47 protein-coding genes and 1 riboswitch (2 of these 48 only partly in view) are annotated in these 57,054 nt (G+C 69.4%); of the genes, 13 read left to right on the forward strand and 34 right to left on the reverse strand.

Annotated features, from left to right (window positions below; genetic code table 11):
- On the reverse strand, positions 1-2,435 hold the 5' portion of the coding sequence (locus ASD69_RS22990) for a zinc ribbon domain-containing protein (protein ID WP_343123764.1). 37 nt of this gene lie to the left of the window's left edge; 2,435 of the gene's 2,472 nt are visible here — the first part of the coding sequence; its start codon is at positions 2,433-2,435; its stop codon lies off the left edge, out of view.
- Between the two features lie 217 nt (positions 2,436-2,652).
- On the opposite strand from ASD69_RS22990, the gene ASD69_RS19370 reads away from it, so the two are divergent.
- Positions 2,653-4,749: an NHL repeat-containing protein gene (locus ASD69_RS19370; RefSeq protein WP_056182408.1), complete on the forward strand. Its 2,097-nt coding sequence runs from the start codon at positions 2,653-2,655 to the stop codon at positions 4,747-4,749.
- 600 nt (positions 4,750-5,349) lie between these two features.
- On the opposite strand, the gene ASD69_RS19375 is transcribed toward ASD69_RS19370, so the two are convergent.
- Positions 5,350-7,218, reverse strand: a complete 1,869-nt coding sequence (locus ASD69_RS19375) for an ABC-F family ATP-binding cassette domain-containing protein (protein ID WP_056182590.1) — start codon at positions 7,216-7,218, stop codon at positions 5,350-5,352.
- 287 nt (positions 7,219-7,505) lie between these two features.
- On the opposite strand from ASD69_RS19375, the gene ybaL reads away from it, so the two are divergent.
- Both ybaL and ASD69_RS19385 read left to right on the forward strand, forming a co-directional pair.
- On the forward strand, positions 7,506-9,197 hold the full coding sequence (gene ybaL, locus ASD69_RS19380) for a YbaL family putative K(+) efflux transporter (RefSeq protein WP_056182411.1): 1,692 nt from the start codon (positions 7,506-7,508) through the stop codon (positions 9,195-9,197).
- Between the two features lie 89 nt (positions 9,198-9,286).
- Positions 9,287-9,967 (forward strand): YceH family protein, encoded by a 681-nt coding sequence (locus tag ASD69_RS19385; protein ID WP_082576647.1) that lies wholly within the window; start codon positions 9,287-9,289, stop codon positions 9,965-9,967.
- Positions 9,968-10,009: 42 nt separating this feature from the next.
- Here the strand turns inward: ASD69_RS19385 and ASD69_RS19390 are convergent, their stop codons facing one another.
- From ASD69_RS19390 to btuB, 15 genes are all read right to left on the reverse strand, one after another.
- The gene (locus ASD69_RS19390) at positions 10,010-10,255 is read right to left on the reverse strand and encodes a hypothetical protein (RefSeq protein ID WP_157499344.1); all 246 of its coding nucleotides are present in this window, start codon (positions 10,253-10,255) and stop codon (positions 10,010-10,012) included.
- 149 nt (positions 10,256-10,404) lie between these two features.
- The gene (locus ASD69_RS19395) at positions 10,405-11,358 is read right to left on the reverse strand and encodes an AraC family transcriptional regulator (RefSeq protein WP_056182417.1); all 954 of its coding nucleotides are present in this window, start codon (positions 11,356-11,358) and stop codon (positions 10,405-10,407) included.
- Between the two features lie 189 nt (positions 11,359-11,547).
- Positions 11,548-12,342, reverse strand: a complete 795-nt coding sequence (locus ASD69_RS19400) for a hypothetical protein (RefSeq protein ID WP_056182420.1) — start codon at positions 12,340-12,342, stop codon at positions 11,548-11,550.
- Between the two features lie 146 nt (positions 12,343-12,488).
- Positions 12,489-13,229, reverse strand: coding sequence for an adenosylcobinamide-GDP ribazoletransferase (locus ASD69_RS19405; RefSeq protein WP_056182594.1), 741 nt, complete (start codon positions 13,227-13,229; stop codon positions 12,489-12,491).
- Positions 13,226-13,795, reverse strand: coding sequence for a histidine phosphatase family protein (locus ASD69_RS19410; protein ID WP_056182423.1), 570 nt, complete (start codon positions 13,793-13,795; stop codon positions 13,226-13,228). The genes ASD69_RS19405 and ASD69_RS19410 overlap by 4 nt, the downstream gene beginning before the upstream one ends.
- Complete coding sequence (cobT, locus tag ASD69_RS19415) at positions 13,792-14,841, reverse strand: nicotinate-nucleotide--dimethylbenzimidazole phosphoribosyltransferase (protein WP_056182597.1); 1,050 nt, start codon at positions 14,839-14,841, stop codon at positions 13,792-13,794. The genes ASD69_RS19410 and cobT overlap by 4 nt, the downstream gene beginning before the upstream one ends.
- A 20-nt stretch (positions 14,842-14,861) precedes the next feature.
- Positions 14,862-15,383, reverse strand: coding sequence for a bifunctional adenosylcobinamide kinase/adenosylcobinamide-phosphate guanylyltransferase (gene cobU, locus ASD69_RS19420; RefSeq protein WP_056182425.1), 522 nt, complete (start codon positions 15,381-15,383; stop codon positions 14,862-14,864).
- Positions 15,371-16,861 (reverse strand): cobyric acid synthase, encoded by a 1,491-nt coding sequence (locus ASD69_RS19425; protein WP_056182427.1) that lies wholly within the window; start codon positions 16,859-16,861, stop codon positions 15,371-15,373. Before ASD69_RS19425 ends, cobU begins: the two co-directional genes overlap by 13 nt.
- A complete protein-coding gene (cobD, locus tag ASD69_RS19430) occupies positions 16,858-17,856 on the reverse strand; it encodes a threonine-phosphate decarboxylase CobD (protein ID WP_056182429.1) in 999 nt (332 codons plus the stop codon). The genes ASD69_RS19425 and cobD overlap by 4 nt, the downstream gene beginning before the upstream one ends.
- A 35-nt stretch (positions 17,857-17,891) precedes the next feature.
- The gene (gene cbiB, locus ASD69_RS19435; RefSeq protein ID WP_056182600.1) at positions 17,892-18,803 is read right to left on the reverse strand and encodes an adenosylcobinamide-phosphate synthase CbiB; all 912 of its coding nucleotides are present in this window, start codon (positions 18,801-18,803) and stop codon (positions 17,892-17,894) included.
- A gap of 23 nt (positions 18,804-18,826) precedes the next feature.
- On the reverse strand, positions 18,827-20,146 hold the full coding sequence (locus ASD69_RS19440) for a cobyrinate a,c-diamide synthase (protein WP_056182431.1): 1,320 nt from the start codon (positions 20,144-20,146) through the stop codon (positions 18,827-18,829).
- A 127-nt stretch (positions 20,147-20,273) separates the two neighbouring features.
- Positions 20,274-20,891, reverse strand: a complete 618-nt coding sequence (gene cobO / locus ASD69_RS19445) for a cob(I)yrinic acid a,c-diamide adenosyltransferase (protein ID WP_056182434.1) — start codon at positions 20,889-20,891, stop codon at positions 20,274-20,276.
- Positions 20,888-21,493 (reverse strand): hypothetical protein, encoded by a 606-nt coding sequence (locus tag ASD69_RS19450; protein WP_056182603.1) that lies wholly within the window; start codon positions 21,491-21,493, stop codon positions 20,888-20,890. Before ASD69_RS19450 ends, cobO begins: the two co-directional genes overlap by 4 nt.
- Before the next feature lie 15 nt (positions 21,494-21,508).
- Positions 21,509-22,099 carry a hypothetical protein gene (locus tag ASD69_RS19455; protein WP_056182437.1) on the reverse strand — a complete coding sequence of 197 codons (591 nt, stop codon included), beginning with the start codon at positions 22,097-22,099 and terminating at the stop codon, positions 21,509-21,511.
- A 49-nt stretch (positions 22,100-22,148) separates the two neighbouring features.
- On the reverse strand, positions 22,149-23,966 hold the full coding sequence (gene btuB / locus ASD69_RS19460; RefSeq protein WP_056182606.1) for a TonB-dependent vitamin B12 receptor: 1,818 nt from the start codon (positions 23,964-23,966) through the stop codon (positions 22,149-22,151).
- A gap of 151 nt (positions 23,967-24,117) precedes the next feature.
- Positions 24,118-24,349, reverse strand: a riboswitch (cobalamin riboswitch).
- A 250-nt stretch (positions 24,350-24,599) separates the two neighbouring features.
- Here btuB and ASD69_RS19465 point away from each other — a divergent pair.
- On the forward strand, positions 24,600-26,999 hold the full coding sequence (locus ASD69_RS19465; RefSeq protein ID WP_056182440.1) for a TonB-dependent receptor: 2,400 nt from the start codon (positions 24,600-24,602) through the stop codon (positions 26,997-26,999).
- A 219-nt stretch (positions 27,000-27,218) separates the two neighbouring features.
- A complete protein-coding gene (locus ASD69_RS19470) occupies positions 27,219-29,264 on the forward strand; it encodes an amidohydrolase family protein (protein WP_056182443.1) in 2,046 nt (681 codons plus the stop codon).
- A 232-nt stretch (positions 29,265-29,496) separates the two neighbouring features.
- Here the strand turns inward: ASD69_RS19470 and clpB are convergent, their stop codons facing one another.
- The 9 genes from clpB to rluD all read right to left on the reverse strand — a co-directional run bounded on the left by clpB (position 29,497) and on the right by rluD (position 39,598).
- Entirely contained in the window at positions 29,497-32,082 is a 2,586-nt protein-coding gene (gene clpB / locus ASD69_RS19475; RefSeq protein WP_056182446.1) for an ATP-dependent chaperone ClpB, read from the reverse strand.
- A gap of 783 nt (positions 32,083-32,865) precedes the next feature.
- Positions 32,866-33,396 (reverse strand): lactoylglutathione lyase, encoded by a 531-nt coding sequence (gloA, locus tag ASD69_RS19480; RefSeq protein ID WP_056182448.1) that lies wholly within the window; start codon positions 33,394-33,396, stop codon positions 32,866-32,868.
- 55 nt (positions 33,397-33,451) lie between these two features.
- Entirely contained in the window at positions 33,452-35,044 is a 1,593-nt protein-coding gene (locus tag ASD69_RS19485; protein ID WP_056182451.1) for a hypothetical protein, read from the reverse strand.
- A gap of 74 nt (positions 35,045-35,118) precedes the next feature.
- The gene (locus ASD69_RS19490; RefSeq protein ID WP_056182455.1) at positions 35,119-35,565 is read right to left on the reverse strand and encodes a DUF3574 domain-containing protein; all 447 of its coding nucleotides are present in this window, start codon (positions 35,563-35,565) and stop codon (positions 35,119-35,121) included.
- 393 nt (positions 35,566-35,958) lie between these two features.
- Positions 35,959-36,408, reverse strand: a complete 450-nt coding sequence (locus tag ASD69_RS19495) for a thiol-disulfide oxidoreductase DCC family protein (protein ID WP_056182458.1) — start codon at positions 36,406-36,408, stop codon at positions 35,959-35,961.
- A complete protein-coding gene (locus ASD69_RS19500) occupies positions 36,398-36,931 on the reverse strand; it encodes a DUF4166 domain-containing protein (RefSeq protein WP_082576651.1) in 534 nt (177 codons plus the stop codon). Before ASD69_RS19500 ends, ASD69_RS19495 begins: the two co-directional genes overlap by 11 nt.
- A 100-nt stretch (positions 36,932-37,031) precedes the next feature.
- Positions 37,032-37,859 (reverse strand): hypothetical protein, encoded by an 828-nt coding sequence (locus ASD69_RS19505; RefSeq protein WP_157499346.1) that lies wholly within the window; start codon positions 37,857-37,859, stop codon positions 37,032-37,034.
- Positions 37,859-38,620, reverse strand: coding sequence for a peptidoglycan editing factor PgeF (gene pgeF / locus ASD69_RS19510; protein ID WP_056182466.1), 762 nt, complete (start codon positions 38,618-38,620; stop codon positions 37,859-37,861). Before pgeF ends, ASD69_RS19505 begins: the two co-directional genes overlap by 1 nt.
- Positions 38,621-38,623: 3 nt before the next feature.
- On the reverse strand, positions 38,624-39,598 hold the full coding sequence (rluD, locus tag ASD69_RS19515) for a 23S rRNA pseudouridine(1911/1915/1917) synthase RluD (RefSeq protein WP_056182469.1): 975 nt from the start codon (positions 39,596-39,598) through the stop codon (positions 38,624-38,626).
- Positions 39,599-39,678: 80 nt separating this feature from the next.
- Here rluD and ASD69_RS19520 point away from each other — a divergent pair, with 80 nt between their 5' ends.
- Positions 39,679-40,566 carry an outer membrane protein assembly factor BamD gene (locus ASD69_RS19520; RefSeq protein WP_056182472.1) on the forward strand — a complete coding sequence of 296 codons (888 nt, stop codon included), beginning with the start codon at positions 39,679-39,681 and terminating at the stop codon, positions 40,564-40,566.
- Positions 40,567-40,684: 118 nt separating this feature from the next.
- Here ASD69_RS19520 and ASD69_RS22285 read toward each other — a convergent pair whose 3' ends face one another.
- From ASD69_RS22285 to ASD69_RS19540, 5 genes are all read right to left on the reverse strand, one after another.
- The gene (locus ASD69_RS22285) at positions 40,685-40,897 is read right to left on the reverse strand and encodes a hypothetical protein (RefSeq protein WP_162250681.1); all 213 of its coding nucleotides are present in this window, start codon (positions 40,895-40,897) and stop codon (positions 40,685-40,687) included.
- A 384-nt stretch (positions 40,898-41,281) separates the two neighbouring features.
- Positions 41,282-43,465: a bifunctional (p)ppGpp synthetase/guanosine-3',5'-bis(diphosphate) 3'-pyrophosphohydrolase gene (locus ASD69_RS19525; RefSeq protein WP_056182474.1), complete on the reverse strand. Its 2,184-nt coding sequence runs from the start codon at positions 43,463-43,465 to the stop codon at positions 41,282-41,284.
- Between the two features lie 363 nt (positions 43,466-43,828).
- On the reverse strand, positions 43,829-44,128 hold the full coding sequence (gene rpoZ, locus ASD69_RS19530; RefSeq protein ID WP_055900332.1) for a DNA-directed RNA polymerase subunit omega: 300 nt from the start codon (positions 44,126-44,128) through the stop codon (positions 43,829-43,831).
- A 266-nt stretch (positions 44,129-44,394) separates the two neighbouring features.
- Entirely contained in the window at positions 44,395-45,015 is a 621-nt protein-coding gene (gene gmk, locus ASD69_RS19535; protein ID WP_056182477.1) for a guanylate kinase, read from the reverse strand.
- Positions 45,016-45,138: 123 nt separating this feature from the next.
- Positions 45,139-46,014, reverse strand: coding sequence for a YicC/YloC family endoribonuclease (locus ASD69_RS19540; RefSeq protein ID WP_056182480.1), 876 nt, complete (start codon positions 46,012-46,014; stop codon positions 45,139-45,141).
- A gap of 68 nt (positions 46,015-46,082) precedes the next feature.
- Here ASD69_RS19540 and rph point away from each other — a divergent pair, with 68 nt between their 5' ends.
- From rph to ASD69_RS19575, 7 genes are all read left to right on the forward strand, one after another.
- A complete protein-coding gene (gene rph / locus ASD69_RS19545) occupies positions 46,083-46,835 on the forward strand; it encodes a ribonuclease PH (protein WP_056182608.1) in 753 nt (250 codons plus the stop codon).
- Between the two features lie 11 nt (positions 46,836-46,846).
- Positions 46,847-47,239 (forward strand): VOC family protein, encoded by a 393-nt coding sequence (locus ASD69_RS19550; RefSeq protein WP_056182611.1) that lies wholly within the window; start codon positions 46,847-46,849, stop codon positions 47,237-47,239.
- Positions 47,236-47,832 (forward strand): RdgB/HAM1 family non-canonical purine NTP pyrophosphatase, encoded by a 597-nt coding sequence (gene rdgB, locus ASD69_RS19555; RefSeq protein WP_056182482.1) that lies wholly within the window; start codon positions 47,236-47,238, stop codon positions 47,830-47,832. Before ASD69_RS19550 ends, rdgB begins: the two co-directional genes overlap by 4 nt.
- A 237-nt stretch (positions 47,833-48,069) precedes the next feature.
- Entirely contained in the window at positions 48,070-48,612 is a 543-nt protein-coding gene (locus ASD69_RS19560) for a hypothetical protein (RefSeq protein WP_056182485.1), read from the forward strand.
- Positions 48,613-48,616: 4 nt separating this feature from the next.
- Positions 48,617-49,771 (forward strand): radical SAM family heme chaperone HemW, encoded by a 1,155-nt coding sequence (gene hemW / locus ASD69_RS19565; protein ID WP_056182488.1) that lies wholly within the window; start codon positions 48,617-48,619, stop codon positions 49,769-49,771.
- Between the two features lie 207 nt (positions 49,772-49,978).
- Entirely contained in the window at positions 49,979-52,240 is a 2,262-nt protein-coding gene (locus ASD69_RS19570) for a DUF1631 domain-containing protein (protein WP_056182492.1), read from the forward strand.
- A complete protein-coding gene (locus tag ASD69_RS19575) occupies positions 52,237-52,587 on the forward strand; it encodes a PilZ domain-containing protein (protein WP_056182494.1) in 351 nt (116 codons plus the stop codon). Before ASD69_RS19570 ends, ASD69_RS19575 begins: the two co-directional genes overlap by 4 nt.
- A 219-nt stretch (positions 52,588-52,806) precedes the next feature.
- Here ASD69_RS19575 and ASD69_RS19580 read toward each other — a convergent pair whose 3' ends face one another.
- The 3 genes from ASD69_RS19580 to ASD69_RS19590 form a co-directional block, all read right to left on the reverse strand.
- On the reverse strand, positions 52,807-55,419 hold the full coding sequence (locus ASD69_RS19580) for an EAL domain-containing protein (protein WP_235567273.1): 2,613 nt from the start codon (positions 55,417-55,419) through the stop codon (positions 52,807-52,809).
- 494 nt (positions 55,420-55,913) lie between these two features.
- Positions 55,914-56,897 (reverse strand): hypothetical protein, encoded by a 984-nt coding sequence (locus ASD69_RS19585; RefSeq protein WP_056182497.1) that lies wholly within the window; start codon positions 56,895-56,897, stop codon positions 55,914-55,916.
- An 88-nt stretch (positions 56,898-56,985) separates the two neighbouring features.
- Positions 56,986-57,054 carry the 3' end of a hypothetical protein gene (locus tag ASD69_RS19590; protein ID WP_056182500.1) on the reverse strand. The gene runs 900 nt beyond the window's last position, so the window shows 69 of its 969 coding nt (coding positions 901-969); its start codon lies off the right edge, out of view; its stop codon occupies positions 56,986-56,988.

Raw genomic sequence — 57,054 nt, forward strand, 5'->3', positions numbered from 1 at the left:
GGCTCGCTCTTGGCCGGCTCGGCCTTGGTTTCGGTCTTGCTCTCGGCCGGCTTGGGCTTGTCCGAACCGCTGGAACCGGCGGCATCGGCCAGATTGCGCTTCTTGTCGCCGTCCTTCTTGAAGTCGGTCTCGTACCAGCCGCCGCCGGCCAGACGGAACTGCGGCGCGGTGAGCTGACGGCTCACGGCTTCCGCCCCGCAGGACGGGCACACGCTGGGATCGGCGTCGGACAGCTTCTGCAGACGGTCGAAGCTGTGCCCGCAGGCGCTGCACTGGAAGGCGTAGATAGGCATTGCGGTTCGGGTTTTTCCGGGACGGACGACAGCAAGGATGGGGATTTTAACCGCCGATTCAACCGCGGTCGGGTTCGCGGGGAGGCGCAAGGCCGGCGGCGGCGCCAGGCAGGACCCGCCGAGGCACTGCTGGAAGGTCGGGCGTACGTTGACGTAGACCTCGTAGTTGCCGGTGTAGCCGGGCGGCTTCAGCTCGAACTGGGTGTGCAGCTCCTCGATGCCGTACAGGCGGTCGCCCACCCGCTTGAGCGGCCGGAAATACCGGATCCGGGTCGGCGCGCAGGCCTGCGCTCCGTCGGCGAAGGCGCTGGCGCAGTCGCTCACGAAGCGCGTGCCCCCGCTGGGGAAGCGGGCACGGGTTTGGGTTTCGTAGAGGCGTTCGCTCGCCACCTGCCAGCGCATGAGGATGGTGTAGGCGCCGCTTTCTACGCTGTCGTCGCGGTACTCGCCGCTGCCGTCGGCATTGCGTTGGATTTCCAACGTGTAGTGCAGATTCGGATAGGCCGCGGCCTGCGCGAACGCGGTGCCCAGGGTCCAGGTGCCCTGCGCCTGCGCGGCGGTGTACGGCACGCTGTCCACCGCCAGCGAGCCGCTCACGCCGACCACGGTCTGCCCCAGCACGCCGCTGGAGGTGCCGGTGGCCAGGTAGATCACGGTATCGGCGTAGTCCTCGCCGTCGATGCTCCAGTAGCGCAGCGACACCTGTGGCGTCTGCATGAGCAACTGCGTGCGCTCGACGATCCAGCCGAAGTCGCTGCCGGCGCCGGCCGGCTGCGGCTGCATGTTGGCGCCGACCTTGTTGCCGTGGTCCTCGGTGACGCCGCTGCCACCCGGGTCGAAGCGGTGTTGGACGAAGCCGCACTCGCCGAGCAGCTCGTGGTGGGTCGGAATGTTCACCGGTATCGCGCAGACCCAGGGCAGCGCGCGTCGGCTCGGCGCCGCGATCCAGGTGTTGGCGCGTGCGATCGCATGCAGGTCGGACACCGACCACAGACTCACCGGGTGATACGCCTGCGGCTCGCGCGACGGATCGTCCGGGAAACTGCGCGTCCACTCTTCGCGCGTGACCCACAAGTCGTGGCGATCGCCGTCGAACATGCGTCGCAGCACGATGCGCGCCAGCGTCATTCGGGTGCGCCCGATGCCTTCGTAGCGGTCGATCACGCGCGGCGACTTCGGCAGCAGCACGACCTCGCCGGACGCATCCAGCTGTGCGTCGTAATTGGGGCGCCCCGGCTCGGCCTGGCCATCGTGCAGGCTGTAGCTGCCGTCGGTATTGGCCAGCAGCAGTTGCGGCGCCGACGAGAACACCGGCACGTTGTCCAACTGCACGGGCGCCATCAGCAGCATCTGCGACGGCAACTCGGACAGGTCGCGCAAGGGCGCGTAGTCGGCCTGCGCGAACGCGAGCTCCGGATTGGCCGGCCACGATACGCTGCCGATCCAGTTCCGATAGGCGTTCTCGTCTTGCAGAAACTGCTGCCCGTCGGTGTAGCCACCGGGTAGCGCCGCTGCGCCCGAGGCCACGCCGGCCAGCAGATTGTTGGCGGTGAACAAATCCGCGCCCGACACGGCGCGGGTGGCGCGCTCGAACTCCTGATCGCTGACCGCATCGCGGCCTTTCAGCGCCGTGCGCACCAGAAACGCCAGCGCGCTGCTCCAAGGCGATACCCGCAGCGTCGGCAGCTCGACGGCGTCGACGCGACGGTCGCCGCCGGTATGCGCGATCAGCTTGCCGAAGCTGCCGACCACGCTGCGATAGCGCACGCGCTGCGACAGCACTTCGACGTCGACCATCTCGGCGGGGTCCAGGGCGTCGACCGTCGCCACGTAGCCGCCGCCTTGAATCTGGCCGGCGAAGCTGCGGTTGCCGACCCGCACTAGGATCGATTCCGGAGCCGCGCCCGGCGCCAAACCGCTGATCTCGCCCGCGATGGTCAGGCTGACCGGCGGTCGCTTGGGCTGCGAGCCGCGCGCCTCGATCGGTTCGGCCGGATCGCCCGGCGCGGCCTGCAGCGCCACGCGCACGCTGGCGGCGCGCGCCAGCGCCGCCTGGATCGCCTTGTGGAAAACGGGTGCCGCGAACGCGGCCACCATCACGACTGCGGCCGTCGCCGCCAGCCACTTCCTGTTTCGACTCATTCCCATCCCCAGTGGTAGGCGCAGCGAGCGATCGCGCCGCGCGGCAATCTAAACCAGCATAAGCACAGGGTCGATACTTGCCGGGCTGCAAACCGCCGACTTTGCTGCGGGCGGTGGATCGGCGCGCCGAATCGGGCCACTGCGCGCGCGGACCCGCGGCTAGAATCCCCGGTTCGCTCCAGGTCCGCCGCGCGCGGCCGCCGTCATCAGGAAACGCATGTCCCGAAATCTCTGGCTGGCACTGGCGATCGGCCTTACCGCCGCCGCCCTGGCCGCGACCTACGTCTTCGAACCCGGCGCGCTGCGCAAGCCCGCGCCCCCCAAGGTCACGCCGCTAGGTTGGAGCGGACCATTGCAGTTGCGCGCGGGCGACGGCGTGCAAGGCCTGCGCGATGGCATCGGCGCGCAGGCGCGTTTCTCCGATCCTTACGGCCTGGCGCTGGGCCGCGACGGCACGCTGTACGTGGCCGACGCCGGCGACAACAACCGCATCCGCACGATCCGCGCCGACGGCAGCGTCGCCACCTTCGCCGGTTCCGACGAAGGCTTCCGCGACGGCGTCGGCGCCGCCGCGGCGTTCGACACGCCCTCGGGTCTGGCCCTGGACGCGGCCGGCAATCTCTACGTGGCCGACACCGGCAACCACGCGATCCGCAAGATCGACCCGCAAGGCGCGGTCAGCACCGTGGCCGGCGACGGCAGCGCGGGTTATCTCGACGGCCCGGGCAAGGTCGCGCGCTTCAACGGGCCCACCGGCGTGGCCGTGGACGCCAAGGGCCAGGTCTACGTCGCCGACACCTACAACGACCGCATCCGCGTGATCGGCCTGGACGGCCAGGTGCGCACGCTGGCCGGCGGCGAACGCCCGGGCTACCAGGACGGACCCGCGGCGTTCGCGCGTTTCGACACCCCGACCGCGCTCGCGCTGGACCGTCACGGGCGCGTGCTGGTGGCCGACCTGCGCAACAACGCGATCCGGCGCATCGGCCTGGACGGCGCGGTGAGCACCCTGCTGCAAGGCCTGCCCGAGGATCCGCCGGACGCGTTGCGGCGACCGCTGAGCCTGGCGGTCACCCACGACGGGGTGATCTACGTCGGCGAGATGGCGCGCGGGCGCGTACTGCAGATCGGCGCCGATCGCGTGCTGCGCACCATCAGCGGCGCGGTCGCGGGGCAGCGCCTCGCGCGCCCGTCGGCCTTGGCGATCGCGCCCGACGACAGCCTTTACGTCGCCGATGCCCTGGGCTACCGCGTGCACCGCCTGGCGCCGGCCGTGCCCGGCGCGGCCGCGATCGCCGATGCGGTCGGCCCCTCGCCGCTCAACCCCTTGCCGCGCGGCGAGGGCCGCTGGCCGCTGGCACCGCAGACCGCCTGGCACGAAGTGGTAGGCACCCTGGGCGAAGTGCGCGGCGACGGCGATGGCGAGAGCCGTCACCACTTGCACGGCGGCCTCGACATCGCCGGCGACGTCGGCCAACGCGTGCTCGCGATCGCCGATGCCAAGGTCAGCAGCCCGCACGCGACCTGGGGCCTGGGTCAGTTGGGAGAAGGCCTGGGCCTGGACACGCTGGGCTATGTGCACATGCGCGTGGGCCGCGATGCGCGCGGCGACTCGCTCGACCCCACGCGCTTCCATCCGCTGTTCGACGACACCGGCAAGCTCGAACGCGTGCGGGTCCCGCGCGGTACGCGTTTCCGCGTCGGCGACGCCTTGGGCACGATCAACGCCATGGCCCATGTGCATTTGATCGTCGGCGCCGAGGGCTACCAGCGCAACGCGATCAGCCTGGGATTCCTGGGCTTCGCCGACCGCTACGCGCCGCAGATCGAGCGCGTGGCCTTGCTGGACGACGCCGCGCAGCCGCTGGAGCAGCGCGAGCAAGGGCGCATCGTGGTGTCGCGCGCGCTCCCCGGCGTGCAGATCGTGGTCGACGCCTGGGATCAGGTCGACGGCAATCAGTCGCGCCGCCGGCTCGGGCTGTACGCGCTGGGCTACCAGTGGCTGGACGCGGCGGGCACGCCGATGCCGGGCTACGAGACGCCGCGCAGCAACATCCAATTCGATCGCATGCCGTCCGAGGACGAGGCCACCAAGGTGATCTACGCCGACGGCAGCGGCATCACCGTGCACGGAAGCGCGATCACGCGCTTCCGCTACGTGCTGACCAACACCGCCCGCGACGGCAAGCTCGCGACCGGCCTGTGGGTACCGACCGAGCTGCCGCCAGGGGATTACACGCTGCGCATCACCGCCAAGGACTACAGCGGCAATGTGGCGGGCGCGAAGCGCGATTTGGAAGTGCGTTTGCAGTAAGGCTCATAGACCGCGACGCCGAAAACAGTCGCCCCCCGCTCCGGACCTCGAGGTTGCTTCGAACGCAGCCATTGCCGTTGCCGTTGCCGTTGCCGTTGCCGCGGCATTGGAATCCAAAAGCACCGCACTCACACGGCCACTCGTGGACCCGAAGGGCGGCGCGCAGGACGCGCGCCGTTTTTCGAATGGACAAGGATGTCCATTCGAAAAATCCCGGCGAAAGCCTCGAACTCGCAGGGGAGGGTTGGTCCCGCTAGCCCTTCTCTTTGGTTAGGAAGCCGTTGACCTTCGGACCGAGCCGACGAGGCAACAGCAAAAGCAAATCCTCCCCAACCCTCCTTTTTCAAAGGAGGGAGCTAAGAGCAAGAGCTTGCTGGCGTTCAGCTGTGCACGAACCTGCGGTTCGTAAGCCGCGCAGCTTCACCCTTTTCCAAAGGAGGGAGTCAAAGGCGACGTCGCAAGACTTACGTGCTAGGGGGCGCTAAAGGCACTGGATCCCCGCCTTCGCGGGGATGACGAGCAACAGCTAAGGGAACGTGGCCCGCATTTTTCTGTGGGAGCGGCGTAAGCCGCGATCGAATCAGCCGATCGCGACGAAACTCAAGCCGCGTCGTACAGCGCCAACCACTCCGCCTCGGCCTGGGCCAACTCGGCTGCCACCGCCTCGCGCTTGCGCGCCAGCTCGGCCGCGTTGTCGCCGCCGCCCACGTACTTGGTCGGATCGGCCAGATCCATGTCCAGCGTACGCAGCTTGGACTCCAGCTCGGCCACGCGCGCCTCGGCCTGGGCCAACTTGTGCGGATTGACCTTGGCGCGCGGCTTGCTCGGCGGCGCCTCCGGCACCACCGCCGCGGCGGCCGCGGCGATCGCTTTGGCCGCGGCCTTGCCGTCGTTGCTGCTGTCGCGCGTGCGCAGCCACACCGCGTAGGCGTCGAGGTCGCCGTCGAAGGGCTGGGCGACGCCGTCGGCGACGCGCCAGAAGGTCTCGCAGACCAGGCCGATCAGGTGGCGGTCGTGCGAGACCAGCACGATCGCGCCGTCGAAGCTGCTCAGCGCTTCGGCCAGGGCCTCGCGCATGTCCAGGTCGAGGTGGTTGGTGGGTTCGTCCAGCAGCAGCACGTTCGGGCGGCGCCAGGCGATCAGGGCCAGGGCCAGGCGCGCGCGCTCGCCGCCGGAGAAGGAATCGACCTTCTCGAAGGCGCGGTCGCCGGGGAAATTCCACTTGCCCAGGAAATCGCGCAGCTGCTGAGTGGCCACGCCCGGCGCGATGTCGGCCAGGTGGTCGATCGCGGTGGTGCCTTCGCGCAGCGATTCGACCGTGTGCTGGGCGAAGTAGCCGATGCGCAGGTCCGGGTGGCCGCCGCGCTCGCCGCTGAGCAGCTCCAGCTCGCCGACCAGCGACTTCACCAGGGTCGACTTGCCGGCGCCGTTGGGGCCCAGCAAAGCCACGCGGTCGCCGGCCTCGAGGATGAAACCGACCTGGTTGAGCACGGTGTGGTCACCGTAGCCGCAGTCGGCGTGCATCAGGCGCAGCAGCGCGTGCGGCAGCTTCAGCGGCTCGGGGAAATCGATGCGCAGCGCGCGTTCGGCGCGTACCGCTTCGGTGCCGGCCATCTTGGCCAGGCGCTTGACCCGCGACTGCGCCTGCTTGGCCTTGGCCGCGCTGGCGCTGAAGCGGTCGATGAAGCTCTGCAGATGCGCGCGCTCGGCCTGGGCCTTCTCGTGGGTGATCTGCTGCAGGCGCAGGTGCTCGGCGCGCTGGCGCTCGAAGGCGGTGTAGTCGCCGGTGTAGAGCTTGGCCTTGCCGTCGTGCAGATGCAGGGTGTGGGTGGTGACCTCGTCCAGGAACTCGCGGTCGTGCGAGATCAGCATCAAGGTGCCCGGGTACTTCAGCAGCCACTGCTCCAGCCACAGCACCGCGTCGAGGTCGAGGTGGTTGGTGGGTTCGTCCAGCAGCAGCAGGTCCGACGGCGTCATCAGCGCGCGCGCCAGATTCAGGCGCACGCGCCAGCCGCCGGAGAATTCCTTGACCGCGCGTTCGTGGGTGTCGGGCGAGAAGCCCAGGCCGTGCAGCAGCTTGCCGGCGCGCGCGGTGGCGTCGTAGCCGTTGAGCTCCTCCAGGCGATGGTGGGCCTCGGCCACGGCCTCCCAGTCCTCGCGCTCGACCGCGGCGCGCTCGGCCATCAGCACCTCGTACACGGTGGCGTCGCCGGACAGCACGAAGTCCAGCGCGGGGTCGTCCAGCGCCGGGGTTTCCTGGGCGACGCTGGCCATGCGCACGCGGCTGGGCATGTCCAGGTTGCCCAGATCGGACTCCAGCTCGCCCTGGATCGCCGCGAACAGCGAGGACTTGCCGGTGCCGTTACGGCCGATGACGCCGATCCGCCACCCGGCTTGCAGGGTCAGGTCGACTTTGGACAGGAGCAGGCGTTCGCCGCGCCGAAGGGCGAAATCACGGAAGGCAATCATGCGCATAGTGTAGCGGGACCGAGGCCGTCGCCGCCTGCGCGATCGCGCCCCGGCCCGTCCGCGCGGGGCGCCGACGGGGCCCGGGCCGGGCCCTGCGCGCCGCCTCCGGGCGCGCTGGCGCGCCCGTCGCCACGAGCGATCAGGCTTATCGCCGATGGGCGGCAAGGCGTGCCGGATCGGCGCTCGCGCGGCGATTACGGCCGAATTTCAGGCCCGAACTTCGAGCCGCGACTTGCATCGAGGGGTGCCGGCCCACATTCTTGGAAGCCGACACGACAGGAGATCCGATGCATCACACCTCCCTGATCGCGATCCTCGTCGCCGGCTTCGTACTGGCGTTCATCTTCGGCGCGCTGGCGCAACGCCTGCGATTGTCGCCGCTGGTGGGCTATTTGATCGCGGGCATCATCGCCGGCCCCTTCACCCCCGGCTTCGTCGGCGACCAGACCCTGGCGCCGCAGCTGGCCGAGATCGGCGTGATCCTGCTGATGTTCGGCGTCGGCCTGCACTTCTCGATGCGCGACCTGCTGGCGGTGAAGGCGATCGCCTTGCCCGGCGCGGTGGTCCAGATCGCCGCCGCGGCCGCGATGGGCTGGGCGCTGGCGCGTTTCCTGGGCTGGTCGCACGGCGCCGGCATCGTGTTCGGCCTGGCGCTGTCGGTGGCCAGTACCGTGGTGCTGCTGCGCGCGCTGGAGGAGCGTCGCCTGGTCGAGACCGTCAAGGGCCGCATCGCGGTCGGCTGGCTGATCGTCGAGGACCTGGCGATGGTGCTGGCGCTGGTCTTGCTGCCGGCCCTGGCCGGCGTGATCAAGGGCGAGGCCGGCGACCCCAGCGAGGTCTGGGCGGCGCTGTTCAAGACTTTCGCCAAGGTCGGCGCCTTCGTGGCGGTGATGCTGATCGTCGGCCGGCGCGTGATCCCATGGATCCTGGAGCGCGTGGCCGGCACCGGTTCGCGCGAGTTGTTCACCCTTTGCGTGCTGGCGATCGCGCTGGGCGTGGCCTTCGGTTCGGCCGAACTGTTCGGGGTCTCGTTCGCGCTGGGCGCGTTCTTCGCCGGCATGCTGCTCAACGAATCCGAGTTCAGCCATCAGGCCGCCAACGAAACCCTGCCGCTGCGCGACGCGTTCGCGGTGCTGTTCTTCGTGTCCGTCGGCATGCTGTTCAACCCGATGATCCTGATCGAGAAGCCGCTGCCGGTGCTGGCGACCTTCGCCATCATTGTGGTCGGCAAGTCCATCGCCGCGTACGCGATCGTGCGCGCGTTCGGCAAGCCCGGTCCGACCGCGCTGATGATCTCGGCCAGCCTGGCCCAGATCGGCGAGTTCTCCTTCATCCTCGCCGGCCTCGGCCTGCAGTTGGAGATCCTGCCGCAGGAAGGCCAGGACCTGATCCTGGCCGGCGCCCTGCTCTCGATCGTGGTCAACCCGCTGTTGTTCGCCTGGCTGGACCGCAAGCAGGCGCGCGAGGCGGCCGCCTTGCAGGAAGCCGCGGTCGACCCGGTGGTGCCGCTGGTGCCGGCCGATATCGCCGACCACGTGATCCTGATCGGCTACGGCCGCGTAGGCAGCGAACTGGCACGGCTGCTGACCGAGCGCAGCGTGCCGCTGGTGGTGATCGACGGCGAGGACAGCCTGATCGCCAAGGCGCGTGCCGCCGGCCTGCCGGCGATCCTGGGCAATGCGGTCAACGACCGCGTGCTGCGCGAGGCCGTGCCCGAGCGCGCGACCACGGTGATGCTGGCGATCCCGCAGGCGCTGGAGGCCGGCGAGATCATCGCCAAGCTGCGCGCGATCAACCCCGGCCTCAGCATCGTCGCGCGCGCCCACAGCGACAACGAAGTCCGCCACCTGATCGAGCACGGCGCCGACGGCGCGGTGATGGCCGAGCGCGAGCTCGCCCACAGCCTGGCCGAAATGGTGCTGGCCGCGCCGATCTACCGCGGCACACGCAACCTGCCGCCCTCCACCGCGCTGGTCTGAGCGCGGTCCGCGACCTTACGGCCCAGGGCCGCATCGTCGACGGAAGCGCGATATACCCAGACACCCCCAAAAATCCGCAGCGAGCGATCATGAGCGAGACCGACAGCCCCACCCCTTCCACCGAAGCCGACGCCGCGCCCGAAGCGCGGCTCACCGCGGTCGAGGCGCGCATCATCGGCTGCCTGATCGAGAAGGAAGCGACCACGCCCGACGTCTACCCGCTCACCCTCAACGCCATCGTCGTGGCCTGCAATCAGAAGACCGCGCGCGAACCGATGATGCAGTTGGAACAGGGCGAAGTCGGCAACGTGCTGCGCCGCCTGGAACCGCGCGGCTGGGTGAAGTCGCAGCACACCGGCCGCTCCGAGCGCTACTCGCACCGTGCCGGCACCCTGCTCGACCTGACCCGGCCGCAGACCGCGCTATTGGCCCTGCTGATGCTGCGCGGCCCGCAGACCCTGCACGAATTGCTGTCGCGCAGCGAGCGCATGGCCAAGTTCGACAATGTCGGCGACGTCCAATACGCGCTGGAACGCCTAGCGCAGCAGTCGCCGCCGCTGGTGCGCCTGCTCGGCCGCCAGAGCGGCCAGCGCGAAGACCGCTACGGCCACCTGCTCAGCGGCGAACCGGTGTGGAACGCATCCAGCAGCGATGGCGACGAAGACAGCCGCGGCGGTGGCGGTGGTGGATCGGCGCTGGCCGAACGCGTGGCCGCGCTGGAAGCGCGGATCGCCGAATTGGAAGCGCGACTGGATGCGGCCGGGGCCTGATAGGGCCTTCCTCAGGCGAGGACCGGGGGTGGCGCGGCGGAGCTAAGGCCGGCCCGCATCCGCCAAGGCTGCGATGGCCAGCGCGATACCGCCGAACGTACATGCGAACAAACGCAACCAGTCCGCGCGCTGCAGGGCGCGCAGGTCCGCGAACGTCACGCTGAAGTCCTGAGGCAGGTTGCGTCGCGCTCGGCTGCGGGTGAAAACACCGTCGGTCCCCAGCAGCAGCAACAGGACGGCCGCCAGCAACAAGACGATACTCAACGGCGACTCGCCGCTGGCGGCCATAACCACCGCCAAGACAGCGCAGAAAGCCAGGACCAGACCCTTGGTAGCGAATGCGTGCATGCGGGGCGCTCGACGGCTGAGAATGGCGACGACTCGATCGCAATGTATCGCAGGACAAGTCGATACGTGTAGCGCGCGGACCGGCGCACCTAGGCGTCAGACGGATCGCGCAGCGGCAAATAGATATCGGTGCGCAGCACCGCCTCCGGCGTTTCGTCGGGATCGTCCAGATACTCGTGGTGCAGCGGTGCGTCGCGCAGGCGTTCGCCGCTGTCGGGCAACCATTGCGCGAGCAGCGCGTCGGTCAGCGCTTCCAGGCCGTCGAAGGGGCCGACGTGGCGCAGGCGCGCATAACGCCCGCCCCCCATCGGCACGCGCCGGAACGCCTCGTCTTCGGGCTCGAACGGCGCGTTCAAAGCGATCATGCAATCGAAGGCGCAGTCGGCCATGGCCACGTCGCGGCGGTCGTCCCAAGGCACGCCGTACAGACCGCTGAGCTGCTCCATGCGCTCGTGCTCGGCGGCCCAGGCGAACAGGCGCCCGTAGCCGTGGTTCTGCTGCGGATAGCCGCCGGTCACGCGCAGCGCCAGCACCTGGAAGGGATCGACCTCGACCACTTCGACCCGCAGCGGCGCGCTCGAAGCGGCGCTACCCGGCGGCTGCGCCAAGCGCGCGATCTCGCGGCGCAGACGTTCGGGTTCGGCGCGCAGCTCGCTGGGCGTGGCGCCGATCCCCTGGCGGAACGCGCGGCTGAAGGCCTGCGGGGTCTGGTAGCCGACCGCGAGCGCGGTGTCGGTAATGCTGCGGGCCTCGCCCGCGAGCAGACGCAAGCTTTGCAGCAAGCGCAGACGGGCCACGGTCTGGCCGCTGGTCTCCCCGGTCATGGCGCGGTAGACGCGGTGGAAATGGAAGGGCGAGAACGCCGCAGCCTCGGCCAGGCGCGCGAGTTCGGGCGGATCCTCGCCCTGCGCGATCGCGCGCTCGATCAGCGCGACCGCGCGTTCGATGCGGCGCCGGTAGCCGTCGCGCGTATCGGCGCGCTGCGGATCGACCCTGCGCGTGGCGTCGGATTCGGAACGCGGGGTGTCGGAGTCGGCGGCCATCGGCGTGCACCTGGGTCGGGAGTCGGTCGCCAGCATGGCGGCCGCTCGCGCCGGCGGCGGTTCCTATCTTGCGCTCTCGACACCGAGCATCTCCTACACGGTAACAGCCACCCTACCAGCCGGCATCGGCCATTCGCTCAGGTCAGCTACTTAGTAGCGGCCGCCGGCCTGCCGGGATGTTGCGAGTTTTCAATCCGAAGCACATAGAACATGGTCCTTCAGAACGTCCGATGCATTAAGCAGGAAGCTATCTCTTGGAATCAATCCACGTCCTGCTGCGGCAACCAACGCATTTCTCGCCGTACTAACTTCGAACGCCCCTACGGACACCGCATATCGCCCATTGATGGCATGGATGATACGAACATCGTACGAATCCTCGGGCACACTGATCATAGCTTTGGCACGCTTAGCTTCGAGGCAGGTGTCGAACGACGCCGTAACAATATGCGCTTGATGCGAAGGCGTCGCGCTCCCTCCCACGACAATCGGAATACACGCCGCCGCCAACGCTACGACACTGGGCACCGTCAGATTTTTGTCGCGCACGAATGAGGGCAGTGCGATGGTGGATTGCGGCACTCGCAGGACCAACAGAACGCGACGAATAACCAAGGCGTAGACCGCGCCCCCAAAAGCGCCCCACAGCGCGCCGTAGCCGAGAAAGAAGCTCACCCCTAACAGGCGAACGGATGCTTCATCTATGAAAGTGATTGCCAGTAGCAAGCCCGTTATGACACCCAACATGAGGCCAAGCGCCACGCGCGCGACCCGGTTTGGATGAAACGCGAACATATGAGCGAACAGCAGTCCGCCCAGTAAAGCCGTGGCTAACGCAGCCATAATGCCGCTGGCGAACAGCCCCCCGGCAGCACCGGCGATGCCTCGCGAGTCCAATATGACATCCAGCAGCAACGAAGAAGCGCTGGCCAGAGGAATGCCAATTACCAACGCACATATCAGAGCAATCAACGACTTCGCCATAGCGCCCCCTTCCCTGATCGGAATCTCGCTTGACCTTCGCCGCTGACAGCTTACTCCGGTTTTCTGAGTCATTCCCTCGTTCGGAACCTGCCGACGCAAGCATCGTGCAACCGCGAACGTCCCGATCTTGATCGCGGTGAGACTTGCTAAACCAAGGCCAGCGTCACCAACACCGCGGCCTCAATCGTTTCGGCCAGGGCGCCGCAGGTATCGCCGGTCATGCCTTGCAGGCGGCGCAGGCAGGCGCGTCGCCACAGCGCGAACGTCAGCGCCGCGACCGCCAGCGCCAATGCGCCGCGCCAGCCCGCGAACGCGCAGGTCGCGACGCCCGCCAACACACTGGCCATGGCCGTCGTGCGCGGCGCATCGACCAGCGCGCTGCCGATGCCGCCGCTGCGCGCGTACGGCGTGCTCACGAACGCCAGCGTCAGCGCCGCGCGCGCCAGCACCGGCGCAAGCAACAACGCAATCCAGGCCGGCGCGGGCAGGCTGGCGAGCGCGGTGAACTTCAACAGCAGCACCAGCACCAGCGCGACCACCCCGGCCGGGCCGCTGCGGGGGTCCTTCATGATGGTCAGGGTGCGTTCGCGGCGCTCGGCCGCTGTCGTGCCCATGCCGCCGATCCAGGCATCGGCGCTATCGGCCAGGCCGTCCAGATGCAGCGCCCCGGTCAGCGACACCCACACCAGCAGGATCAAGGCCGCCGCCAGCAACGGCGGCGCCGACTGCAAGGCCCAGGCGAGCAGGCACAAGAGGCCGCCGACGATCGCGCCGACCCAGGGGTACCAGACCAGCGAGCGCGAACGCGCGCGGGAATCCTCGAACACCGAAGCCGGCACCGGCAAGCGGGTCAGGAAGCCGATCGCGTGCAGGAAGGCGCGCATCAGGCCGAGACGGCGCGATGCGCGCCGCTCCATTGCAAGGGATGCAAGGACGCGTGCGCGACGTCGATGTTGGCCATGTCGCCGAAACCGCGGCCCTCGTGCACGCAGCGCAGCAGGCGGATCGCGCCGCCATGAGTCACCACCAGCACGCGCCGCGCGGGCCAGGCCGCCGCGGCCTCGTCCAGGGCCGCGACCAGGCGCAGTTGGAAGGCCGCGAAGGGCTCGGCGCCCGGCGGCGGATGCGCGACCGGATCCGACCAGAAGCGCCCCAGCGCCTCGCCCTGCTCCGCCGCCAGAGTCTCGATGGGCACGCCCTGCCAATCGCCGAAGTCGTACTCGGCCAGACGCGCGTCCAATTGCAGCGGCAGCGCGCGCGCCTGCGCGAGTTCGCGCGCGAACTCGGCGCAACGCCGCAAGGGCGACGACACGATCGCGTCCCAGTCGCGGCCGACCACGGCCGCACGCAGTTGCGTCCAGCCCAGTTCCAACAACGGATCGTCGAGCCGCCCGCGGTAGCTGCGCTGGCCGGTGTCGCCGTGACGCAGCAGCTCGATCGCGGTGGCGCTCATGCGCGTTCCGACACGCCAGCCTGGGCGAAGGTGGCCATGCCCTCGTGCAGCGCGCAGGCCAGGCGCAGCAAGGGCACCGCCACCGCCGCGCCGCTGGCTTCGCCCAGGCGCATGCCCAGGTCCAGCAGCGGTTGCGCGTCCAGCGCCTGCAGCAACAGGCCATGTCCGCGTTCGTGCGAGCGATGCGCGAACAGCAGCCACTCGCGCACCCCCGGATTGAGCCGGGTCGCGGCCAGCGCGGCCACGGTCGCGATATAGCCGTCCACCAGCACCGGCATGCCGGCCTGGGCGGCGGCGATGAAGGCGCCGCTCAGGGCCGCGATCTCGAAACCGCCCAGGCACCGCAACTGCTCGCGCGCGTCGTGGACGTCGGCATGCAGCGCCAGCGCGCGCTCGATCACCGCGACCTTGTGGGCGATACCCGCGGCATCCAGCCCCGTGCCGGCGCCGGTCAGCTCGGTCGGCGCGCGGCCTAGCAGCGCGCAGGCCAGCGCGGTGGCGGCCGTGGTGTTGGCGATGCCCATCTCGCCGCCGATGTAGAGCTGCGCGCCGGACGCGCGCGCCAGACGTACGCTCTCGGCGCCGGCATCCAGCGCGGCCTGCAATTGCGCCGCGCTCATCGCCGCCTGCGTGCAGAAATTGGCGCTGCTGGCGGCGACGATCGCGCGCCGCACGCCGGCGATTTCGCCCGGGTCGTTGACCGTGCCCAGGTTGACCACGTCCAGGGTCGCGTCCAGCGCGCGCGCGAGCACGCTGATCGCGGCGCCGCCGCCGGCGAAGTTACGCACCATCTCGCCGGTGACCGCCTGCGGAAACGCCGACACACCCTCGGCAGCGACGCCGTGGTCGGCCGCGAACACGCTGATCCAGACCCGCTCCACCTGCGGGTGCGCACGACGCTGCAATGCCGCCAGCTTCACCGCCAGCGCTTCCAGCGCCCCCAGCGAACCCGGCGGCTTGGTCAACTGGGCCTGGCGCGCCAGGGCCTGCGCCTGGCAGTCGGCGTCGGCGACGGCGCAGGCATCCAGGGTCCAGTCGCGCGACAGCGACGGGGTCACGACATCGTTCAAGGCAGATCTCCTTTGAGCGCCAGCGGCAGGCCCGCGGCGACGAACAGCACGCGCTCGCAGCGCGTGCCCAGGTGTTGATGCAGGCGCCCGGCCTCATCGACGAAGCGACGCGTAAGTTCGCCCAACGGCACCACGCCCAGGCCGACTTCGTTGCTGACCAGGACGATTTCGCCCGGCAGCGTGGGCAGGTTGTGCAATAGCGCGTCGCGCTCGCGTTCGTAGCGATCCGCCGTCTGCGCTTCGTCGAGCAGATTGCTGAGCCACAGCGTCAGGCAATCGACCAGCACGCAACGCCCCTCGCGGGCGTACTCGCGCAAGGCCTCGGCCAGCGCCAGCGGTTCTTCGACGGTGCGCCAATGCGCGGGGCGGCGTTCGCGATGATGGGCGACGCGCGCAGCCATCTCGCCGTCGCGCGCTTGCGCGGTGGCGATATAGACCACGTCCGCCTCGCGCGCGGCCAGACGTTCGGCCAGGGCGCTCTTGCCCGAGCGCGCGCCGCCGAGGATCAGGGTGCGCATGGCGCGGCTCCGGTCGTGGCCTGCAGGCCGAGCAGCGCGGCCAAGCGGGCGGTATCCAGGTGGGTTTCGACCGCGTCGGCGAGTCTGTCGATGCCGGCCTCGCGCAAGGCGTGCATGTCCAGAGTTTCGACCTCGTTCAATCCAGCCCAGCGCAGCAAGGCGGTCAAGGCGGCGGGTTCGTCGAACAGCCCGTGCAGATAAGTCGCGAACACCTGGCCGTCTTCGGAGCGGGCGCCGTCGCTGCGGCCATCGTCCAAGCGCACGCTGGCGCGCACCAGCGCTGGCCCTTGGCTGATCCCGCAATGGATCTCGTAGCCGCGCACCGGCGCGTCGTCCAACGCGAGCCGGCCGGCGACGTTGCGCAGCTGCTTTTCGGGCTCCAGCGTGGTGTCCAGATCCAGCCAGCCCAGGCCGGCGCTGGAGCCGGGCGCGCCCTCGATGCCGAGCGGATCGTGCACCGCGCGCCCCAGCATCTGCAGGCCGCCGCAGATGCCGATCAGATTGCCGCCGTAACGCAGATGGCGCGCAATCGCGTGATCCCAGCCGTTCGCGCGCAGCCAGGCCAGATCGGCGCGCGTGGACTTGGAACCCGGCAGCACGATCAGATCGCAGGCCGGCGGCGCTTCGCCGGGACCGACGTAATGCAGCTCGACCTGTGGATGCGCGCGCAGCGGATCGAAGTCGGTGTGGTTGCTGATCCGCGGCAATGCCGGCACCGCCACCCGCAACGTCGCCCGCGCCTTGCGTTCGCGCTCGCGCGGCAGCGCATCTTCGGCGTCCAGGTGCAGGCCCTGCAGATAGGGCAGCACGCCCAATACCGGCTTGCCGGTTTCGCGCTCCAACCAGTCCAGCCCGGGCTGCAACAAGGCGATATCGCCGCGGAAGCGGTTGATCACGAAGCCGGCCACGCGCGCGCGTTCGCTCTCGGACAGCAGAGCCAGGGTGCCGACCAGATGAGCGAATACGCCGCCGCGATCGATGTCGGCGATCAGCAGCACCGGGCAGTCGACCGCCTCGGCATAGCCCATGTTGGCGACGTCGCCCGCGCGCAGGTTGATCTCGGCTGGGCTGCCCGCGCCCTCCACGATCACCGCGTCGTAGCCGGCGACCAGGCGCGCGTGCGAAGCCAGCACCGCCTGCATCGCGACGCGCTTGTAGTCGTGGTAGCCGCGCGCGTCCATGTTGGCGACCGCGCGCCCGTGCAGGATCACCTGTGCGCCGGTGTCGCTGTTGGGCTTGAGCAACACCGGATTGAAATCGGTATGCGGCGCTAGCCCGGCGGCCTGCGCCTGCACCGCCTGGGCGCGGCCGATCTCGCCGCCGTCGGCGGTGACCGCCGAATTCAGGGCCATGTTCTGCGGTTTGAACGGCGCCACGCGCACACCGCGACGTTGCAGCCAGCGGCAAAGCGCGGTGACCAGCGCGCTCTTGCCGGCGTCGGAGGTGCAGCCCTGCACCATGAGCACGCGCGCGCTCATGCGGCGCTCCTCGCGGCGGCGATCTCGGCCAGGGCCGCGTCCAGGCGCGCGTAGGCCGCGTCGTCGCCGGGCAGGCCGAAGCGCAAGCTGGCCGGCGTCTCGAACAAGCGGGTGAGGATGCCGCGCCGCGCCAGCGCCTCGTGCAGTTCGACGGCGTCCTCGCAACGTCGCCACTGGAAGTAGGCGCAGCCGGCGTCGGGCGCGAAACCGCGCGCGCGCAGCACGGCGCCCAACCGCTCGCCCTGCGCCAGCAGACGACCGCGCATGCGCGCCTGCCAGTCGCGGTCGGCCAGCGCCAGCTGCACCGCATGCCGGCTGGGACCGCTCAGCGTCCACGGGCCCAAACGTTCGCGCAGCGCGGCCAGCAGCGGCGGCGCAGCGCAGACGAAGCCCGCGCGCGCGCCGGCCAGGCCGAAGAACTTGCCGACCGAGCGCAGCACGATCAGCCCGCTGCGCGCGCTATCGGCGCACAGGCTGCGTTCCGGCGTGGCGTCGATGAAGGCTTCGTCGATCAGCAGCCAGCCGCCGCGCGCGGCCAGTCGCGCGTGCAGGTCCAGCAGGGTCGCGCGCTCGTAGCGCTCGCCGCCGGGATTGTTGGGATGGATCAGGACCACGACGTCGTAGCGCTCGCTCTGCGCGAGCAAACGCTCCGACTCGCACAGCTCGACCGTATGCCCGGCCTGGCGCCAGGCATGCGCGTGCTCGGCGTAGCCGGGTGCGAGCACGCCGACCCGCGCCTGCGCGCGCAAGCGCGGCAAGGCCTGGATCGCGGCCTGCGAACCGGCCACGGCCAGCACCTCCGGCGCGCCGTAGTAGTCGCGCGCGGCCGCGTCCAGGCCGTCCTCGTCCTCGGGCAGGCGATGCCAGGCGCGTGCGGGGATCGCCGGCACCGGCCAGGCCTCGGGATTGATCCCGGTGGACAGCTCCAGCCAGTCCGCGGGCGCGATGCCGTAGCGCTGCGCGGCGCGCAGTAGACGACCGCCGTGCTCAAGCATGGATGAAGACTCCAGATGGCGATGCGGGTACGCGATCAGTAGTTGAAGACATAAGTCGCCACCGCCGCGATCACAGTGAGTACGCACAGCCACAACAGCGCGCCGCGCCGTACCAGCGACTGCGCGCGCACGATCGCCGCGGCGTCGGGCGCGTCGCCCTCGCCCAGCAGCGGGCGCGATTCCCAGACGCCGTGATACGGCGCCGCGCCGCCCAGGCGCACGCGCAGCGCGCCCGCGCCGGCCGCCATCACCGGGCCGGCATTGGGGCTGTCCCAGGCCGGGGCCTGGCTGCGCCAGCAGCGCAGCGCGGCGCCGGCGTTGCCGAGCGCGGCGTAGGTCAGCGCGGTCAGGCGCGCGGGCAGATAGTTGAGCGCGTCGTCGCTGCGCGCGGCGGCCCAGCCATAGCGTTCGTAACGCGCGGTGCGGTAGCCCCACATCGCGTCCAGGGTATTGGCGAGCCGGTACAGCACCGCGCCGGCCGGGCCCAGCAACGCGAACCAGAACAGCGCGCCGAACACCGCGTCGTTGCCGTTTTCCAGCACCGACTCGGTCGCCGCCGCGGCCACGCGTTCGGCATCCAGCGCCTGGGTATCGCGGCTGACGATGCGTCCGACCGCGGCGCGCGCGGCCTCCAGGTCCTGCGCACGCAGCGCGCGCGCCACCGGCGCGGCGTGTTCGTCCAGGCTGCGCAGCCCCACGCACAGGTACAGCACGCCCGCCGAGTAGAGTGCCGCCAGCCACGGCGAGACCCGCAGCGTCGCCCATTGCAACGCCGCGGCGCACAGGGTCAGCGGCAACACCGCCAGCAACCAGGCCATGACGCCGCGCGCGCGGCTGTCGCGATACAGCGTGCGTTCGATCGCCTGAACCAGGCGCCCGTAGCCGACCAGCGGATGCGCGCGCCGCGGTTCGCCCAGCACGCGATCCAGCAGCAGCGCGGCCCACATCGCGGCGACGGCGAGCAAGGCGCTCACGGCTGCAACAGGCGCAGCGCCGCCGTCGGATTCGACGGGAAGTAGAAATGCACGAAGCTCGCGCTCATGCGGCGGTCGCGGTACACCGCCTCGCGGCTGGGCCCGCCATTGGGATTGACCGCTTGCGCGATCGGCTCGGCGGCGATCTCGGCGCGCGCGTAGTGGAAGGTATGACCGCGCAGCTCGCCTTCCGGCAGGTTCACCGACTGCATGCCCAGGCCGGCCAGGCGCGGCTGCAGGACGGCGCTGCCCGCGAGCAGGCCGGCCATGGCCTGGCGCTCGCCGTCCTTATCGGTCAGCGCATCGAGCAGGTACAGCAACCCGCCGCATTCGGCCAGCAGGGGTTTGCCGGCATCGCGGTGCGCGTGCAAATCGCGTCGCAAGGCCTGGTTGCCCGACAGCGCCGCCAGATGCAGTTCCGGATAACCGCCGGGCAACCAGACCGCATCGCAGTCCGGCAGGCTGTCGCCGGCCAGTGGCGAAAAGTACTTCAGCTCGGCCCCGGCCGCGCGCAGCAGATCCAGGTTGGCCGGATACAGGAAACAGAACGCCGCGTCGCGCGCGATCGCGATGCGCCAGCCCGACGGCAGCGTCGGCACGGCGGCGGGTTCGGCCGGCGCGAACGCGACCGGCGGCGGCAGCGCGGCCTCGGCGTGCGTGGCCCAAGCATCGGCCAGCGCGTCCAGGCGCGCATCCAGATCGCCGAGCTCGCCCGCGGACACCAGGCCCAGATGACGCTCGGGCAGGGCCAGCGCAGGATCGCGCGGCAAGGCGCCCAGCCAATGCAGCGGCGCCGGCAGGCTCTCGCGCAGCAACTGCGCATGGTAGGCGCTGCCGATGCGGTTCGCTGCCACGCCGTGCACTTGCAGGCCGTCGCGGTAGCGCGCCAACCCCAAGGCCAGCGCGCCGAAGGTCTGCGCCATCGCCGAGCCGTCGATCACCGTCAGCACCGGCAGGCCCAGCGCCAGCGCGAGATCGGCGCTGGACGGCTTGCCGTCGAACAGGCCCATCACGCCTTCGACCAGGATCAGATCGGCCTCGCCCGCGGCCTCGTACAGCCGCGCACGCACCTCGTCCTCGCCGCACATCCACAGGTCCAGCTGATAGGCCGGCGCGCCGCTGGCGCGCTCGTGCACCATCGGATCGAGAAAATCCGGCCCGGTCTTGAACACCCGCACCCGTCGGCCTTGGCGCGTGTGCCAGCGCGCGAGCGCGGCGGTGACGCTGGTCTTGCCCTGGCCCGACGCGGGCGCGGACACCAATAGCGCCGCGCAGCGGCGCGGGGATTCGAGATTGGGGATTCGGGATTCGCTCATAGCGCTCGCACCGCATTCCGAATTCGCGGACCTAAGCTACGCCCATCGAGCTTTGCCCCGTCGGCAGCCATGCCACGCATAGCCTGCGCTTTTGCGAATCCCCAATCCCCGATCCCGACTCCCGGCTTCACAGCTCGATGCCCTTCTGGGCCTTAATGCCGGCCTGGAACGCGTGCTTGACCACGCGCATCTCGGTCACCGTGTCGGCGACCTCGATCAGGCGGTCGGGCGCGCCGCGGCCGGTGATGACCACGTGCTGCAAGGGCGGGCGCGCGGCGACCGCGGCCAGCACGGCGTCGAGTTCGACATAGCGATGCGCGAGCGCGATGTTGAGCTCGTCCAACAGCACGAAGTCGCAGGATTCGTCGGCCAGCATCTGTGCGGCCTTGGCCCAGGCCGCCTGCGCGGCCGCGATGTCGCGGGCCTTGTCCTGGGTTTCCCAGGTGAAGCCCTCGCCCATCACGTGGTAGGCGAGCTGGTCGCCCTCGAAGCGGCGGAAGAAGGCTTCCTCGCCGGTCGAGAAGCTGCCCTTGATGAACTGCACCACGCCGCAGCGGAAGCCGTGGCCCAGCGAGCGCGCGAGCATGCCGAAGCCGGACGAGCTCTTGCCCTTGCCGTTGCCGGTGTTGACCACCAGCACGCCGCGCTCGATGGTGGCGCGGGCGATCTTGCGATCGACCAGCTCCTTCTTGCGCTGCATGCGTTCGCGGTGGCGTTCTTCCTGGGTCGGGACGGTGTCGCTCATGCGCGGGCTCCTTGCTGGGCGGTGCGTAGGGCGCCGGCGCCGCGTACGATCGCCAGCAGTGCGAACGCGGTGCCGACGTAGCCGGCCAGGGTGCCGAGGCTACGCGGATAGTACTGGCCGATGCGCGCGGCGAAGCCGGCCAGCGTGGGATCCGAGTAGCGGCCGGAGAAGAAGTAGAAGCCGCCGCCCGAGAACACGTAAGTCGCCAACGCGGCGACCGCCAGCACCAGCGCCAGGCGCGGCAGCGTGGTCCAGCGATCGCGGTGGATGCGCGCGTAGAAATGCCCGGCCAGCCACAGCGTGGCGTAGGCCGGCGCCAGCGCCCAGTACGCCGGCGACAGGCACCAGTCGCCGATCGTGCCCGAGGCCAGGCTGACGATGTCCAGCAGCGAGGCCAGCACGAACAGCAGCGGCAGCATCCACATCGGCCGCAACAGCGCGCCGGCGAGGAAGAAGATCGCCCACGACGCGCTGGGCAGGCGGTCGATGGTGGCGAAGTGCTGGCCGCGGGTGGCGATCATCAGCGTCGCCAGAGCGACGCCGACCAGGATCTGCGCGCGCGGCGAGCTCAGCGGCAGGGAATGCGTGGGGCTTGCGGTCATGGTGGTCATCCTCGATCAGGCCTGGGCGTCGCGCGGCGCGACCCGCACCGGCAGAACGCGCGCGATCAGCGCATAGGCGACCAGGGCCACCGCGATGTAGCTCAGGGTGGTGCGCACGAACAGCGGCCCCCACTGCCACACGCGCGCCAGGTATTGGCTCAGGTTCGGGTCCTCGTAGCGCCCGCCCAGCCAGTAGAACGCGCCGTTGGAGATCAGGAACGAGACCGTGGCCGCGACCAGGCCGACCGCGAGCGCGCCGAGCAGCGCGCGCGGGGTCGCCTGCAGCCGCTGCGCATAGGCGCGGCCGCTGTACCACAGCGCCGCGTACGCCAGCAGCAGGAAGGCGTACGACGGCGTGACGCAGTAGTGCTGGAAGAAGCTCTTGCCCTGGGCCTGGATCGCGATCCAGTCGATCGCCACCGCCAGCACCAGGAAAGCGACGAAACCCAGGTGCTTGCGCAGCCAGAGGCCGCCGAGGAAGAACACCGCCATCGACGCATCGGGCAGGTGCAGCGCGTCGCCGAAGTGGTGGAAGCGGGTGGCGACCATGACCGCGGCGAGTGCGGTGAACAGACTGTAGTGGACGGATCGGCTGAGAGCGTTCATCGGCGGCCTCGGTGGCGTGGACGGGACGGTGGTGGCGAAAGCGCGGCGATCAGTTCGCCGCGCGGTAGCGCAAGGTCAACAGGTAGTTGCGGCCGGGCTGGTTGTAGTAGGCCGCGGTCTCGTAGCGCTGGTTGAACACGTTGTTGGCCGCCAGCTGCAGGCTCCAGGAATCGTCGAAACGGAAGCCCAGGCGCAGGTCGGTGGTGGCGTAGCCGTCCAGACGGCGCGTGTTGGCCAGATCGTCGAAACGTTCGCCGGCGACGTAGACGCTGCCGCCCAGGCTGAAGCGGCCGTAGCGACGGTCGGCATCGAAGCGTGCGCTTTCGCGCGCGCGGCGCGGCAGGATCTTGTCGCGGCTGGCGCCGCGGCTGTCGTTGCGCGGATCCAGCCAGGTCGCGCTGGCGCGCAGGTCCCAACCGGCCAGGACGGTATCGACCGTGGCCTCCACGCCCTGGATGCGCGCGCGATCGATGTTGCCGGGCAGACCGATCGAAGCATCGAACGCGATCAATTCATCGACTCGGGTCTCGTAGGCGTTGAGCGACCAGCCGCCCCAGGCGTGTTCGCCGCGCAGGCCGAGTTCGAAGCTGCGCGACTCCTCCGGCTTGAGATCGGCGTTGCCGAAGCCGGGAAAGTACAGCTCGTTGAAGGTCGGCGCCTTGAACGCGGTGCCGTAGCTCGCGGTCAGGCGCAGCTGTTCGCTGAGGTTCCAGCCCCACAGCGCGCTGCCGGTGGTCTGGCCGCCGAACTGGCTGTCGTCGTCGCGGCGCAGGCTGGCCTGCAGCGCGTGCGCGCCAGATTCGCGCTGGTACTGGCCGAACAGGCCGCGGTTGATGCGGTGGTCGTGGGCGTAGACGGTGCTGCTTTCCACCTCGTCGCGCTGCCAGTCGTAGCCCAGGGTGAGCAGGCCGCCGCCGAGGCCGAAGTCACCCTGCAGCGAGCCCAGCTTGCGGCGCGTATTGAAGGTGCTGGAGTAGACGCCGTTGCGGTAGGTGTCGCTGAGGTCGCTGCTGCGGCCCAGGTTGAGGGTCAGCGTGGCCTGTTCGCTGGGCGCGTAGCGCAGGCGTCCGCCGGCGACCTGCTGCACGGTGTCGGCCTGGTTGTTGGTGCTGCCGTCGTATTCGTTACGGCCTTCGGCGCGGAACAGGCGCGCTTCGGCGTCCCAGGCGTCGTTGAAGCGGTAGCCGCCCTGCGCGGTCAGCGACAGGTTGCGGTAGCCGTCGCGGTCGGGCGAGTGGGTGAAGCAGCCGGCGCCGCCCGGCGAGGGCTTGCCGCGACAGGCGTTGATGCCGTCGGTGTCCTCGCTGGCGGCGTTGATCGAGTACCAGCCGTTGTCGCTCTTTCCGCCCACGCCCAGGGTGCCGCGACGCGTCTGCCAGCTGCCGATCGAGGCGCTGGCGTGCGGCGCGAACGCGCCTTGCGGGCGGCGGGTGAAGATCTGGATCACGCCGCCCAGGGCCTCGGAGCCGTACAAGCTGGAGAACGGGCCGCGCACGATCTCGATGCGCTCGATCTGTTCGACCGGAATGTCCTGCAGCGAGGCGCCGCCGCTGGTGGCCGAGCCGATCTTGATGCCGTCCACCAGCACCAGCACATGGTCGGACTCGGTGCCGCGCAGGAACAGCGAGGTCGACTTGCCGGGGCCGCCGTTGTTGGCCATCGACAGGCCGGGCGTGCCGCGCAGCAGGTCGGGCAAGTTGGCCGGCTGCAGGCGTTCGATGTCGTCGCGGTCGATCACGGTGACCGAGGCCAGGGTCGCGTCCTGGGTCTGCGCGGTGCGGCTGGCGGTCACCACGACCTGGTCGAGGTCGGTGGCGGCGTCGGCGGCCCAAACCGGGACCACGACGGACAGCAGCGCCGTCGCCAGCGCGGTGCGGCGAAGCGCGTAAGGGTGGAAATTCAAAGCATGGCTCCTGATCCGCGCCTACCCGCGCGGAAACGATGGGTCGGAGACACGCGGAGGGAACGACGAGGCGGCGACGCGCGGACGCAAGGCAGCCCCATGACAGCGCCCACCGCGTGTCGGGTCAGCCTCAGGCCGGTCTCCGGGCTTGCAAGCGAGGGCCTCCAGCCCTCCGATCCGCGCCTTCCCATGCATGCGCACAGTGGCTTCGTTGCGGATCGTTCGTCTTACTTACCGTTGCGGGGGCAGCTCCGGAATTGCCGTCGCTCCGTTCGGAGGACTGGCGCACCGGATTCCCGTTTCAATCGCCGGCGGGGCCGGCGATCACCTCAAGCCCGCGCATGGTAGCAGCCCCGGATCGGTCCGCCCCCATGAGCAAACGGCATGAGCCGGGCCCCGGGCCTGTGGCGATAACCGCCCGCAGCCGGGCTAAGTCGGCCTGATGTGCCACCTGGCATAGCTGATGCGCATCCGATGTCTAAAACCATGACGTACGGCTATCTACCTATACGAAAGTGGGTTTGACCCAGTTGTTATAACCGTGTTAAACCAAAATGACATCGTTACCAATCCCCCCGCCGCAAGGAGCCGCGCACCATGTCCGTAGCCGTCCGCGCCGTACGCCGTCCGCTCGTCCTCGCCCCCTTGTCGCTGGCCCTGATCGCCGCGCTCGCCTCCCCGGCCTATGCCCAGGACGCGGCCGCCCCGGGCGAGCCGGCCTCCGAGGCCCATACCCTGGACCAGGTGATCGTCACCGGCACCCGGGTCAGCGATCGCACCGTCGCCGAGTCCAGCGCGCCGATCGACATCATCACTCCGGAGGCGCTGGAAGCCACCGGCACGGTCGAACTCGCGACCGCGCTGGCGCGCGCCCTGCCCTCGCTGAACTTCCCGCGCCCGGCCATCACCGACGGCACCGACGCCGTGCGCCCCGCGCAGCTGCGCGGCCTGGCGCCGGACCAGGTGCTGGTGCTGGTCAACGGCAAGCGCCGGCACACCACCGCGCTGATCAACCTCAACGGCAGCCAGGGTCGCGGTTCCTCGCCGGTCGACCTCAACGCGATCCCGATCGCCTCGATCGAACGCGTGGAAGTGCTGCGCGACGGCGCCTCGGCGCAGTACGGCTCCGACGCGATCGCCGGGGTGGTCAACATCGTGCTCAAGGGCAGCGACCACGGCGGCAGCATCGCCGCGCGCTACGGGCAATACAGCGCCGGCGACGGCGAGCAGTACCAGCTGTCCGGCGACGCCGGCTTCAAGCTCGGCGAAAACGGCAAGCTGCACCTGGCCGCGCAGGGCGGCCACCAGGACCAGACCAACCGCGCGCGCCCGTTCCAAGGCGTGGTCGAACAGCGCTACGGCGATCCCGAGATCGATAGCGGCGCGGTGTCCTACAACGGCGAATACAGTCCGGTCGACTACCTGACCTTCTATTCCTTCGGCAGCTACAGCAAGCGCGACGTGCTCTCCAACGGCTACTTCCGCTTCGCCGCCGACCCGCGCAACATCCCCTCGATCTACCCGAACGGCTTCCTGCCGCAGATCCACAACGTCAGCAAGGACCGCTCGACGGTGGTCGGCCTGCGCTCGGAAACCGCCGGCGGCACCCAGATCGATTTCAGCTACAACTACGGCCACAACGAACTCAGCTTCGACATCGAGCACACCCTCAACCGCAGCCTGGGCCCGACCTCGCCGACGCAGTTCTATGCGGGCGCGCTCGAAGTCACGCAGCACGTGTTGAACCTGGACTTCGCGCGCCCGGTGGATTTCGGCTGGCAGTATCCGGTGACCTTCGCCTGGGGCGCGGAGTGGCGCGGCGAGGAATTCTCGCAGCGCGCCGGCGAACCGCTGTCCTACGCCAACGGCGGCGTGCCCGCGTCCAACGGCCAGATCATCCCGGGCGCGCAGGTGTTCTCCGGCTTCCGCGCCAGCGACGCCGGCGATTTCGACCGCCACAGCTATTCGCTCTATGCCGACGTCGAAGCCGACCTGACCGACAAGTTCTCCGCCGGCATCGCCGCGCGCTTCGAGAGCTACAGCGATTTCGGCGACACCACTTCCGGCAAGCTGTCGGCGCGTTACGCCTTCACCGACAAGGTCGCGTTGCGCGCCACCGCCTCCACCGGCTTCCGCGCGCCCTCGCTGCAGCAGCAGTTCTTCCAGTCGATCGCGACCAACTTCATCAGCGGCGTGCCCTACGAGATCGGCACCTTCCGCGTCGACAATCCGGCCGCGATCGCGCTGGGCTCGGAATCGCTGAAGGCCGAGGAGTCCACCAACTACAGCCTGGGCCTGGTGCTGCAGCCCAGCGACAGCCTGTACATCACCATCGACGCGTACCACATCAAGGTCGACGACCGCATCCTGCTGTCGGAAAACCTGACCAGCACCGCGGTGCGCAACTACCTGCAAGCCAACGGCTACCCGGGCATCGGCGGCGGCCGCTACTTCACCAACGCCGTCGACACCAAGACCCAGGGCGTGGACATCATCGCGACCCAGAACTGGGACCTGGCCTCGGGCAAGTTCGGCCTCACTCTGGGCTACAACTACTCCAAGACCGAGATCGAGAAGATCGCGCCCAACCCGGCGCGCCTGGCCGCGATCGATCCGGCGGCGGTGCGCATCGGCCGCACCGAGATCGGCCGCATCACCAAGGGCGCGCCCAAGGACAAGTTCTTCCTGGCCGGCGACTGGGATACCGGCAACTGGAGCTTCAACGCCACCGCCACCCGTTACGGCGAGTTCACCGAGCTGCACGCGACCAATCCGCTGCTGGACCAGACCTTCAGCGCGAAGTGGACGCTGGACCTGGCCGCCACCTACCACCTCGATCAGTGGGACTTCACTGTCGGCGGCGACAACGTGCTCGACGAGTACCCGGACGAGTCCAAGCTGGTGCTGGGCACGCGCAACTACCTGCCCTACAACACCGCCTCGCCGTTCGGTTTCAACGGCGCCTTCGTCTACGTGAAGGCCGGTTACAAGTGGTGATCTGAACGGCGCGGTTGGAACGCCCGTATGCGACGACGGCCCGGACTCCCGGGCCGTCGTCTTTTTCGACCGGCGAATGCCGCCCCCGTGCGCCCAAACGATGGCGGCGGCGCATTCGCGGGGCCCGGGATCGGCTATAAGGAGTCACCCCGCCGCGCCGGCCTTGCGGATTCCCGAAGCCGCGCGCGGTTCCGACGTCTCCGCCCAAGGAGGGCCGCCATGCGCTTAGCCGGATCGCTGCTGCTGTCGTTCGCGTTGCCCGCCGTACTCGCGTTCTCGATCTCCGACGCCCTCGCCGCCCGCCGCGAACAAGTGGTGCTGATGCAGGGCAACGTCGCCGGCAAGCAGGTCGTGGAAACCGCGGCCGACGGCAGCGTGAAGGTCGAATACCACTTCACCGACCGCGGCCGCGGCGACCGCAGCAAGACGCGTTGGAAGCTCAATGCCGACGGCACCCTGGCCGACTACGCGGGCAGCGGCAACGACTATCTGCTCAATCCCTTCGAGGAGCGCTATCAGGTCCGCGACGGCCGCGCGAGCTGGAAAAATCCCAGCGAGAGCGGCGAGCGCACGCTGTCCGCGCCGGCCTTCTTCCTGCCGCTGCAGGCGGCGCCGGAAATCTCCGGCGCGCTCGCGCGCGCGCTGCTGCAGGCGCCTGAGCGCAAGCTCGCGATCCTGCCCGGCGGCGAGGCGCGTCTGCAGACCTTGGGCGAATACGAAGTCGCCGGCAAGAACGGCCCGGTGTCGCTGACCCTGCAGCGCATCGTCGGCCTGGACTTCACCCCACGCTCGGTATGGTTGCGCGGCGACGGCGAAACCGCCGCGCTGATCGTCGCCTCGGGCTGGTTCGTGATCATCGACGCCGATCTGCAAGGCGCGCTGCCGAAGCTGCTGGAGCTGCAGGAGCAGGCCGACGCGAAGTGGGCCGCCGAGATGACCCAGCGGCTCACCCATGTGCCCAAGGGGCCGCTGCTGATCCGCAACGCACGCGTGTTCGATCCGCGCGACCTGGCCGCCACCCCCGGCACCAGCGTGTTGATCGAAGGCGAGCGCATCGTCCGGGTCGCCCCCGACGCCCAGCTCAAGGCGCCAGAGAACGCCGAGGTCCTCGACGCGCGCGGCCGCTTCCTGATGCCGGGCCTGTGGGACGTGCACAAGCACTATGCGTCCATCGAGGACGGCGCCCTCGACATCGCCGCCGGCGTGACCAGCGCGCGCGACGTCGCCAACAACTTCGACACCTTCCCCGAGCGCGTGAAGCGCTTCGATGCCGGCAGCGAAATCGGCCCGCGCGTGCTGATGGCCGGCTTCATCGACGGCCCCGGCCCCTACGCCGGACCGACCAAGATGCTGGTCGACACGCCCGAGGAAGCGCTCAAGGCCGTGGACTTCTATGCCGACCGCGGCTACGTGCAGATCAAGACCTATTCCTCGTTGAAGCCGGAACTGTTCCCGATCATCGCCGACCGCGCGCACGCGCGCGGCCTGCGCGTGAGCGGGCACGTGCCGGCCTTCATGTCGGCGCGCCAGTTCATCGAAGCCGGCGCCGACGAGCTGCAGCATCTGTTGTTCGTGGAACTGAACTTCATGTACCCGCGCGTGCAGGACACCCGCACCAAGGCGCGCCTGACCGAAGTCGGCGAGCACGCCTACGAGTTCCCGCCGGACAAGCCGGAGGTGCGCGAGTTCATCGACTTCCTCAAGCGCCACCACACCGTCATCGACGCGACCATGGCGCTGGAAGAGGACCTGTACAGCGGCGATCCCGACGCCAAGACCCCGCCCGGACTGCGCGGCGTGGCCGAGCGTTTCCCGCCGCAGGCCCAGCGCGGCCTGAGCTGGGGCGCGCTGAAGCCGCCGCACGGCAAGGAGGAGGCCTACAAGCAAGCGCTGCCGAGCATGATGCGTCTGCTCAAGGCCTTGCACGATGCCGGCGTGACCATCCTGCCGGGCACCGACGCCCTGGCCGGCTACATGCTGCACGCCGAGCTGGAGGTGTACTCGCGCGCCGGCATCGCCAACGCCGAAGTGTTGCGGCTGGCGACGCTGACGCCGGCACAGGTGCTGGGCGTGGACAAGGACCGCGGCGTGATCGCGGCGGGCAAGCTCGCCGACCTGGTGCTGATCGACGGCGATCCGCTCGCCGACATGCGCGATATCCGCAAAGTCGACGCCGTGTTCAAGGGCGGCAAGCGCTACGACCCGGGCGAGATCGAGCAGGCGTTGGGGATTGTGCCGAGGAAGAAGCCCGCGGTCGCGGAGTAAGGTCGCGACCGTAGCTCGATCGCGGCTTGCGCCGCTCCCACAGGAAGCGGCGCTCCCGCGACATCGATGGTCTCGCTGTGTGGGAGTGGCGAGCGATGGCTCGCTCTGCGTGGGAGCGGCAAGCGATCGCGCGCTGTGTGTGGGAGCGGCGTAAGCCGCGATCGAATCCCACAAACGACGTAGATCATTGAGCGCGAAACGGCCCGCCACTGCGGGCCGTTTCGCTCAGCCCTCAACCCTTGCGAAACACCAGGTGCCCCGCCTCGGCCTCGACCTGGATGACATCGCCGCTGACGAACTCGCCGCTGAGGATCTTCTGCGCCAGCGGATTTTCCAACTGCTGCTGCACCGCGCGCTTGAGCGGACGCGCGCCGTAGACCGGATCGAAACCGACGTTGCCGATCAACGCCAGCGCCGCGTCCGACAACGCCAGCTTCAGGCCGCGCTCGCCCAGACGCTTCTCCAGGCCAACCATCTGGATCTTGGCGATCTCGCGAATCTGGCTCTTGTCCAGCGGATGGAACACGACGATGTCGTCCAGGCGGTTGATGAACTCCGGACGGAAGTGCGCCTGCACCACGCCCATCACCGCCGCCTTCATCTGGGTGTAGCTCTCGGCGCTGTCGTCGGCCGACAGCTCCTGGATCATCTGCGAGCCCAGGTTGCTGGTCATCACGATCACGGTGTTGCGGAAATCGACCGTGCGGCCCTGGCCATCGGTGAGGCGGCCGTCGTCCAGCACCTGCAACAGGATGTTGAACACGTCCGGATGCGCCTTCTCGACCTCATCGAGCAGGATCACGCTGTAGGGACGGCGGCGCACGGCCTCGGTCAGATAGCCGCCCTCTTCGTAACCGACATAGCCCGGAGGCGCGCCGACCAGGCGACTGACCGCGTGCTTCTCCATGAACTCGCTCATGTCGATGCGCACCATGGCGCCGCTGGAGTCGAACAGGAATTCGGCCAAGGCCTTGCACAGCTCGGTCTTGCCCACGCCGGTCGGGCCCAGGAACAGGAAGGAGCCGCTGGGGCGGTCGGGATCGGACAGGCCCGCGCGCGAACGCCGCACGGCGTCGGAGACCACGCGGATCGCCTCGTCCTGGCCGACCACGCGCTGGTGCAGAGCCTGCTCCATCTTCAGCAGCTTCTCGCGCTCGCCTTCCAGCATCTTCGACACCGGGATGCCGGTCCAGCGCGCGACCACCTCGGCGATCTCCTCGGCGGTGACCTTGTCCTGCAGCAGCTTGAAGCCCTGGGTTTCGGCTTCCTGCGCGGCCTTGAGCTGCTTTTCCAACTCCGGCAACTTGCCGTACTGGATCTCGCTCATGCGGCCGAAATCCTGGGTGCGCTGCGCGGCTTCCAGTTCGAGCTTGGCCTGCTCGATCTGCTCCTTGATCTTGGTCGCGCCCTGCAGGGTCGCCTTCTCGGCCTTCCAGACTTCCTCGAGGTCGTTGAAGTCGCGCTCCAGGGTGGCGATCTCGGCTTCGAGGTCGGCCAGGCGCTGCTTGGATTCGGCGTCCTTCTCCTTCTTCAGCGCCTCGCGCTGGATCTTGAGCTGGATCAGGCGGCGTTCCTTGCGGTCCAGTTCCTCGGGCTTGGAGTCGATTTCCATGCGGATGCGCGAGGCGGCCTCGTCCATCAGGTCGATGGCCTTGTCGGGCAACTGGCGGTCGGCGATGTAACGGTGCGACAGGGTCGCCGCGGCGACGATCGCCGGGTCGGTGATCTCCACGCCGTGATGCACCGCGTAGCGCTCCTTGAGGCCGCGCAGGATCGCGATGGTGTCCTCGACCGTGGGCTCGCCGACGAACACCTTCTGAAAGCGCCGCTCCAGCGCGGCGTCCTTCTCGACGTACTTGCGGTACTCGTCCAGGGTGGTCGCGCCGATGCAATGCAGCTCGCCGCGCGCGAGCGCGGGCTTGAGCATGTTGCCGGCGTCCATCGAGCCTTCGGCCTTGCCTGCGCCGACCATGGTGTGCAACTCGTCGATGAACAGGATCACCTGGCCTTCGTTCTTGGACAGGTCGTTGAGCACCGCCTTCAGGCGCTCCTCGAACTCGCCGCGGAATTTGGCGCCGGCGATCAGCGCGCCCATGTCCAGCGACAGCACGCGCTTGCCGCGCAGGCCTTCGGGCACTTCGTTGTTGACGATGCGCTGGGCCAGGCCCTCGACGATCGCGGTCTTGCCCACACCGGGCTCGCCGATCAGCACCGGATTGTTCTTGGTGCGGCGCTGCAGCACCTGGATGGTGCGGCGGATTTCCTCGTCGCGGCCGACCACCGGATCGAGCTTGCCCGATTCGGCGCGCGCGGTCAGGTCGATGCAGTACTTCTCCAGCGCCTGGCGCTGCTCTTCCGCGCTTTCCGATTGCACGCTCTCGCCTCCGCGCAGTTTGTCGATCGCCGGTTCCAGCTTGGCCTTGTTGGCGCCCGCGGCCTTGAGCGCGCGACCGACTTCGCCGCCGTCGTCCAGCGCGGCCAGCAGGAACAGCTCGCTGGCGATGAAAGCGTCGCCGCGCTGCTGGGCCAGCTTGTCGGTGACGTTGAGCAGGCGCGCCAGGTCGTTGCCCAGCGAGACGTTGCCGGCCTGGCCGCTGACCTTGGGCAGTTTTTCCAGCGCTTCGCCGAGACGCTCGCGCAGCAGGGGCACGTTGACCCCGGCCTGCGCCAGCAGCGGGCGCGTGCTGCCGCCGCTCTGCTCCAGCAGCGCGGTCAACAGGTGCACGGGTTCGATCACGCTGTGGTCGCGACCGACCGCCAGCGATTGCGCGTCGGCCAGCGCCTGCTGGAAACGCGAAGTGAGCTTGTCCATCCGCATGGAGGTTTCTCCGAAAGGTGTGGCGGCCCGGCGCGAGTGTCGCGCGACGGCCGCGAATGACCTGTTAATGCGGGCTGGATGGGGCGATTCAAGCGGCGCAGGGTCGCGGCTGGGGCGATGCTTCAGGCTGCGCTGCGGCACGGGCGCGATCGGTTGCCCTTACCCGGGCAGAAGCAAATCCCCCCTCTCCCCTCTTTTCAAAGGAGAGGAAGAGAGTCATCGCCCCCTTTGAAAAGGGGGCAAGCGCCTGGGATGGCTGGATGCCCCGTGATGGTGATGCGCGGGGGATTTGCTGTTGCGCGGGCAGGAGCAAATCCCCCCAAGCCCCCCCCTTTTTCAACGGGGGAAGAGAATCAGTCATCGCCCCCTTTGAAAAAGGGGGCAAGCGCCTGGGATGGCTGGATGCTCTGTGATGGTGATGCGCGGGGGATTTGCTGTTGCGCGGGCAGAAGCAAATCCCCCCTAGCCCCCCTTTTTCAAAGGGGGGAAGAGAATCAGTCATCGCCCCCTTTGAAAAAGGGGGCAGGCGCCTGGGATGGCTGGATGCTCTGTGATGGTGATGCGCGGGGGATTTGCTGTTGCGCGGGTAGAAGCAAATCCCCCTAGCCCCCCTTTTTCAAAGGGGGGGGAAGAGAGTCAGTCATCGCCCCCTTTGGAAAAGGGGGCGGGCGCCTGGGATGGCTGGATGCCCTGTGATGGTGAGGCGCGGGGGATTTGCTGTTGCGCGGGTAGGAGCAAATCCCCCCTAGCCCCCCTTTTTCAAAGGGGGGAATAGCATTGGAATCAGACCCGGCTGGTCGGCTGCAAGATCTCGACCCAGTATCCGTCCGGGTCCTTGATGAAGGCGATGTCCTTCATGCGGCCGTCGGTCAGGCGCTTCTGAAACTCCACGCCCAATTGCTCGAAGCGCGCGCAGGCGGCTGCAACGTCCGGCACCGAGACGCAGATGTGGCCGAAGCCGCGCGGCTCGCTGTTGCCGTGGTGGTAAGCGAACGCCGCATCGTGTTCGGTGCCGTGGTTGTGGGTGAGCTCGAGCACGCCGCGCTGGCTCAGCAACCATTCGCCGCGCGCGGGCTCCTCAGCCGGGATCTGCGCCGGGTCCGCCACCAGCACCAGGAAGTACAGGCTGAATTGCGCCTCGGCGAAATCGCGCTTGCGCACCAGGGTGAAACCGAGCACGCGGGTGTAGAAATCCAGCGACCGCGCCGGATCCTTGATCCGCAGCATGGTGTGGTTGAACACGAAGTCGCGGGTGGCGGCTTCGGGCCGGGCGGTCACGCCGGGCACGGCGTCTAGTTCGGTCTGCAGGGACATGGCGGGGCCGGAGTCGAAGGGGGAATCGAAGATATGAGGACGCGCGACGGCCGCCTCAAGCCGGCGCGTCGTCGCCGCGGCGCTGCAGCGACAGCAGGGCCATCAGCGCCGCCAGCGCCAGATAGGCGCCGATGAACTGCCAGGCGATGATGCGCGGCAGGCCCTCAAGCGCCCACGGCAGATAGATGCCGCCGCGCGGATCGACCGAGTGGATGATGCCGAACAGCGCCAACGCCGCGCCCGCCAGCAGGAAGGCCGATGCGCGCAGCAGGCGGCCGTCGACCATGGCCGCGACCGCCGAGGTCCAGATCATCGAGGTCATGATGAAGCCGTTGCCCAGGGTCACGATCACCGCCAGTTCCGGCAGGCCGTGGCCGTCCAGCGCGCTCATCAGCTGGGCGTGGTGTTCGGGTGCGATCCAGCCCGGATTGCCGGTCTTGATCGCCAGCATGTAGGCCACCGATGGCAGGAAACCGAACACCATCGCGGTGGCGTGCTTGCTGGGCGTGGCCTGGAAGGCCTGGGTGGTGATGTCCAGCGCGACGTAGACGATGATCGGCGCCAGCACCGCCAGCGGCAGCCACTGCACCAGGCCGGAGACGATGCCGAGCATGCCGCCCAGGCCCACGAACAGACCGGTCAGCAGGGTGTAGCCGCTGCGCGCGCCCATGTGCTTGTAGGCGGGCTGGCCGATGTAGGGCGTGGTCTGGGCGACGCCGCCGCAGAAGCCCGCGACCAGGGTCGAGAAGGCCTCGGCCAGCAGGATGTCGCGGGTGCGGTAGTCGTCGCCGGCCGCGCGCGCGCTTTCGCTGACGTTGATGCCGCCGACCACCATCAGCAGCCCGAACGGCAGCAGCAGCGGCAGATAGGGCACGGTCGCGGGCAGGCCTTCGATGAAGCCCAGGGTCGGCCACGGCAGCACCAGGCTCGGCGGCACCGCCTCCGGCCAATGGAAGCCCGGCGCGCCCAGACCGAGCGCACCCAGGCCGTAGTACAGCGCGGTGCCGAACACGAAGGCCACGAACACGCCCGGCAGGCGCACCGGCAATCGGCCCTTGGCGATCAGCACGTACAGCAGCAGGCCGAGGGTGACGAAGCCCACCAGCGGCGAACGCAGAGTTTCCACCAGCGGCAGGAAGCCCATCAGCACCAGCGCCACGCCGGCGATCGAGCCCAGCAGGCCCGCGCGCGGGATCAGGCGGGTGACCGCGTCGCCGGCGAACGAGAGCACCAACTTGAGCACGCCCATCACCACCAGCGCAGCCATGCCCAGCTGCCAGGTCGCGATCGCCGCGGCCTGCGGGTCCAGCCCGGATTGCTGGTAGGCGACGAAGGCCGGGCCCAGCACCAGCAGGGCCATGCCGATGCTGGTCGGCGCGTCCAGGCCCAGCGGCATCGCGGTGACGTCGTCGCGGCCGGTCTTGGCGGCCAGGCGGCGCGCCATCGCCGTGTAGATCAGGTTGCCGACCAGCACGCCGAAGGCGGTGCCCGGAAACATGCGCGTGTACACCACCTCGGCTGGGAAGCCGAATATGCCGATCAGGGCCGCGGCGATGAAACCCAGGATGGACAGGTTGTCCACGACCAGGCCGAAGAAGCCGTTGAAGTCGCCAGCGACGAACCAGCGGCGCGAAGGGGAAACGGTCATCGGCGGATCCTGGGCGAACGCGGGGACGACCTGGGATTGTGCGGGCTGGATGGGCCGCGCGAACAGCGTCTGGCTTAGAACGAAACGTCCGCCCGTTGGCGCGACCACAGCACCGACTGGTGCCCGCTCATGCGTTTCCAGGCCACCCGGATCGCCTCGATGTCGGCCACGCGCGCGGGCGTGTCCTCGTGCAGCACCACCAGCACCTTGGCGCGCTGGCGCTCGGGCGCGGCGGCGCCGCGGAACAGCCACTGGCCGTAACCCTCGAACACGGTCAGGCCGTCGGGAAAGCGCGGGGTGACTTCGCGGTCGAGGAAGGCGCGCCATTGCGTCTCGTCGATCCGGGTCTGGTCCTGGCCTTCGGTGCCGACGCTGAAGTAGAGCTCGCTGCGGATCCAGGCCTGCGCGGCGGCCGGGCGCGCGGCATCGCCGTGCAGGGCGGGATCGACGGTCGTCGGCGCGACGCTGGCGCAGGCGCTCAGGGCTAGGCACAGGGACAGCAGCAGGCCGTGACGTGGCATGGTCGGGCGCTCCGGGGCGGTCGCAGCATGGTTGCCGGGCCGGTGGGGCGGCGCAAGGGTGGAGGCGATGTTGGTGGGTGTCGTGTCGTGCTTGCAGCGAGGTGTCGCGCCTAGCGACGAACTTGCACGGTAAAAAGCAAATCCCCCTCAATCCCCCTTTTTCAAAGGGGGAGGACCGGCGACGGCGGCGCTGCTATTTCGGGCTTCGCCAGGAGGTTCCAAAGTGTGGAGGCACCGGGCTTTGCACCCTCCTTTGGAAAAGGGTGGAGCCGTGCGTTTACGAACTGCAGGTTCGTGCACCAATGAACGCCGGCAGGCTATGCCTGTCGGCCGGGCGGGTTGGGAGGATTTGCTTTTCGGGCGTTGGTCGGCCTGCGCTGCGCTGGCGAGGCTTCAATCGAGAAAACGCGCGCGCTGCTCCGGTGTCGGCAGCAAGCAGTGTTCGTAGCGGCCGAACAGGCGATAGCGGTTGCGCGCAATCAGGCGATAGAGCGGATCGCGCAGCGCGCGCGGCAGCCAGCGCAGGATCGCCGCGAGGCGCCAGACGCCGCCCAGACCGACCAGCACGCGCGCGATGGCGTCGGTGTCGGTCCAGGCCTGCCCGCCCTCGATCAACAGAAACGACATCGGATCGTCCGGATCCAGTCCGTGCGCGGACAGCAAGGCGCGGCCCTGCCCGCCCTGCATCGCCGCGAATCGGTAGCGCTGTTGGCGGTCGTGGCGCAGCAGGAAGCGCACCCAGCCGTTGCACAGCGCGCACACGCCGTCGAACACGATGATCGCGTCGTGGCGCGGGCCGCGATCCTGCGTCGTCGTCGCGCGCTCGTGGGTTTCAGTCGACATCCAGCCAGCCCCGGTAGTGCACCAACAAACCCGCCAGCGGCAAGGCCGCGCGCACGTCGAAGCGATAGCGCCCTTCGCGCTCGGACTCGCTCGCGCTCACGCCCTCGAACCAGCGCGCCGGCAGCGGCAAACCCAGCGCGTGCACGCGCGCGACGCGCCAGCGCACCGCGGCGTCCTCCACGTCCAGGGCGAAGCCGAAACGCACCAGGCCTAGGCGTTCGCACAGCAAGCCGTCCTGCGCCCACAGGCGCGAGGGCATGTCGTGGCCGGCGAAACGGCGCAGCCAGCGTTCGGATTCGGGGCTGGCGACGATCTCCACTTCGATCGCGTCGCGGGTGGCCGGCGGCAAGCGCGTCGCCCAGGCGCACAGACGCGATAGCCAGCCGGTGCCGCGCTCGGATTCGACTTGGCCGCGATAGCGGTGCAGGCCGGCGCGTTCGTGCAAGGCACGCACGCTCGGCGGTAAAGCGTCGTAGCGCGCGCCCAGCAGTTGCCGATACAGCGAAACCGCGGCGACACTCATCCGATCAGGCCCGGAGCCGAGCGCCCGTCGGGCCGATGCGCCCGTCGCATCCATCGGCAAGCGCACGAAGATCCGGCGTGGACAGCGCGCGCCATTCGCTTCAATCCAGACCGCGCAGCGCGGGCGGCACCGCGTACTCGCGGCCGTCGTAATACAGGCGTTCGCGGCTTTTGCGCGCGGGGCTTTCGACGTTCGAACACTGCCCGTCGCTTGCTTGTTCGTTGCGATGGGCGCTGGCGCTGCTGGCCACCAGCAGGCCGGCGTAACCGTGATCGCGCTTGCCGTCGATGGCGACGGTGCGCTGCACGCTTTCGAACTCGCCCGCGCACTGCGTGTCCCATTCGCCGCGATCCAGCGCGACCTGCAGCCGGCTCAGCACCGGACGCAGGCGGGCGCCGTCGGGCACGTACAGGCTCAAGGAGGTGCTGCTGTAGGGATTGGCGCGCGAGGCGCCGGTGTAGCTCACGCGCAGGCCGAAGGCGGTGGTGCGCTCGTCGAGACGGTAGCGCGCGGTGTCCAGGCTCAGGCCGCTGACCCGGATCGCGTCGGAGTCCAGCGCATTGGCCTCGCGGTAGCGCTGCAGGATTCGGGGGCGCGCGGAGTCGGCGACCAGCAGCTCCAGATCGGCCGGTTCCACCTCGAGGTCGGTGGCGGCTTCGTGTTGCAGCTTGAGCGCCAGCAGGGTCTTGTCCGGCGCGGCCGGCCAGACCTTGCAGACCACCTCGCCGAGGTTGATCCAGCGCGCGGGCGATTCCGGCAGGCGCAACAGTTCGCCGTTGTCGCCGTTGTCGCCGGTTTCGCCTTGCGCGCCGGGATAGGCGGCCTGGAGCAGCTCGTAGACGCGCGACTGGCAGTCGGCGGCCATCGCCGGCAGCGGCGCTGCCATCGACAAGAGAGACAGCAGCAGGCAACGGCGGGCGGCGCGCATCACGTCATCCATATCAGGCTGGCCATGCGCCCGCCGCGTTGGTCGCGGCGGTGCGAATAGAAGCGTTTCGGGTCGGAGATCGTGCTCAGCCCGCCGCCATACACCCGGGCGGAATCCAGGCCGGCCGCGACCAGGCGGCGGCGCGCGAGCGCGTACAGATCGACGCGCCAATGTTCGGCGCGGGTGGCGACGAAGGCCTCGGTGGCACCGGGGTCCTGGGCGACGAAGGCTTCGAAGACCTCGGCGCCGATCTCGTAATCCCGCGGGCCCGCCGCCGGTCCCAACCAGGCGCGCAGCCGCGCCGGCGGCGTGCGCAGGGCCGCGACCGTGGCTTCGAGCACGCCCGCGGCCAAACCGCGCCAGCCCGCGTGCGCGGCGCCCACTTCGCTGCCGTCGTCGGCCGCGAACAGCACCGGCAGACAGTCGGCGGTGAGGATGGCGAGCACGCAGCCGGGCGTGGCGGTCACCGAGGCGTCGGCCTCGGGTTCGTCGGCGCTGGAATCCGCCTCGCCCTCGAAGCGCGCCACCTCGACGCCATGCACCTGACGCAGCCAGCGCGGCGGCGACGGCAGCGCGGCGTGTTCGATCAGCGCGGCGCGGTTGCGCAGTACCGCATCGGTCTCGTCGCCGGCGCGCAGGCCGAGGTTGAAGCGGTCGAACGGCGGCGCCGATACGCCCGGGCCCGTGCGCAGCGTGGTGAAGCCGCGCACGTTGGCCGGCGCGGGCCAGTCGGCTTGCAGCCAGGCGTCGCCGTCGCGCATGGCTCAGCGCGCCTTTTCGGCGGCCGCGACGGTGTCGTCGTGCAGGGTCTTGATCAACGCGCGCATGTCGGCCGGCACCGGCGCGCTGCAACGCACCGGTTCGCCGGTCACCGGATGCACGAACTCCAGGGTTTCGGCGTGCAGGGCCTGGCGGCGGAAACCGCGCAGGGCCTCGATCAACTCGGGGGTGGCGCCGCGCGGCAGCTTGAGCGGGCCGCCGTACAGCGGATCGCCGATGATCGGGTGCTTGAGGTGGGCCATGTGCACGCGGATCTGGTGGGTGCGCCCGGTCTCGAGCCGGCACTCCAGCAGGGTGTGGGCGCGGAAGCGCTCGCGCAGACGGTAGTGGGTGACCGCGTCGCGGCCGTCCTCGCGTACCGCCATGCGGATGCGGTCGCGCGGATGGCGGTCGATCGGGGCGTTAGCGGTGCCGCCGGAGACCAGCGCGCCCACCACCACGGCCAGGTACTGGCGATGCACCTCGCGCGAGGACAGCTGCTCGACCAGGGCGGTGTGCGCCGGCAGGGTGCGCGCCACCACCATCACGCCCGAGGTGTCCTTGTCGAGGCGGTGGACGATGCCCGCGCGCGGCAGCGCGGCCAGGCCGGGGTCGCGGTGCAGCAGGGCGTTGACCAGGGTGCCGGCCGGATTGCCGGCGCCCGGGTGCACGACCAGGCCGGCCGGCTTGTCGATCACGATCACGTGCTCGTCTTCGTACAGCACGTCCAGCGCGATGTCCTCGGGCTCGGAATGGGTCTGGATGTCGAGCACGGCGGTCAGGGTGACGGTCTCGCCGCCGCGCACCGGATCGCGCGGGCGGACTTCGCGGCCGTCGAGGCGGGCATCGCCGGACTTGATCCAGGCGGCCAGCCGGGAACGCGAATAGTCCGGGAACAGCTCGGCCAGGACCGCGTCGAATCGGCGCCCGGCGGCGCTGTCGGGCACGGTGGCCTGGAGGGGGTTTACGGACTCGTTCATCGGATGGGCAGGATTCAGGGGCTGGGCGCGGGGACTGCTATTATCGGCGCTTCGTGCCTCCGGCGCCCGCGAACCCTGCCATGACCCTTCGTTTCGCCCGTTCACACCGTCTCGTCCGACTGCTGTCCCTGCTGCTGATCGTGGTCCTCGCCGGTACTGGCTGCGGCCGGTTGGGCAAGATGTTCAAGGACAAGGACGCGGACGAGGGCCAGCCGGTGGAGGCGTTGTACGACAAGGCCCACACCTCGATGACCAACGGCAACTGGGCCGCCGCCGAGAGCACCTTCAAGCGTCTGGTCGCCCAGTACCCCTACGGCCCCTACACCGAACAGGCCCTGGTCGAGACCGCCTACGCCCAGTTCAAGTCCGGCAAGCACGACGACGCGATCAGCAGCATCGACCGCTTCATCCGTACCTACCCGACCCACCGCTACGCCTCCTACATGTACTACCTGCGCGGCCTGGTGAACTCCAGCCGCGACACGGTGTTCCTGCAGCGCGTGTGGCGCCTGGACTCCAGCCGCCGCGACCTGGCCACGCCGATGCAGGCCTACAACGACTTCTCGATCGTGGCCGATCGCTATCCGAACAGCCGCTACGCCGCCGATGCGCGCCAGCGCATGATGGCGCTGCGCGACACCTTCTCGCGCCACGAGCTCGACGTCGCCCTGTACTACCTGCGCCGCACCGCCTATGTGGCCGCGGCCGAGCGCGCCAAGTACCTGCTCGAGACCTACCCGCAGAGCAAGTACCAGAACGACGCCGTCGCCACCCTGGCCGTGGCCTACGCCGGCCTGGGCAACGAGACCCTGGCCGCCGACGCCAAGCGCGTGCTGCAGCAGAACGACCCCAACCACCCGTATCTGCAGAGTGGCGAGTGGCCGGACTATCCGGGCAACTGGCGCAAGCTCAACCCGTTCGCGGGCGAGAAGTCGGCGCTGGACAACCAGGACCGCAAGGCGAACTAAGCCTGCGACCGCGCCGGGATACGACAGACGCCGCCTTCGGGCGGCGTCTGCGTTTGCGGGGTGTGGTGGGCGGATTCGGGATCGTCGCGCCGACGGCTTTGGCGGCATGGCGCTGAAGTCACCGGATCCCCGCCTTCGCGGGGATGACGAGCAAAAGAGAAAGACCTCCCCAACCCGCCGACAGCGCGGTTGCCGTGCCATTGCCATTGCCATTGCCATTGCCGTTGCCGTTGCCGTTGCCGTTGCCGTTGCCGTTGCCGTTGCCGTTGCCGTTGCCGTTGCCGTTGCCGCGGCAATTGAATCCATAGCATCGAACTCGCCCAGCCTCCACTCAGACCCGGAGGGCGGCGCGCAGGACGCGCGCCGTTTTTCGATAGGACAAGGATGTCCTATCGAAAAATCCCGGCGCACACCCCGCTCTCGCAGGGGAGGTTTGGCGAGACCCTGCCCTTCTCTTTGGTTACTTTCTCTTGGGCAAGCAAGAGAAAGTGACTCGCACGCGCAGCGGGCGAAAGCCGTTGACCTTGCTAACCACCATTCGCCAAAACACGCGGCGAAGCGCTTAAATCACTGGATCCCCGCCTTCGCGAGGATGACGAATCGGGGTCTGCGCTGACTGCTGTTTGTCGCCCGCGCTTCGGGGCGTGACGTATCGGGTTGCGCAGCGCATCGTTCTGTCGTCTACGCGCGAACCGCAGCGCGCGCGCTGGCGCGTTTACATGCGCTGCACGCCCAACACCACGTTGAGGCGGCGCACCTTGCGCATCACATCGGCGAGGTGGCGGCGGTCGCCGACCTCGATCGAGAAACGCATGATCGCGATGTTGGAGTCGCGCTCCAGATACTCGACGCGGTCGATGTTGGACTCGGCCTCGGCGATCGCCGCGGCGACCTGGGCCAGCGCGCCGGGGCGGTTGTCGACCTCGATGCGCAGCGCGGCGCCGAAATCGCCGCTGACCTGGCGGTCCCAACCGATCGCGACCCAGCGGTCGGGCGACTTGCGGTAGTCGGCGACGTTGGGACAGTCCAGGCGGTGCACCACGATGCCCTTGCCGGCGGTGTGGTAGCCCATGATTTCGTCGCCGGGCAAGGGCAGACAACAGTTGGCGAAGCTGATCACGCCGCGCTCGGCGCCGGTGATCAGGATCTTGTCCTCGGTCATGCGCGGGCGGTCGATCGCGCGACCGCGCGGCTTGCCCGGGGTCTCGCGCGCGAGCGCCAGCGCGACCTGGTTGGGCATGCGATTGCCCAGGGCGATGTCGGCCAGTAGGGCCTCCAGGCGCGGGTAGCGGCTCTCGCCCAGATAGGCTTCCAGCCGCAGCGCCGGCACCCGGTCCAGCGAGGTCTCCAGCGCTTCCAGCGCGCGGTCGAGCATGCGGTGGCCGAGTTGGACCGCGTCCTCGTGTTCGAGCTGCTTGAGCTGCTGGCGGATCGAGGTGCGGGCCTTGCCCGAGACCACGAACTCCAGCCACTGCGGCTTCGGCGTCGAGGACTTGGCGGTGATGATCTCCACGCGCTGGCCGCTGGCCAGCTTGGTGCGCAACGGCACCAGCTTGCCGTCGACGCGCGCGGCGACCGCGCGGTTGCCGACGTCGGTGTGCACGGCGTAGGCGAAATCCAGCGCGGTCGAATTGCGCGGCAGCGAGAGGATGTCGCCCTTGGGCGTGAACAGGTAGACCTCGTCCGGGAACAGGTCGACCTTGACGTTCTCCAGGAACTCCAGCGAGGAGCCGGTCGAACGCTGCGACTCGACCAGGCTGGCGATCCAGCTGTGGGCGCGGGTCTGGGCGCTGTTGGGGCCTTCGCCGCCGTGCTTGTAGGACCAGTGCGCGGCGATGCCGCGCTCGGCGATCAGGTCCATCTCCTCGGTGCGGATCTGCACCTCCACCGGCGAGCCGTAGGGGCCGAACAGCACGGTGTGCAGCGACTGGTAGCCGTTGGCCTTGGGGATGGCGATGAAGTCGCGGAAGCGCGAGTCCAGCGGTTTATAGGCCGAATGCACCACGCCCAGCGCGTGATAACAGTCCGGCACGCTCTTGACCACGACGCGGAAGCCGAACACGTCCATGACCTGGGTGAAGCTTTTATGTTCGTGGTGCATCTTGGTGTAGATGCTCCACGGCGATTTGACCCGGCTGATCAGGCGGTGCTGCAGTTTTTCCTTGGCCAGGCGCTGGGCCAGGTGCGCCTCGATCTGCACCAGCGATTCGCGCCGCACCACCGGCTGGGTGCGGATGCGCTTCTCGATCACCGCGTGGCGCCAGGGATGCAGGGCGCGGAAGCCCAGGTCCTGCAGCTCGGCCTTGATCAGGTTCATGCCCAGGCGCTGCGCGATCGGGGCGTAGATCTCCAGGGTTTCCAGGGCGATGCGCTCGCGCGCCTCGGCGCTCTGCGCGCCCAGGGTGCGCATGTTGTGCAGGCGGTCGGCGAGCTTGATCAGGATCACGCGCAGGTCGCGCGCCATCGCCAGCAGCATCTTGCGGAAGCTCTCCGCGGCCGCTTCCTGGCGGTCGCGGAACTGCAGCTTGTCCAGCTTGGTGACGCCGTCGACCAGCTCGGCCACGGTCTCGCCGAACTCGGTCGCCAGGCCCTCGCGGGTCAGCGGAGTGTCTTCGATGGTGTCGTGCAGGATCGCCGCGATCAGGGTCTCGACGTCCAGGCCCTGGTCCGCCAGCACCTTGGCCACCGCCACCGGATGGGTGATGTAGGGCTCGCCCGACTTGCGGGTCTGGCCGGCGTGCGCGGCGGCGCCGATCGCCCAGGCGCGCCGCAATACCTGGCGCTGCGCCTCGGGCAGGTAATGCGCGGATTGCTCGAACTCGCGCACATAGTCCGGCAGGTCCGCGTCGTCGTGGGCGGGAACCGGATAGGACTGCAGCGCGGGCTCGGCGGGGGTCATAGGGGCAATCTACGCGGGCGGCGGCGCGGCTTGCAACGCGGTCGCATGCGAATCCGCCGCCGGAAACATGAATATGGTGGCGATTATCGGAATCCGTATGTGGAAGGCCGGTATTCCGGGGCTAAGGGAAGACCCGTTCGCGGCGGCCGCGACTGCACTCCCCTGCTTCCTGTGGGAGCGGCGTAAGCCGCGATCGCGCGGTCCCGACCCGGGATTCAATCGCGGCTTACGCCGCTCCCACATCAAGCCCGGAAACCGACGCCACAGCCGCCAAGGCGCCGCAATCGCATCCGCATACGAAAACGGCCCCGCCGAGGCGGAGCCGTTGGTCTCGCGGGCGCGGCCCTGAGGCCGCGGCCGGGATCAGTCGTCGCCCTTGGACAGGTCGTCGTCCGCGACCACTTCGGCGGCGGCCCATTCCAGCGCCTCGCGCTCCTTGCGCTCGCGCTCGGACTTCTCGACCGCGTCGATGTATTCGGGGTTGATCTGGCGCGCGGCGATTTCGCGCAGCGCCAACACGGTCGGCTTGTCGTTGGCTTCGCTGTTGTCCAGCTGCGGCTCGACGCCGTTGGCCAGCTGACGGGCGCGCTTGGCGGCCAGCATGACGAGTTCGAAGCGGTTATCGACCACTTCCAGGCAATCTTCGACGGTAATGCGGGCCATGGGGCTCCTGGCGGCCGGTGCGGCCGTCTTTACAGCGGATGGGGACCGGGAAGTTTAGCCCCGCCCGCGGTCCAGAGCAAGATTCGGGCCCTTTCGGCAATAAGAATCAATCACTTAACCACGCCACAGCGGTGCGGCAACTGTAGGAGCGGCGCAAGCCGAGACCGCGTCCATGGGCTACGGCGTCACTACGGGTAGGTCCAGGGGCCGCCGGGTCGCGGCTCACGCCGCTCCTACTCCCAGGCGGAAAGGCCGGCCTACCTCACTCAGCCCTCGTCGGCGAGCAGGGCGGTGATTAGGCGCGAATGGCGCGCCACCTGCGGATCGCGGCGCAGCCGGCTGGCGACGAAGATCGCGCACATCTCGTCGACCGCGGTGTCGAAGTGCTCGTTGACGATCACGTAGTCGAATTCGCCGTAATGCGACATCTCCTCGCGCGCGGCGGCGAGCCGCTGCTGGATGACTTCCTCGCTGTCTTGCCCGCGCGTGCGCATGCGCGATTCCAGGGCCTGGCGCGACGGCGGCAGGATGAACACGCTGACCGCGCCGGGCACCTTGTTGCGGACCTGGCGCGCGCCCTGCCAGTCGATCTCCAGCAGCACGTCGCGGCCACTGGACAGCTGCGGCTCCACCGATTGGCGCGCGGTGCCCTTCCAGTCGCCGTGCACGCGCGCGTGCTCGAAAAAGTCGCCCGCCTCGACCATGCCCTCGAACTCCTCGGCGCTGACGAAGTGGTAGTGCTCGGCGTGGCGCTCGCCCGGCCGCGGCTGGCGCGAGGTGAACGAGATCGACAGGCTGATGTTCGGATCGCGGGCCAGCACCGCATTGACGATGCTGGATTTTCCGGCGCCCGAAGGGGCTGCGACGATGTAGAGGGTTCCGCGCATTAGGCTGGGATTCGTGATTGGGGATTCGGGATTAGCAACGGCAAACCAGCAGCGGGATCAGAGCGTTCGGCCGATTCGCGATGGCTTTGGCCAATCTCGAATCCCCAATCCCGAATCCCGGCCCTATTCGATGTTCTGGATCTGCTCGCGGACCTGATCGATCAGCACCTTCAGCTCCACCGCCGCCGCCGAACTGCGCGCGTCGACCGACTTGGAACCCAGGGTGTTGGCCTCGCGGTTGAATTCCTGCAGCAGGAAATCCAGTCGACGACCGACCGCCTCGCGCAGTTTGAGCACGCGGCGGGCTTCGGCGACATGGGAATCGAGCCGATCCAGCTCCTCGTCCACGTCCAGCTTCTGCAGCCACAGCACCAGTTCCTGCTCGACCCGGCCCTGATCGAAACCGCCGACGCCGCTGGACTGCGCCAGATCGGCCAAGCGCGCCTCCAGCTTGGTGCGCTGACCGGTGCGGATGCCCGGCATCATGCCGCGCACGTCGGCGGCGATCGCGGCGATGCCGTCGACGCGCTCGGCGATCACCGTCGCCAGCTTGGCGCCCTCGCGCTCGCGCGCGGCCAGGAATTCGTCCAGCACGCCGTCCAGCAGATCCAGCGCGGCGGCCTGCAGCGCGGCCTGGTCGGTGGCCGGGGTCTGCAGCACGCCCGGGAACTGCAGCAGGTCGGTGAGTTCGGTGCGCAGGCCGGGGAAGCGCGCCTGCAGGTCGATCGCCAGATCGCCCAGTTCGCGCAGGCGGCTGGGGTTGAGCTGCAGCGCGGCGGCGCCCTCGGGCGCGCGCAGGCGCAGCACGAAATCGAGCTTGCCGCGGCTGACGCGGCTGGCGATGCGTTCGCGCAGCGCCGGTTCCAGCGCGCGCAGCTCGTCGGGCAGGCGCAGGCCCAGCTCCAGGAAGCGGTGGTTGACCGAGCGCAGCTCGCAGCCGAGCGTGCCCCATTCGGTGACGCGTTCGCCGCTGGCGAAGGCGGTCATGCTGCGGATCATGCGGTGGTCCAAGGCCTACAGGGAGCGAATGGTAAACTCGCCGGCCACCAAAACGGTAACTCATGGCCATGACCGGCACTTCCGCCGCCCCCACCGACGCCTTCGCGCGTCCCAGCGGGCGCACGCCCGGGCAGATGCGCGAAGTCCGCATCGAACGCGCTTATACCGCCCACGCCGAAGGCTCGGTGCTGGTCAGCTTCGGCCAGACCCGCGTGCTGTGCACCGCCAGCGTCGAAAACAAGGTGCCGGCCTTCCTGCGCGGCAAGGGCGAAGGCTGGGTCACCGCCGAGTACGGCATGCTGCCGCGCGCCACCCACACCCGCAGCGACCGCGAGGCCGCGCGCGGCAAGCAGGGCGGGCGCACCCTGGAAATCCAGCGCCTGATCGGCCGCGCCCTGCGCGCCTGCATCGACCGCAAGGCCCTGGGCGAGCGCACCATCACCCTGGACTGCGACGTGCTGCAGGCCGATGGCGGCACCCGCACCGCCGCGATCACCGGCGCCTATGTGGCCCTGGTCGACGCGGTGCGCTGGCTGCAGGCGCGCCGCGAGATCGCCAAGGACCCGATCTTCGGCGCGGTCGCGGCGGTCTCGGTCGGCGTCTACCGCGGCGTGCCGGTGCTGGACCTGGACTACGCCGAGGACAGCGACTGCGACACCGACATGAACGTGGTCATGAACGACGGCGGCGGCTTCATCGAGCTGCAGGGCACCGCCGAGGGCCATGCGTTCCGGCGCGAGGAACTCGACGGCCTGCTAGGCTTGGCCGAGGCCGGCATCGCCGAACTGATCCAGCACCAGCGCGACGCCCTGGCGCGATGAGCGAGACGGCGATGCGACGCACACTGGGCAGCCTGACCCTGGTCGTGCGCGACTACGATGAGGCGATCGCCTACTACACCGGTGCGCTCGGCTTCGTCCTGCTCGAAGATATCGACCAGGGCGGCGGCAAGCGTTGGGTGCGGGTGTCGCCCTCGCCGGGCAATGAGACCGCCCTGCTGCTGGCCCAGGCCGTCGGCGACGAGCAGCAGGCCGCGATCGGCCACCAGACCGGCGGCCGGGTCGGCTTCTTCCTGCACACCGACGACTTCGCCCGCGACCACGCCGCGATGAGCGCGCAGGGCGTGCGCTTCATGGAGGCGCCGCGCCACGAGGCCTACGGCACCGTGGCGGTGTTCGAGGACCTGTACGGCAACCGCTGGGATCTGTTGGAGCTGAAGCGATGAAACTGGTGCTGGCCAGCAGCAATCCAGGCAAGTTGGTCGAACTGCGCGAACTGCTGGCCGACACCGGCATCGAGCTGGTCGCGCAGAGCGATCTGGGCGTGGAAGACGCCGAGGAAACCGCCAGCACCTTCGTCGAGAACGCGCTGCTCAAGGCGCGCCACGCCTGCGCGATCACCGGGCTGCCGGCGCTGGCGGACGATTCGGGCATCTGCGTCGACGCCCTGGGCGGCGCGCCGGGCCTGTATTCGGCGCGCTATTCGGGCGTGCACGGCGACGCCCAGGCCAATATCGACAAACTGCTGCTGGCGATGAAGGACGTGCCCGAAGGCCAGCGCGCCGCGCATTTCTACGCCGTGATCGTGCTGCTGCGCCATCCCGGCGATCCGCAGCCGATCATCGCCGAGGGCGTGTGGCCGGGCCGGATCATCGACCAGCGACGCGGCACCGGCGGTTTCGGCTACAACCCGGTGTTCCTAGACCCCGACTACGGCCTGACCGCGGCCGAGATGGACACCGAGCTGAAGAATCGCCTCAGCCACCGCGGCCGCGCCCTGGCGGCGCTGCGCGAGAAGTTGCTCGACGCGATACGTTAAGCACCATTCCGCGTTGCGCTGGCGGCTTTGCCCGCGGATCGACGCGCAGGTAGGCGCAGCGACCCTGTCCCGGCGCCGTCTCGGCCGCTTCGCGGTGCATGCAGGCACGACCAGTAAGGCCCGGCGCCGGAACGCGGCAGGCGTCACCGGCCGACGAACGCCACCCGCGTATCCTCTTCGCCAGCGCGCGGCTGCCCCGGGCCGACGCGTCCGCCCCATCCCACCGACCCGATCCGCATGCCGCCTTCCTTCCCGCTCCGCCCCGCCGCGCTGGCCCTGACCGGCGCGCTGCTCCTGACCGCCTGCAGCTCCCTGGACGGCCTGTCGCCGCTGACCTGCAGCCGCAACGAGATCCGCGAACAGGGCGACGCCACGCCCGCGCAGCGCCGCTACGCGTTCCCGTTCCGGATCGAGTACGAACAGGACGGCCGCCGCGGGGTGGTCGAAAACAGCCTGATCTGCGTTTATCGCGGCCGCGAGTACCTGGGCGACTGCGACAACGCCAACCGCTGGAGCATGTCCCTGGCCCAAGGCCGCGGCCTGTACGTGGGCCTGGGCGCGCCGCGCAAGGACCGCCAGGTCGCCTACGACCCCGGCGATTGCGAACTGCTGGTCAACCATGGCCAGGACCAGCCCTCCTACGTGGCGATCGGCCCGGACGCCGGCGAAGCCGACGACGCGGCCCTGCTGGATGCGCTGTCGATGCGCCGCGACTACGGCATCCGCATCGTCGACTACCGCATCGACCTCGGCGCGCGCCAGCCGCGCGCCGCCCGCTAAGCCGATGCTGTCGCTGCCTCCCCTGTCGCTGTACGTGCACCTGCCCTGGTGCGTGCGCAAATGCCCCTACTGCGACTTCAACTCGCACGAGGGCCGCGGCCCGCTGCCGTTCGCGGACTACGTCGACGCCCTGCTCGCCGACCTGGATCACGACCTGCCCCTGGTCTGGGGCCGCACCGTGCAGACCGTTTTCTTCGGCGGCGGCACGCCCAGCCTGTTCCCGCCCGAGGCCATCGACCGTTTCCTCCAGGCTGCGAGCGCGCGTCTGCGCTTCGCGCCGGGCTGCGAGATCACGCTGGAAACCAACCCCGGCACCGCCGAACACGGCCGCTTCGAGCTCTACCGCGGCGCCGGCGTGAACCGCCTGAGTTTCGGCATCCAGAGCTTCGACGACGGCTGCCTGCGCCGCCTCGGCCGCATCCACGACAGCGGTGAGGCCGAAGCGGCGGTCAAGCTGGCCCAGGACGCCGGCTACGACAACCTCAATCTCGACCTGATGTACGCCCTGCCCGAGCAAAGCCTGGCCATGGCCGAGCGCGACCTGGAGCGCGCGTTCGCGCTGCAGCCCGCGCACGTCTCGCACTACCAGCTCACTCTGGAGCCGAACACGGTGTTCGCCGCGCGCCCGCCGCAGGGCATCCCCGACGACGACGGCGCCTGGGACATGCAGGAGCATTGCCAGGCCCTGTTGGCCGCGCACGGCTACGCCCAGTACGAAGTCAGCGCCTACGCGCGCCCGGGCCGGCGCTGCGCGCACAACGTCAATTACTGGCGCTACGGCGATTACCTGGGCATCGGCGCCGGCGCCCACGGCAAGATCACCCTGGGCGCCGAGCAGGCGGTGCTGCGGCGCTGGAAGCTCAAGCATCCGACCCAGTACCTGGCCCGCGCCGGCAGCGCCGAGGCGATCGGCGGCGACGACCGGATCGGGCTGGAGCGGCGCCCGTTCGAGTTCATGCTCAACGCGCTGCGCCTGGTCGAGGGCTTCGCCCTGAGCGATTTCGAGGCCCGCACCGGCCTGCCCGAGGCCAGCATCGCCGCGCCGCTGCAGGCCGCCTACGCCCAGGGCTGGCTGGAGCGCGACGGCGCGCGCGTGCGCCCGACCGAGCTGGGCCGGCGCTACACCAACGACGTGATCGCGCTGTTCCTGGAGGACTGAGCGCCCGCATCCGCGCGCGTTTCGCGCGCCCGTCGTGCTGTCCCGCAGCATGGCGCCCGACTGTCGTCCAACGCGCGCTGGCCGCGCCTGCCTCCGGCCCGCGTTCGAATCGGTGGTCGCTCCATTCCGGCCGCTTGGCCGCGACAGGGCTGGCGGGTCTCAAGGGGGCGTGATTAGATCGCCCGATTCGGTATTGGTGAGTCCTGCATGTCCGCGACGTTCGAACCGCTAGGCAAATCGTTTCCGCGGCCCACGCTGGCCTCCGCGGCGATGCCCAAGCGCGTGCGGCGGGTGCTGGAGCATCTGTACGCCCTGGTCTCCGACGAAATGGCGCGGGCGCTGGACCTGATGCTGATCGAGTACGAGCAGCAGCTGTTCCGCCAGGCCGATCAGGCGCGCAACCCCAGCCTGCAGTCGGTGCACCTGGAAACTCTGCGCCTGGTGCGCTTGAACCGGGTCGACCTGGTGCCGCGCTACCTGGTCGGGCTGGAAACCGCGCTGACCAAGGTGCGCGAGCCGGTGGTGGCCGCCGAGGATCAGCAAGCCCTGCCGACCTTCCGCGACCTGCGCCTGGTCGACGATCGCGAAATCGACGAACACACCGCCCTGCGCACGATCGCGACCCGCCAGGAAACGCGCGCCGGCCTGCCGCTGATGCTGCTGGGCCAGCGCTTCGGCGTGCTCGCCGGCGCACCCGCCTACGACGCCGAGCGCCTGCCGCTGGGCCCGCACAGTCTGGGCCGGATCCTGGCCGAGGCCTGCTCGGTGCTGCAGATCGGCCAGGAAGCCAAGCTCGACCTGTACCGGATCTACGACGTGCAAGTGATGGCCGGCTACGCGCAACTGGTCGAAACCATGAATGCCCTGCTGGCGCGCGAGAACGTGCTGCCCAGCCTGTCGTTCGTGCCGATCCGCGCCCGCCCGACTGCGCAGAATGTCGAGCGCGGCGAAGACCCGCGCAGCGCGCGCGAGGACGGCAGTCGCGGGCCGCGCGGCGCGCGCCCGTACACCGCCTGGACCGGCCAGACCGACGTCGCCGCGATCGCGGCCGGCGGCGACGAGGGCGGCGACTACGCCTCGCTGCAGCAACTGCTGTCCGGGCGCCGCGACCTGCTCGGCAAACTGCGCCCCGGCGCGCAGCCTGCCGCGCGCCCGCCGCTGCCCACCGACGACCTCATCGACGCCCTGCGCGCGCTCCAGGCCACGCCCGCGCAGGCCGCGCCGCCGCAGCGCAGCGTCTCCGACCTGCGCCAGACCCTGCTCGCCCAGGCCCGCCAGCAACGCGGCGAGGCCGCGACCCTGTCGCGCGAAGACAGCGACGCTTTCGAGCTGCTGGACCTGTTCTACGGCGAGATCGAGCGCGAACTGCGCGGCGACGCCGCCACCACCGGCCTGCTCGGGCGCTTGCAGGTGCCGCTGCTGCGCCTGGCGCTGCAGGACCGCGCCTTCTTCGTGCGCAGCCAGCATCCGGCGCGCCAGTTGTTGAACGCGGTCGCCGAAGCCGGCGCCAGCTGGATTCCGAAAGAGGAATCCGATCCCCAGCTCAACGAGCAACTGCGGCGCGCGGTCGATCATGTGGTCGAGCACTACGACGGCGACGCCACGGTGTTCGAGGCGGCCAACCAGAGCCTGCAGGACCATCTGCGCACGATGGCGCGCAAGGCCGAAGTCGCCGAACGTCGCCACGTCGAAGCCGCGCGCGGCAAAGAAAAACTGGAGATGGCCAAGCAGCAGGCCGGCGAGGCGATCCAGTCCGCGGTGCACGGCCAGGCCCTGCCCAAGTTCGTGCAGGCGCTGCTGACCCAGGCCTGGTCCGACGTGTTGACCCTGACCCTGCTGCGCCACGGCGAAGAATCGGACGAATGGCGGCGCCAGGTCGAGGCGACCCGCCAGATCGTCGCCGCCAACGTGGTCGGCGCCAGCGAACGGGCGCCCGGCGGACTGGACGGCGATATCGAACACGCCCTGACCCTGGTCGGCTACCACGCCGACGAGGCCAACGCGATTTCGCGCCAGCTCACCGTCGGCGCCACGGCCGCCAACGATGACGTGGCCTCGCGCACCGAGCTGGCGATGAAGCTCAAGGCGCGCGCGCGCCTGGGCGAGGACAACAGCGCGGTCAAGCGCGACCTGCCGCCGCGCGGCGAGCAGGAACAGATCTGCTGGGAGCACATCCGCACCCTGCCCTTCGGCACCTGGTTCGAATTCGTGGTCAATCAGCAGGGCGATGCGGTGCGCAGACGACTGTCGTGGTTCAGCACCGTCACCGACAACGCGCTGTTCGTGAACCAGCGCGGCCAACGCATCGGCGAGCAGTCGCTGGACAGCCTGGCGCGGATGATGGCGCAGGGCCAGGCGCGCGTGGTCACCGCCGAGAAGGGCCGTCTGGTCGATCGGGCCTGGAACGCGGCCCTAGGCGTGCTGCGCGGCTTCGTCGGCGGCCAGAAGACCGAGGAGGCGCAGGCATGAGCGAGGAATTCCGCCGCGTGCGCCGACGCCGGGTGCAGGACACCGTGCAGGTCGTGGACACCATGACCGACGTGGTGATCGGTCAACTCAGCAATCTGTCCGAGACCGGCATGCTGCTGATCGCGAACACGCCGCTGGTCGACGACGCGCTGTACCAGCTGCGCTTCAGTCTGCGCGATGCCCCGCACCACGCTTCGCCGATCGAAGTCGGCGCGCACCTGCTGTGGCAGGACCGCACCAGCATGCCCGGCCAGACCTGGAGCGGCTTCCGCTTCATCACCATGCTCGAGAGCGAGATGCTGCAGCTGCGGCAGTGGCTGGATTCGCCGGGCGGCACTTACGAGTGAGGCGGGTAAGGCAGGAGTGAGCGGGGAGGAGTGAGTAGCGAGCGCGAGGCGCTTGCGACGCGCGCCGCGTTCGATGCGTGGAATGGCGCGACGATGCGGTTCGCCTTCGGCTCACCACATCCTACGTCCGTCGTCCGATTCGGTGGCCTGGCCGGCCCGCCGTAAGGTGCGGTGGCGACCGCACCATCGCCATCGGCCCGAACCGCCGCATCAAGGCGCTCAACGTCGATGGAACGGCACCGGCTCGGGCTGGTGCAGCGCGTAGCCCTGCGCGTAGTCCACGCCCAGCGCGCCCAGCTCCAGCAGGATCTCGTCGCTGGTCACCCACTCGGCGATGATCTTCAAGCCGCGCTGATGGCCGATGTCGGTCACCGCCTTCACGATCGCATGACTCATCGGGTCGGTGAGCAGGTCGCGGATGAAGGCGCCGTCGATCTTGATGATGTCCACCGGCAGATTCTTGAGATAGCCGAACGAGGACATGCCCGCGCCGAAGTCGTCCAGAGCGAAGCGGCAGCCGACCGCGCGCAGGCGCTCGATGAAGCGCGCGACCTGGGCCAGGTTGCGCACCGCCACGGTCTCGGTGATCTCGAAGCAGACCCGCTCGGGTGCGACCGCGTGGCGCTTGAGCAGTTCCAGGATCAGATCGGCCAGGGTCTCGTCCTCGATGCTGGCGCCGGACAGGTTGATCGTCGCCGTGCGCAATTGCGCGCCCGAAGGATGCAGGCGGTCGAAATTGGCCAGCGCGGTTTCGATCACCCAGCGGTCGATCATCGGCATCAGGCCGTAGCGTTCGGCGGCCGGGATGAAAGCGCCGGGCACCACCAGCCGGCCCTCCTCGTCGCGGAAGCGCAGCAGCAGTTCCAGGTGCAGGCCGGATTCGGCGCTGGGCGACAGCGGCCAAACCTCCTGGTACTTGAGCAGCAGGCGGCCCTCGTCGATCGCCCAGCGCAGGCGGTTGGCCCATTCCATCTCGCTGCGCCGGCGCGCGGCGTTGTCGTCGTGCTCGGAATAGAAATGCACGCGGTTGCGCCCGCTCTCCTTGGCCATGTAGCAGGCGGTGTCGGCCTGCGACAGCAGGTCCTTGAGGGTCACGTTGGGCCGGTCCAGCATCACCCCGCCTATGCTCGCGGTGATGGTGTAGGTGCGCTGCTCCCATACGAACACGTAGCCGTCGATGTGCTCGCGCAGGCGTTCGGCGACCAGCGCCGCGCCGGCCTGGTCGTGGACTTCGGTGGCGAGCACGCCGAATTCGTCGCCGCCCAGGCGCGCGAGCACGTCGCCGCCGCGCAGGTGACTGCTCATCATGGTCGCCAACTGGCTCAACAGCTGATCGCCGGCGACGTGGCCGGAGGTGTCGTTGATGAGCTTGAACTGATCCAGGTCGATATACAGCAGCGCGCAGGGCGAACCGCCCGCGGCAACGCCCGCCAGCACGCGCTCGATCCGGCGCTCGAACTCGCGCCGGTTGTAGAGCTCGGTCAGGGTGTCGTGGCTGGCCTGATAGGTCAGCAGTTCGGTGAGCTGGCGCTGCTCGGAAATGTCGGAGGCCACCATCAGCAGCCTGGCGCGCCCCTCCAGGACCACGCTGGTGATCGACACGTTGGCCCAGAAGCGATCGCCGTTGACGCTGCGCAGCATCGCCTCGGCGTTGGCGCAGTCGACCAGATCGGCCGCGCGCAGCTTGTCGCGCAGCAGCGCATCCTCGAACAGCTCCGGCAGCGGTACTTCGTAAACGGTCTCGCCCAGGCGCGCGCGCGAGGCCTGGTTGGCGTAGGAGATGCGGCCGTCGTCGCGGCGCGCCAGCAGCACCAGCGCCGGCAGCAGTTCGTTGAGCGCGCGGAAGCGCTCCTCGCTCTCGCGGTAGCGCCGGCTCATGCGCGAGCCCAGCTCCAGCGCGAGCCGGCGCGTACGCGCGACCGACCACACCAGCAGGGCCAGCAGCACGCTCGCGAGCAGGCCGGGCAACAGAATCCAGTTGCGCTCGCTGGCCACGTCGGCGATCGGCTGCAACGCGTGCATGCGCACCCGCCAGCGGCGGCCGCCGTAGTCGAGCTGGCGTTCGAAGCGATAGCCGGTGTCCGTCGCTGGCGCCGGGCCGGTCGCGAACAGCAGCGCCGCGCCGTCGCTCATGTCGCTGACCTCGACCTGCAGCTCGCGGCGCGCGTCCTCGCTCAGGCTGCCTTCGATCAGTTGCCCGGCATGGAACGAGATCGCGATCGAGCCGCGCATGCGCGCGCGCCGCTGTTGGATATCCAGCGGCGGCGGTCCGGCCGAGAACACCGGCAGGCGCATGGTCACGCCGTCGCGGCGCGGATCGGCCGCGCCCTGCTGGGCCAGGCGGAACGGCGCCGACAGCACCGCCTGGTCGCTATCGCGCGAGCTCAGCACGCCGACCAGGTTGGTCGGTTGCAGATTCACGTCCAGGCCGATCAGGCGCTCGTTGCCGCGCAGCGGCGCGACCAGCTCGGTGATGTAGTGATCGCCGTCCACGCGCGACTCGCGGCGCGAATAGGCCATGGCCTCCAGACTGGGGAAGCGGTCGCGCGGACGCACGTTGGCGTAGAGGTTGGCGTACTCGTCGGCGGTGATCGCGTCCGAGGTCAGGAACAGGGTCTGGACCGAGCGCAGCAGCAGCTCGCAGGACTGCAGGCGGTCGACGATGGCGTGGTAGCCGCGCTCGGCGCTGCTGTCGAGCGCGGCGGTGCGGTCGTCGACCACGCGGCGCTGCTGCGCGCCGCCCAACCACAGGGTCAGGCCGACGCCGAAGGCCAGCGCGAGCAGGCTCCAGGCCCAGGCCGGGATGCCCAGCGGCGCGATCCGCTCGGGCACTCCCCCGCCCGGCGGCTCGGCTGCGCCGCCATAGCGACGAGCGCCGCCCAAGGCGCCGGCCTGCGAGGACGAAGAGACTCCTGATAAATCCCTGGACGTCCCCAAGCGACCCTCCATGATGTCCCACGATCCGGCGATCCTATACCGCGTCGATCTCGTTGAGCTTCGACGTTGCGTTCACAAAGCCTGGGCGTGCCGGTGGCCATCGACGGCACGTGCGAACCGCGTCCGCGCCTCGGGTCCCGACACACCTATAAGAAGCCTTACGCAATCAGGGCGATGCGAGCGGCCATCGGCGACGTAGGCGCCGTGATCGTGTCGGCGCGCCGGTTCGATTTTGTGACGTGGGCAGCACGATTTTGTGACGTGGGCGACAGCACGGCGAGCATCGGCGGTGTCTGTGCCACGCTCGCCGGCTGGATAGAACCGGAACGCAGCAGCGATCGGGCCGTAGGTTGCGCTAGGCGGGGCTCATGCTCAGCGGTCGACCTGGATCATCCGCCGAGCGCGGCGCAGGCATCCCAGCCCTGCGGCGTGCCGGCCGTGGAATCGCCATTGAAGTTCTCGCGTAGCGTCGTCTGCGCCCATTCGTCGGCTTCGCCGCGCTGCGCCGGGCTCAGGCTTGCGCCAGCCAGAGCGAGCTGGCGATCGATCTGGGCGATCCGGAAGCTCTCCGCTCCCAGACGATAGAGTTTGAGATAGCGATAGTGCTGATAGGGGTCGGAGCCGACCAGGCCCGCGAGCATGCTCTGCGCGCCCGGCTCGTAGGCGCTTTGCAGCAGGTCCACCACGCGCCAGTCGCCAGCGGCCAGGCCGCTCTGGATCAGCCGGGTCGCCTGCTGGCGGTAGACGCCCAGCGCGCCGGGCTGCTTGAGCAGGCCGCGCGTGTCGTACAGCGGCCCGCGGCTGAGGTAGCAGGCGCGCGCGTCGGCGTCGCCGAGCCGAGCCGCCTGCGCCAGGTTCGCGTTCAAGGTATCGAGTATCTCGTCGCTGACGCCCTCGCACAGCGTCCGTCCCTGGTCGACGTCGCGTTGGCGAATCGCGGCGGTGTCGAGCAAGGCCTGGTAGGTGCGCAACTGCGCCGCGCTCAGATTCTCGGTCTTCTGTTCGGTGAGATCGTGGGTGTTGCGCATCGTCGACCACTCGATCGCGCGCTGGCGGCTGCAACGGTTGAGGTCGCGCAACAGGCGCGCCGCGGCCCGGCCGTCGCCGGCGTTCGCCTGCGCCTGCAGTTGCGCGTACACCGACTTGAGCGGCGCGTCCAAGGGCGGCAGCCGCGCGCCGCGATCGAAGGTCAGCGAGGCCTGGGCGACCATGGCCAGGTTGCTGCCCGGCGCTCCGCCGACCGGCTGCTCGGTCGCCGCGGCCGACACCGGCGGCGCGGGCACGCGCGCGCCTTGGTTGCGGCCGTACAGGTAGGCACCGACGATGGCCGCCAGGGCCAGGACGGCCAGAAACAGTAGTCGATATCGGCTCATGTCGAAGTCTTGCTCGCTGGGGCCGGCACAGGCCCGATTCGGTGGCCGATTCGTAGCGAAACCCGCAACGATGGAAGCCAGAAAGCATTCATTCTTGAGACGTGGCGAATGAGCATGGATCCCAGCCGGGTGCGGTCGAATCGGTGGAGTTGCTGCT

Origin of the sequence: Lysobacter sp. Root604, from assembly GCF_001427505.1 — a bacterium.
Lineage (GTDB): Bacteria > Pseudomonadota > Gammaproteobacteria > Xanthomonadales > Xanthomonadaceae > Lysobacter.

Excerpts from the sequence above, each read along its gene's own strand:
- ASD69_RS19370 (WP_056182408.1), top strand. The coding sequence starts at position 2,653 with ATGTCCCGAAATCTCTGGCTGGCACTGGCGATCGGCCTTACCGCCGCC.
- ASD69_RS19375 (WP_056182590.1), bottom strand. The coding sequence starts at position 7,218 with ATGATTGCCTTCCGTGATTTCGCCCTTCGGCGCGGCGAACGCCTGCTC.
- ybaL (WP_056182411.1), top strand. The coding sequence starts at position 7,506 with ATGCATCACACCTCCCTGATCGCGATCCTCGTCGCCGGCTTCGTACTG.
- ASD69_RS19385 (WP_082576647.1), top strand. The coding sequence starts at position 9,287 with ATGAGCGAGACCGACAGCCCCACCCCTTCCACCGAAGCCGACGCCGCG.
- ASD69_RS19390 (WP_157499344.1), bottom strand. The coding sequence starts at position 10,255 with ATGGCCGCCAGCGGCGAGTCGCCGTTGAGTATCGTCTTGTTGCTGGCG.
- ASD69_RS19395 (WP_056182417.1), bottom strand. The coding sequence starts at position 11,358 with ATGGCCGCCGACTCCGACACCCCGCGTTCCGAATCCGACGCCACGCGC.
- ASD69_RS19400 (WP_056182420.1), bottom strand. The coding sequence starts at position 12,342 with ATGGCGAAGTCGTTGATTGCTCTGATATGTGCGTTGGTAATTGGCATT.
- ASD69_RS19410 (WP_056182423.1), bottom strand. The coding sequence starts at position 13,795 with ATGAGCGCCACCGCGATCGAGCTGCTGCGTCACGGCGACACCGGCCAG.
- cobU (WP_056182425.1), bottom strand. The coding sequence starts at position 15,383 with ATGCGCACCCTGATCCTCGGCGGCGCGCGCTCGGGCAAGAGCGCCCTG.
- ASD69_RS19425 (WP_056182427.1), bottom strand. The coding sequence starts at position 16,861 with ATGAGCGCGCGCGTGCTCATGGTGCAGGGCTGCACCTCCGACGCCGGC.
- cobD (WP_056182429.1), bottom strand. The coding sequence starts at position 17,856 with ATGCTTGAGCACGGCGGTCGTCTACTGCGCGCCGCGCAGCGCTACGGC.
- cbiB (WP_056182600.1), bottom strand. The coding sequence starts at position 18,803 with ATGTGGGCCGCGCTGCTGCTGGATCGCGTGCTGGGCGAACCGCGGCGC.
- ASD69_RS19440 (WP_056182431.1), bottom strand. The coding sequence starts at position 20,146 with ATGAGCGAATCCCGAATCCCCAATCTCGAATCCCCGCGCCGCTGCGCG.
- cobO (WP_056182434.1), bottom strand. The coding sequence starts at position 20,891 with ATGAGCGACACCGTCCCGACCCAGGAAGAACGCCACCGCGAACGCATG.
- ASD69_RS19450 (WP_056182603.1), bottom strand. The coding sequence starts at position 21,493 with ATGACCGCAAGCCCCACGCATTCCCTGCCGCTGAGCTCGCCGCGCGCG.
- ASD69_RS19455 (WP_056182437.1), bottom strand. The coding sequence starts at position 22,099 with ATGAACGCTCTCAGCCGATCCGTCCACTACAGTCTGTTCACCGCACTC.
- ASD69_RS19465 (WP_056182440.1), top strand. The coding sequence starts at position 24,600 with ATGTCCGTAGCCGTCCGCGCCGTACGCCGTCCGCTCGTCCTCGCCCCC.
- ASD69_RS19470 (WP_056182443.1), top strand. The coding sequence starts at position 27,219 with ATGCGCTTAGCCGGATCGCTGCTGCTGTCGTTCGCGTTGCCCGCCGTA.
- clpB (WP_056182446.1), bottom strand. The coding sequence starts at position 32,082 with ATGCGGATGGACAAGCTCACTTCGCGTTTCCAGCAGGCGCTGGCCGAC.
- gloA (WP_056182448.1), bottom strand. The coding sequence starts at position 33,396 with ATGTCCCTGCAGACCGAACTAGACGCCGTGCCCGGCGTGACCGCCCGG.
- ASD69_RS19485 (WP_056182451.1), bottom strand. The coding sequence starts at position 35,044 with ATGACCGTTTCCCCTTCGCGCCGCTGGTTCGTCGCTGGCGACTTCAAC.
- ASD69_RS19490 (WP_056182455.1), bottom strand. The coding sequence starts at position 35,565 with ATGCCACGTCACGGCCTGCTGCTGTCCCTGTGCCTAGCCCTGAGCGCC.
- ASD69_RS19495 (WP_056182458.1), bottom strand. The coding sequence starts at position 36,408 with ATGTCGACTGAAACCCACGAGCGCGCGACGACGACGCAGGATCGCGGC.
- ASD69_RS19500 (WP_082576651.1), bottom strand. The coding sequence starts at position 36,931 with ATGAGTGTCGCCGCGGTTTCGCTGTATCGGCAACTGCTGGGCGCGCGC.
- ASD69_RS19505 (WP_157499346.1), bottom strand. The coding sequence starts at position 37,859 with ATGCGCGCCGCCCGCCGTTGCCTGCTGCTGTCTCTCTTGTCGATGGCA.
- pgeF (WP_056182466.1), bottom strand. The coding sequence starts at position 38,620 with ATGCGCGACGGCGACGCCTGGCTGCAAGCCGACTGGCCCGCGCCGGCC.
- rluD (WP_056182469.1), bottom strand. The coding sequence starts at position 39,598 with ATGAACGAGTCCGTAAACCCCCTCCAGGCCACCGTGCCCGACAGCGCC.
- ASD69_RS19520 (WP_056182472.1), top strand. The coding sequence starts at position 39,679 with ATGACCCTTCGTTTCGCCCGTTCACACCGTCTCGTCCGACTGCTGTCC.
- ASD69_RS19525 (WP_056182474.1), bottom strand. The coding sequence starts at position 43,465 with ATGACCCCCGCCGAGCCCGCGCTGCAGTCCTATCCGGTTCCCGCCCAC.
- rpoZ (WP_055900332.1), bottom strand. The coding sequence starts at position 44,128 with ATGGCCCGCATTACCGTCGAAGATTGCCTGGAAGTGGTCGATAACCGC.
- gmk (WP_056182477.1), bottom strand. The coding sequence starts at position 45,015 with ATGCGCGGAACCCTCTACATCGTCGCAGCCCCTTCGGGCGCCGGAAAA.
- ASD69_RS19540 (WP_056182480.1), bottom strand. The coding sequence starts at position 46,014 with ATGATCCGCAGCATGACCGCCTTCGCCAGCGGCGAACGCGTCACCGAA.
- rph (WP_056182608.1), top strand. The coding sequence starts at position 46,083 with ATGACCGGCACTTCCGCCGCCCCCACCGACGCCTTCGCGCGTCCCAGC.
- ASD69_RS19550 (WP_056182611.1), top strand. The coding sequence starts at position 46,847 with ATGCGACGCACACTGGGCAGCCTGACCCTGGTCGTGCGCGACTACGAT.
- rdgB (WP_056182482.1), top strand. The coding sequence starts at position 47,236 with ATGAAACTGGTGCTGGCCAGCAGCAATCCAGGCAAGTTGGTCGAACTG.
- ASD69_RS19560 (WP_056182485.1), top strand. The coding sequence starts at position 48,070 with ATGCCGCCTTCCTTCCCGCTCCGCCCCGCCGCGCTGGCCCTGACCGGC.
- hemW (WP_056182488.1), top strand. The coding sequence starts at position 48,617 with ATGCTGTCGCTGCCTCCCCTGTCGCTGTACGTGCACCTGCCCTGGTGC.
- ASD69_RS19570 (WP_056182492.1), top strand. The coding sequence starts at position 49,979 with ATGTCCGCGACGTTCGAACCGCTAGGCAAATCGTTTCCGCGGCCCACG.
- ASD69_RS19575 (WP_056182494.1), top strand. The coding sequence starts at position 52,237 with ATGAGCGAGGAATTCCGCCGCGTGCGCCGACGCCGGGTGCAGGACACC.
- ASD69_RS19585 (WP_056182497.1), bottom strand. The coding sequence starts at position 56,897 with ATGAGCCGATATCGACTACTGTTTCTGGCCGTCCTGGCCCTGGCGGCC.